This window comes from Streptomyces sp. NPDC086554 (assembly GCF_040686095.1).
Lineage (GTDB): Bacteria > Actinomycetota > Actinomycetes > Streptomycetales > Streptomycetaceae > Streptomyces.
The window spans coordinates 56,534-111,377 of the sequence record NZ_JBFBJK010000019.1 but is presented as its reverse complement, the minus strand read 5'-3'; the positions used below and the strand labels follow the sequence as shown (position 1 = coordinate 111,377).

Annotated in this window: 53 protein-coding genes and 4 pseudogenes (2 of these 57 cut by a window edge); 29 read left to right on the top strand and 28 right to left on the bottom strand. The window is 70.5% G+C overall.

Going from position 1 to position 54,844, the window contains the following annotated elements:
- The 6 genes from AB0O76_RS28970 to AB0O76_RS28945 all read left to right on the top strand — a co-directional run.
- Nucleotides 1-186 carry the end of a haloacid dehalogenase type II gene (locus AB0O76_RS28970; RefSeq protein WP_365496926.1) on the top strand. The gene continues 483 nt to the left of window position 1, outside the view, so the window shows 186 of its 669 coding nt (coding positions 484-669); its start codon lies off the left edge, out of view; it ends in the stop codon at nt 184-186.
- A gap of 41 nt (nt 187-227) precedes the next feature.
- Nucleotides 228-776: a YciI family protein gene (locus tag AB0O76_RS28965; RefSeq protein WP_365496924.1), complete on the top strand. Its 549-nt coding sequence runs from the start codon at nt 228-230 to the stop codon at nt 774-776.
- A gap of 86 nt (nt 777-862) precedes the next feature.
- Nucleotides 863-1,519: a maleylpyruvate isomerase N-terminal domain-containing protein gene (locus AB0O76_RS28960; RefSeq protein ID WP_365496922.1), complete on the top strand. Its 657-nt coding sequence runs from the start codon at nt 863-865 to the stop codon at nt 1,517-1,519.
- A 33-nt stretch (nt 1,520-1,552) separates the two neighbouring features.
- Nucleotides 1,553-1,900 carry a VOC family protein gene (locus AB0O76_RS28955; protein WP_365496920.1) on the top strand — a complete coding sequence of 116 codons (348 nt, stop codon included), beginning with the start codon at nt 1,553-1,555 and terminating at the stop codon, nt 1,898-1,900.
- A 99-nt stretch (nt 1,901-1,999) separates the two neighbouring features.
- The gene (locus AB0O76_RS28950) at nt 2,000-2,617 is read left to right on the top strand and encodes a TOPRIM nucleotidyl transferase/hydrolase domain-containing protein (protein WP_365496918.1); all 618 of its coding nucleotides are present in this window, start codon (nt 2,000-2,002) and stop codon (nt 2,615-2,617) included.
- A 124-nt stretch (nt 2,618-2,741) separates the two neighbouring features.
- Complete coding sequence (locus AB0O76_RS28945; protein ID WP_365496916.1) at nt 2,742-2,867, top strand: hypothetical protein; 126 nt, start codon at nt 2,742-2,744, stop codon at nt 2,865-2,867.
- A 59-nt stretch (nt 2,868-2,926) separates the two neighbouring features.
- Here AB0O76_RS28945 and AB0O76_RS28940 read toward each other — a convergent pair whose 3' ends face one another.
- Complete coding sequence (locus AB0O76_RS28940) at nt 2,927-3,265, bottom strand: hypothetical protein (protein WP_365497116.1); 339 nt, start codon at nt 3,263-3,265, stop codon at nt 2,927-2,929.
- A gap of 331 nt (nt 3,266-3,596) precedes the next feature.
- Here AB0O76_RS28940 and AB0O76_RS28935 point away from each other — a divergent pair, with 331 nt between their 5' ends.
- The 4 genes from AB0O76_RS28935 to AB0O76_RS28920 all read left to right on the top strand — a co-directional run bounded on the left by AB0O76_RS28935 (nt 3,597) and on the right by AB0O76_RS28920 (nt 5,828).
- On the top strand, nt 3,597-4,214 hold the full coding sequence (locus tag AB0O76_RS28935; protein WP_365496914.1) for an RNA polymerase sigma factor: 618 nt from the start codon (nt 3,597-3,599) through the stop codon (nt 4,212-4,214).
- Entirely contained in the window at nt 4,211-4,876 is a 666-nt protein-coding gene (locus tag AB0O76_RS28930) for a hypothetical protein (RefSeq protein ID WP_365496912.1), read from the top strand. Before AB0O76_RS28935 ends, AB0O76_RS28930 begins: the two co-directional genes overlap by 4 nt.
- Before the next feature lie 95 nt (nt 4,877-4,971).
- Nucleotides 4,972-5,373 carry a hypothetical protein gene (locus AB0O76_RS28925; protein ID WP_365496910.1) on the top strand — a complete coding sequence of 134 codons (402 nt, stop codon included), beginning with the start codon at nt 4,972-4,974 and terminating at the stop codon, nt 5,371-5,373.
- Nucleotides 5,374-5,414: 41 nt separating this feature from the next.
- A complete protein-coding gene (locus AB0O76_RS28920) occupies nt 5,415-5,828 on the top strand; it encodes a hypothetical protein (RefSeq protein WP_365496908.1) in 414 nt (137 codons plus the stop codon).
- 59 nt (nt 5,829-5,887) lie between these two features.
- On the opposite strand, the gene AB0O76_RS28915 is transcribed toward AB0O76_RS28920, so the two are convergent.
- Nucleotides 5,888-6,169: a hypothetical protein gene (locus tag AB0O76_RS28915; RefSeq protein WP_365496906.1), complete on the bottom strand. Its 282-nt coding sequence runs from the start codon at nt 6,167-6,169 to the stop codon at nt 5,888-5,890.
- A gap of 281 nt (nt 6,170-6,450) precedes the next feature.
- Here AB0O76_RS28915 and AB0O76_RS28910 point away from each other — a divergent pair, with 281 nt between their 5' ends.
- Nucleotides 6,451-7,959, top strand: a complete 1,509-nt coding sequence (locus AB0O76_RS28910) for a carotenoid oxygenase family protein (protein WP_365496904.1) — start codon at nt 6,451-6,453, stop codon at nt 7,957-7,959.
- Nucleotides 7,960-7,975: 16 nt separating this feature from the next.
- Here the strand turns inward: AB0O76_RS28910 and AB0O76_RS28905 are convergent, their stop codons facing one another.
- The gene (locus tag AB0O76_RS28905; RefSeq protein ID WP_365496902.1) at nt 7,976-8,632 is read right to left on the bottom strand and encodes a hypothetical protein; all 657 of its coding nucleotides are present in this window, start codon (nt 8,630-8,632) and stop codon (nt 7,976-7,978) included.
- Between the two features lie 253 nt (nt 8,633-8,885).
- On the opposite strand from AB0O76_RS28905, the gene AB0O76_RS28900 reads away from it, so the two are divergent.
- Complete coding sequence (locus AB0O76_RS28900) at nt 8,886-9,347, top strand: GNAT family N-acetyltransferase (RefSeq protein WP_365497114.1); 462 nt, start codon at nt 8,886-8,888, stop codon at nt 9,345-9,347.
- Between the two features lie 57 nt (nt 9,348-9,404).
- Here the strand turns inward: AB0O76_RS28900 and AB0O76_RS28895 are convergent, their stop codons facing one another.
- The gene (locus AB0O76_RS28895) at nt 9,405-10,028 is read right to left on the bottom strand and encodes a GNAT family N-acetyltransferase (RefSeq protein ID WP_365496900.1); all 624 of its coding nucleotides are present in this window, start codon (nt 10,026-10,028) and stop codon (nt 9,405-9,407) included.
- 98 nt (nt 10,029-10,126) lie between these two features.
- Nucleotides 10,127-11,590: a tetratricopeptide repeat protein gene (locus AB0O76_RS28890; RefSeq protein ID WP_365496898.1), complete on the bottom strand. Its 1,464-nt coding sequence runs from the start codon at nt 11,588-11,590 to the stop codon at nt 10,127-10,129.
- Between the two features lie 247 nt (nt 11,591-11,837).
- Between AB0O76_RS28890 and AB0O76_RS28885 the strand changes: the two genes are divergently transcribed.
- Complete coding sequence (locus AB0O76_RS28885) at nt 11,838-13,178, top strand: M64 family metallopeptidase (protein ID WP_365496896.1); 1,341 nt, start codon at nt 11,838-11,840, stop codon at nt 13,176-13,178.
- Between the two features lie 40 nt (nt 13,179-13,218).
- Here AB0O76_RS28885 and AB0O76_RS28880 read toward each other — a convergent pair whose 3' ends face one another.
- A complete protein-coding gene (locus tag AB0O76_RS28880) occupies nt 13,219-14,637 on the bottom strand; it encodes a short-chain fatty acyl-CoA regulator family protein (RefSeq protein ID WP_365496894.1) in 1,419 nt (472 codons plus the stop codon).
- Between the two features lie 304 nt (nt 14,638-14,941).
- Between AB0O76_RS28880 and aceA the strand changes: the two genes are divergently transcribed.
- Genes aceA through AB0O76_RS28865 form a run of 3 tightly spaced genes read left to right on the top strand, consistent with a single transcriptional unit; the run spans nt 14,942 to nt 18,747 of the window.
- On the top strand, nt 14,942-16,228 hold the full coding sequence (gene aceA / locus AB0O76_RS28875) for an isocitrate lyase (RefSeq protein WP_365496892.1): 1,287 nt from the start codon (nt 14,942-14,944) through the stop codon (nt 16,226-16,228).
- A gap of 60 nt (nt 16,229-16,288) precedes the next feature.
- Nucleotides 16,289-17,881 (top strand): malate synthase A, encoded by a 1,593-nt coding sequence (gene aceB, locus AB0O76_RS28870; protein WP_365496890.1) that lies wholly within the window; start codon nt 16,289-16,291, stop codon nt 17,879-17,881.
- Nucleotides 17,878-18,747 (top strand): 3-hydroxybutyryl-CoA dehydrogenase, encoded by an 870-nt coding sequence (locus tag AB0O76_RS28865; protein ID WP_365496888.1) that lies wholly within the window; start codon nt 17,878-17,880, stop codon nt 18,745-18,747. Before aceB ends, AB0O76_RS28865 begins: the two co-directional genes overlap by 4 nt.
- 99 nt (nt 18,748-18,846) lie before the next feature.
- Here AB0O76_RS28865 and AB0O76_RS28860 read toward each other — a convergent pair whose 3' ends face one another.
- Nucleotides 18,847-19,143: a hypothetical protein gene (locus AB0O76_RS28860; RefSeq protein WP_365496886.1), complete on the bottom strand. Its 297-nt coding sequence runs from the start codon at nt 19,141-19,143 to the stop codon at nt 18,847-18,849.
- A gap of 204 nt (nt 19,144-19,347) precedes the next feature.
- Here AB0O76_RS28860 and AB0O76_RS28855 point away from each other — a divergent pair, with 204 nt between their 5' ends.
- A complete protein-coding gene (locus AB0O76_RS28855; protein ID WP_365496884.1) occupies nt 19,348-20,124 on the top strand; it encodes an SDR family oxidoreductase in 777 nt (258 codons plus the stop codon).
- Between the two features lie 5 nt (nt 20,125-20,129).
- On the opposite strand, the gene AB0O76_RS28850 is transcribed toward AB0O76_RS28855, so the two are convergent.
- The 3 genes and pseudogenes from AB0O76_RS28850 to AB0O76_RS28840 all read right to left on the bottom strand — a co-directional run.
- Nucleotides 20,130-21,026, bottom strand: coding sequence for a LysR family transcriptional regulator (locus AB0O76_RS28850; protein ID WP_365496882.1), 897 nt, complete (start codon nt 21,024-21,026; stop codon nt 20,130-20,132).
- Nucleotides 21,027-21,158: 132 nt separating this feature from the next.
- Nucleotides 21,159-21,518 carry a hypothetical protein gene (locus tag AB0O76_RS28845; RefSeq protein WP_365496880.1) on the bottom strand — a complete coding sequence of 120 codons (360 nt, stop codon included), beginning with the start codon at nt 21,516-21,518 and terminating at the stop codon, nt 21,159-21,161.
- Between the two features lie 83 nt (nt 21,519-21,601).
- Nucleotides 21,602-23,551, bottom strand: a pseudogene (locus tag AB0O76_RS28840) (collagenase); the annotation flags it as partial.
- Between the two features lie 155 nt (nt 23,552-23,706).
- On the opposite strand from AB0O76_RS28840, the gene AB0O76_RS28835 reads away from it, so the two are divergent.
- Nucleotides 23,707-24,000 (top strand): hypothetical protein, encoded by a 294-nt coding sequence (locus tag AB0O76_RS28835; protein WP_365496878.1) that lies wholly within the window; start codon nt 23,707-23,709, stop codon nt 23,998-24,000.
- Between the two features lie 33 nt (nt 24,001-24,033).
- Here AB0O76_RS28835 and AB0O76_RS28830 read toward each other — a convergent pair whose 3' ends face one another.
- Both AB0O76_RS28830 and AB0O76_RS28825 read right to left on the bottom strand, forming a co-directional pair.
- Nucleotides 24,034-25,458, bottom strand: a complete 1,425-nt coding sequence (locus AB0O76_RS28830; RefSeq protein WP_365496876.1) for an NAD(P)/FAD-dependent oxidoreductase — start codon at nt 25,456-25,458, stop codon at nt 24,034-24,036.
- Nucleotides 25,455-27,218 carry a DUF3556 domain-containing protein gene (locus AB0O76_RS28825; protein WP_365496874.1) on the bottom strand — a complete coding sequence of 588 codons (1,764 nt, stop codon included), beginning with the start codon at nt 27,216-27,218 and terminating at the stop codon, nt 25,455-25,457. The genes AB0O76_RS28830 and AB0O76_RS28825 overlap by 4 nt, the downstream gene beginning before the upstream one ends.
- A gap of 221 nt (nt 27,219-27,439) precedes the next feature.
- Between AB0O76_RS28825 and AB0O76_RS28820 the strand changes: the two genes are divergently transcribed.
- Nucleotides 27,440-28,729 (top strand): DUF3533 domain-containing protein, encoded by a 1,290-nt coding sequence (locus tag AB0O76_RS28820; protein ID WP_365496872.1) that lies wholly within the window; start codon nt 27,440-27,442, stop codon nt 28,727-28,729.
- A gap of 142 nt (nt 28,730-28,871) precedes the next feature.
- Here the strand turns inward: AB0O76_RS28820 and AB0O76_RS28815 are convergent.
- From AB0O76_RS28815 to AB0O76_RS28805, 3 genes and pseudogenes are all read right to left on the bottom strand, one after another.
- A pseudogene (locus tag AB0O76_RS28815) lies at nt 28,872-29,225 on the bottom strand (DUF1345 domain-containing protein); the annotation flags it as partial.
- 169 nt (nt 29,226-29,394) lie between these two features.
- Nucleotides 29,395-29,868, bottom strand: coding sequence for a carboxymuconolactone decarboxylase family protein (locus tag AB0O76_RS28810; protein ID WP_365496870.1), 474 nt, complete (start codon nt 29,866-29,868; stop codon nt 29,395-29,397).
- Between the two features lie 77 nt (nt 29,869-29,945).
- Nucleotides 29,946-30,683: an NIPSNAP family protein gene (locus tag AB0O76_RS28805; RefSeq protein ID WP_365496868.1), complete on the bottom strand. Its 738-nt coding sequence runs from the start codon at nt 30,681-30,683 to the stop codon at nt 29,946-29,948.
- Nucleotides 30,684-30,791: 108 nt separating this feature from the next.
- Here AB0O76_RS28805 and AB0O76_RS28800 point away from each other — a divergent pair, with 108 nt between their 5' ends.
- A complete protein-coding gene (locus AB0O76_RS28800) occupies nt 30,792-31,769 on the top strand; it encodes a WYL domain-containing protein (protein WP_365496866.1) in 978 nt (325 codons plus the stop codon).
- 19 nt (nt 31,770-31,788) lie between these two features.
- Here the strand turns inward: AB0O76_RS28800 and AB0O76_RS28795 are convergent.
- From AB0O76_RS28795 to AB0O76_RS28765, 7 genes and pseudogenes are all read right to left on the bottom strand, one after another.
- Nucleotides 31,789-32,577 (bottom strand): annotated as a pseudogene (locus tag AB0O76_RS28795) (hypothetical protein); the annotation flags it as partial.
- Nucleotides 32,578-32,581: 4 nt separating this feature from the next.
- Nucleotides 32,582-32,671: pseudogene (locus tag AB0O76_RS28790) on the bottom strand (AAA family ATPase); the annotation flags it as partial.
- A gap of 105 nt (nt 32,672-32,776) precedes the next feature.
- The gene (locus AB0O76_RS28785) at nt 32,777-33,997 is read right to left on the bottom strand and encodes a serine hydrolase domain-containing protein (RefSeq protein ID WP_365496864.1); all 1,221 of its coding nucleotides are present in this window, start codon (nt 33,995-33,997) and stop codon (nt 32,777-32,779) included.
- The gene (locus tag AB0O76_RS28780; protein WP_365496862.1) at nt 33,994-35,523 is read right to left on the bottom strand and encodes an alpha/beta hydrolase; all 1,530 of its coding nucleotides are present in this window, start codon (nt 35,521-35,523) and stop codon (nt 33,994-33,996) included. Before AB0O76_RS28780 ends, AB0O76_RS28785 begins: the two co-directional genes overlap by 4 nt.
- A 168-nt stretch (nt 35,524-35,691) precedes the next feature.
- A complete protein-coding gene (locus tag AB0O76_RS28775) occupies nt 35,692-36,858 on the bottom strand; it encodes an alanine--tRNA ligase-related protein (protein ID WP_365496860.1) in 1,167 nt (388 codons plus the stop codon).
- Between the two features lie 263 nt (nt 36,859-37,121).
- Nucleotides 37,122-37,607, bottom strand: coding sequence for a pyridoxamine 5'-phosphate oxidase family protein (locus AB0O76_RS28770; RefSeq protein ID WP_365496858.1), 486 nt, complete (start codon nt 37,605-37,607; stop codon nt 37,122-37,124).
- Between the two features lie 116 nt (nt 37,608-37,723).
- Complete coding sequence (locus AB0O76_RS28765; RefSeq protein ID WP_365496856.1) at nt 37,724-38,563, bottom strand: helix-turn-helix domain-containing protein; 840 nt, start codon at nt 38,561-38,563, stop codon at nt 37,724-37,726.
- Nucleotides 38,564-38,619: 56 nt separating this feature from the next.
- Between AB0O76_RS28765 and AB0O76_RS28760 the strand changes: the two genes are divergently transcribed.
- Nucleotides 38,620-39,432 (top strand): phytanoyl-CoA dioxygenase family protein, encoded by an 813-nt coding sequence (locus tag AB0O76_RS28760; RefSeq protein WP_365496854.1) that lies wholly within the window; start codon nt 38,620-38,622, stop codon nt 39,430-39,432.
- A gap of 146 nt (nt 39,433-39,578) precedes the next feature.
- Entirely contained in the window at nt 39,579-40,256 is a 678-nt protein-coding gene (locus tag AB0O76_RS28755; protein ID WP_365496852.1) for a hypothetical protein, read from the top strand.
- A gap of 32 nt (nt 40,257-40,288) precedes the next feature.
- On the opposite strand, the gene AB0O76_RS28750 is transcribed toward AB0O76_RS28755, so the two are convergent.
- Nucleotides 40,289-42,709, bottom strand: coding sequence for a SpoIIE family protein phosphatase (locus AB0O76_RS28750; protein ID WP_365496851.1), 2,421 nt, complete (start codon nt 42,707-42,709; stop codon nt 40,289-40,291).
- A 312-nt stretch (nt 42,710-43,021) separates the two neighbouring features.
- Between AB0O76_RS28750 and AB0O76_RS28745 the strand changes: the two genes are divergently transcribed.
- The 4 genes from AB0O76_RS28745 to AB0O76_RS28730 all read left to right on the top strand — a co-directional run bounded on the left by AB0O76_RS28745 (nt 43,022) and on the right by AB0O76_RS28730 (nt 48,126).
- The gene (locus tag AB0O76_RS28745) at nt 43,022-44,089 is read left to right on the top strand and encodes a serine hydrolase domain-containing protein (RefSeq protein WP_365497112.1); all 1,068 of its coding nucleotides are present in this window, start codon (nt 43,022-43,024) and stop codon (nt 44,087-44,089) included.
- 107 nt (nt 44,090-44,196) lie between these two features.
- Nucleotides 44,197-45,069 (top strand): ABC transporter ATP-binding protein, encoded by an 873-nt coding sequence (locus AB0O76_RS28740; protein WP_365496849.1) that lies wholly within the window; start codon nt 44,197-44,199, stop codon nt 45,067-45,069.
- Complete coding sequence (locus AB0O76_RS28735; RefSeq protein ID WP_365496847.1) at nt 45,066-46,058, top strand: iron-siderophore ABC transporter substrate-binding protein; 993 nt, start codon at nt 45,066-45,068, stop codon at nt 46,056-46,058. Before AB0O76_RS28740 ends, AB0O76_RS28735 begins: the two co-directional genes overlap by 4 nt.
- 4 nt (nt 46,059-46,062) lie before the next feature.
- Entirely contained in the window at nt 46,063-48,126 is a 2,064-nt protein-coding gene (locus tag AB0O76_RS28730; RefSeq protein WP_365496845.1) for an iron ABC transporter permease, read from the top strand.
- On the opposite strand, the gene AB0O76_RS28725 is transcribed toward AB0O76_RS28730, so the two are convergent.
- The 3 genes from AB0O76_RS28725 to AB0O76_RS28715 are packed head-to-tail and all read right to left on the bottom strand — an operon-like array spanning nt 48,095 to nt 50,728.
- Nucleotides 48,095-49,144, bottom strand: coding sequence for an endonuclease/exonuclease/phosphatase family protein (locus tag AB0O76_RS28725; RefSeq protein WP_365496843.1), 1,050 nt, complete (start codon nt 49,142-49,144; stop codon nt 48,095-48,097). The genes AB0O76_RS28730 and AB0O76_RS28725 overlap by 32 nt on opposite strands.
- Before the next feature lie 26 nt (nt 49,145-49,170).
- Complete coding sequence (locus AB0O76_RS28720; RefSeq protein WP_365496841.1) at nt 49,171-49,581, bottom strand: ACT domain-containing protein; 411 nt, start codon at nt 49,579-49,581, stop codon at nt 49,171-49,173.
- A 31-nt stretch (nt 49,582-49,612) separates the two neighbouring features.
- Nucleotides 49,613-50,728 (bottom strand): M20 family metallopeptidase, encoded by a 1,116-nt coding sequence (locus AB0O76_RS28715; RefSeq protein ID WP_365497110.1) that lies wholly within the window; start codon nt 50,726-50,728, stop codon nt 49,613-49,615.
- Between the two features lie 184 nt (nt 50,729-50,912).
- On the opposite strand from AB0O76_RS28715, the gene AB0O76_RS28710 reads away from it, so the two are divergent.
- Nucleotides 50,913-52,154: a glycosyltransferase gene (locus tag AB0O76_RS28710; RefSeq protein WP_365496839.1), complete on the top strand. Its 1,242-nt coding sequence runs from the start codon at nt 50,913-50,915 to the stop codon at nt 52,152-52,154.
- Nucleotides 52,155-52,337: 183 nt separating this feature from the next.
- Nucleotides 52,338-52,745 carry a hypothetical protein gene (locus AB0O76_RS28705; protein WP_365496837.1) on the top strand — a complete coding sequence of 136 codons (408 nt, stop codon included), beginning with the start codon at nt 52,338-52,340 and terminating at the stop codon, nt 52,743-52,745.
- A gap of 117 nt (nt 52,746-52,862) precedes the next feature.
- On the opposite strand, the gene AB0O76_RS28700 is transcribed toward AB0O76_RS28705, so the two are convergent.
- Together AB0O76_RS28700 and AB0O76_RS28695 are read right to left on the bottom strand one after the other, a co-directional pair.
- On the bottom strand, nt 52,863-53,903 hold the full coding sequence (locus AB0O76_RS28700) for a DUF6745 domain-containing protein (RefSeq protein ID WP_365496835.1): 1,041 nt from the start codon (nt 53,901-53,903) through the stop codon (nt 52,863-52,865).
- Nucleotides 53,904-53,970: 67 nt separating this feature from the next.
- Entirely contained in the window at nt 53,971-54,297 is a 327-nt protein-coding gene (locus AB0O76_RS28695) for a hypothetical protein (protein WP_365496833.1), read from the bottom strand.
- Between the two features lie 231 nt (nt 54,298-54,528).
- On the opposite strand from AB0O76_RS28695, the gene AB0O76_RS28690 reads away from it, so the two are divergent.
- A protein-coding gene (locus tag AB0O76_RS28690; protein ID WP_365496831.1) for an STM4015 family protein crosses the window boundary here: on the top strand, nt 54,529-54,844 show its 5' end (the start). The gene runs 647 nt beyond the window's last position; the window shows 316 of its 963 coding nt (coding positions 1-316); the start codon lies at nt 54,529-54,531; its stop codon lies beyond the right edge, outside the window.

Here is a 54,844-nt window from a genome sequence, read left to right as displayed (position 1 = left end):
TTGGGCTGTCGGCCGGAGGAGACGATGCATGTGTCGTCCAGCCCGCGTTACGACCTGCAGTCGGCGACAGACCTTGGCGTGAAGAACACGGTGTATCTCAACAGAGGGAGCGAGCCGTCAGCGCCCTTCTACCACGCATACGAAGTCACATCCCTCGCCGGGGTCGTAGATCTACTGGGCATCTGAATTCCCCCGCGCCGCCCCTGTCGTGGGGAGAGACTGTGGGGATGGAGTTCTTCTGTTACCACCGTGATCGGCCCGGCTCCGGGGAGTTGCGCACGAAGTTGTCGGAAGACCACTGGACCTATATGGACTCGTACGAGAAGCAACTGATCGCTCGCGGCCCGACGTTCGCCGACGACGGGGCCACCCCCACCGGCAGCGTGCACATCGTCGACCTGCCGGATCCCGCTGCCGCCCGCGCGTTCGCCTTCGACGAGCCCAACTACCAGGCCGGCGCGTACCGGGACGTGCTGCTGCGCCGGTGGCGCAATCTGCTGGGGCGCACCATGTGGGACTTCCCCGGTGGCCGGACCGGCGGCAACCGGTACCTGGTGCTCGGCCTCGGCGCGGGGGCGGGCGCCGACGTCGCCGTGCCGCCCGACCGGGACGAGTTGATCGCGTACGGGCCGCTGCTGTCCGACGACGCCGCCACATGGGTGGGGACGGCGGCGCTGGTCCGCGCCCCGGACCCGGACACGGCACGCGCCGTCCTGAGCCAGGACCGCTACGCCGCCGTCGAGGTCCACGCCTGGGAGTTCGGCGGGCGGCGCTGACGAAGGGGAGCGGGTCCGCCGCCACGGGACCCGCCGCACGGCGAATCCGCTTGTCCGCTCTCGCGGCACCGCACTACCGTGCCGATGTGGATCTCTTCTCAAGCTCGTGGACGGCTCTGCGGACGGCTGTCGCCGACCTCTCGGACACGGACTTCGCCCGGCCGTCCGGCTGTTCGGGCTGGCTCGTGCGGGACCTGGTGTGCCATCTGGTCATCGACGCCCAGGACGTACTGATCACCCTGGTGACCCCCGCCGAAGGTGAACCGACCCGTGACGCGGTGACCTACTGGGAGGTCGCCGACACGCCGCCGACCGGCGACGACCCGCTCGACGCGCTGATCGTCCGTCTTGCCGCCGCGTACGGGGAGCCGTGGCTGCTCAAGTTCCACCTCGACGACGTCGGCTCCGCCGCCGGCCGCGCCGCCGAACTCGCCGACCCGGCCTTGCGGGTCGCCACCCAGGACGTGGTCCTGACCGCGGGCGACTACTTGGCCGCGTACGTCCTGGAGTGGACGCTGCACCACCTCGACCTGGTCGCGCACCTCCCGGACGTGGCGGGGCCGCCCGCGGAGGGGCTCGCCCGGTGCCGCGAGATGATCGAGCAGATCGCCGGTGCCGCGTTCCCCGCGTCGTTCTCCGACCAGGACACACTCCTTGTCGGCACCGGACGGCGGGCCCCGAGCGCAGCGGAGAAGGCCGAACTGGGCGCGCTGGCCGCGAAACTCCCGCTCGTCCTCGGGTGATCGCCCCTCATCGTCACGTGACAGGAGACGCAGATGTCCATCCGCCGGGTCATGCCCGACATCCGATCAGAGGCCCTGAAGGAGAGCAGGGACTTCTACGGCCTCCTGGGGTTCGAGGAGGTCATGAACCTGGGCTGGGTCATGACGCTCGCATCCCCTGACAACCCAACGGCGCAGGTCACCTTCATGGCGCGCGACAGGACCGCGCCGGTCGTGCCCGACATGAGCGTCGAGGTGGACGACGTGGACGCGGCCTACGCTGCGATGCGTGCGAGCGGCGCTGAGATCGTGCACCCGTTGCAGGACGAGGAGTGGGGCGTGCGGCGCTTCTTCGTCCGCGACCCCAATGGCCGGGTGGTCAATGTGCTGGGCCACCGCTGACCAGCCTCTGCCGGGACAGGCAGTCCACTGCTCGCCGCTGATCGACTCGTCGGCGGAAATTCCCTACCGTGCCGGCCGGAAAGGACGGAGACTCCTCTCATGGCTGACATGGGGTTGTTCCAGGAGGCGGTCGCCGCGTGGGCGGCCGGTGGCCCCGGCGACCCCGCACGTGAGGTGGCCGAGCGGCTGTCCGTCCGGGCCGTCGTCCTGCTCGAAGGACCCAGCGATGCCGCGGCGGTCAGCGCGCTGGCCGCGCGCCGCGACCGCGACCTGGCCGCCGAAGGGGTCTGCGTCCTGTCGATGGGCGGCGCGATGAGCATCGCGCGCTTCGCCCACGTCCTTGGGCCGCCCGGCCTGGGTCTGCGCCTCACGGGCCTGTGCGACGAGGCGGAGCGTGGCTACTACACCCGCGGCCTTGAGCGGGCCCGTGCGGCACAGGACGAGTTCTTCGTCTGCTCGGCGGATCTGGAGGACGAACTCATCCGCGCCCTCGGCGTGACACGGGTGAAGGAACTCGTCCGGGCGGAGGGCGACTTGCGCGCCCTGGAGACCTTCCTGCGCCAGCCCGCCCAGCAGGGCCGCACCGCGGAGAAGCAATTGCGGCGCTTCCTCGGCACCAAGAAGGGGCGCAAGATCCACTACGGCCGCGTACTCGTCGAGGCCCTCGACCCCGACCGCGTACCCGCACCGCTGGACGACCTGCTCACCGCCCTCTGACGACTTCGCTTCGCCTCCCGGGCGCGACCCGGCAACCGCCCTCCTTCGCCGTCTATCCGCCCCCGGCCGACCCTTCAGGCAGGGCGGGGCGCGCGGCCGGGCCGGGGACCGGTGGAATCCCGCCGTGGCCGTTGACTGCTTGCGCCGCCTGGTGCAGGGTCTGTGCGGCTACCACGCGGGATTCCGCCAGGACGTCACCGAGTTCCCGTACGAGGTTCTCGTAGACCGGCAAATGATCGGTTCCTGCTGAGGTGGGTGTCACAGGGCTGCCTCTTCTCGATTTCTGTCGTACTTGAGATCTGAATGCCGTCACGCCCGGCTGAGGCGCACAGCGATCCCATGACCCACCAGGAGATAAATGACGGCCGGCAGGCCGTAATTGAGGAGAACCCGAAGCCCCTCTGTGTCCATGGTGAAAACATCCTGCGACCACCAGGCCAGCAAGTCAGCCGTTCCGTGCACGAATTCGACGAAGACGTTGGCCTCGTTGGCTCCGAGCAGGTGGAGCAGGACCCACAGGCCGAGGAGAACGGCGGCGATGTCGGCGATGGTGTGGACGGCGAGGGCCGTCCGCCGAGCCGCGCTCGGGTTCCGCTCCAGGCGCTGTGGAGGCTGCGGAGGTTGGCCGTAACCATGGGGGCCTGGCATCGGGTCGAAGTTGCTCACGGGTGTCCAATCTGACGCGTCACTTTGCGGGACACGCACCGGCATCGCGCGGGCCCTTGTACATCTGCGCCGCAAGGCCGCCGTCGCGTTACACAGGCAGCGGAATATCCCAAATATGGCCAGGTATTCCGCAACTTGCCCAAATGAAGGAGCGTGGGAATTCCCTTGCCGGCAGATGGCCGACCCTGGTGTGCATATTGTGTGTGGCAATAGTGGCCCATCAAGTCGACGCACTTCACGCCCAGTTCACCTTCCGGGTGAACTGACGACCCACCAGATTGAGCGGCACGAAGCGGGGTAGCCTCCCGCGGCTATGCGCAAAGACCAGACCGATGGCGCGAAGTCCGACAGGGCAACGTTCGATGACGTCTTCTGCGGCCTGCTGCCCAGGCTCTATCGCAGAGCCGTGATGTTCTCCGGATCCCGGCAACTCGCCGAGGACGCCGTGCACGAGGCGTATCTCAAGCTCGCCACCCGCCCCGAACGGCTGCTCGCCCACCCCGAGCCCTACGCCTACGCGTTCTCGGCGCTGATGAGCGCCGTGCGGGACGCGTACCGCCGAGAAAAGCGGCAGGTGCTCATCGAGGACGTCGAGACGCACACCGGGGTGCGGACGCTCGAGAGCGGCGGCGCACACGGGGGCGCCTTCGTCGATGCAGCCTGGGACGGCGGTCTTGAGCGGCGGCAGGGCGAGTGGGAGGCGATGCGGCTGCTGAGCAGGCTCTCGCCGCGACAGGCCGGCGTCGTCATCCTCGTCGACCTCGACGGCTACACCATCGACCAGGCCGCGAAGATCATGAAGGTGCACCGGGGTACGGCGGCCCGACACCGCGCCCGTGCACTCGACAGCCTGCGCGGCATGCTGGTCGAAGCGCACGATCCGCAGACATCGCAGCCCGGGCGGCGACCCGAGGACGGGAGGGCGTCATGAACTCAACTCCGGGCCCCCCGGGGCAGCTTCCTCCGGACGGCACCGAGGGCACCGGCTCCGCCGATGACGCCGCGGTCGCCGTGCTGCGCGAGCGGTTGCGCGCGGCCGACGAGGCGATCGAGGTACCCCACGGGCTGTGGGACCGCATCCAGGCCGACTCCCCCACCGGGCGCCACCGGCACCGTCCGTACCGCATCGCCGTACTCGGCAAGCCGGGTGGGCACCGTCCGCGCCTGACCTTCGTCGTCGCGGCGGCGCTGGTCGGCGCGATCGCCCTGGGGACGTGGTGGCTGGTGCGCCCCGGCGGGCAGGACAGGCCGACACCGCCCTCAGGAACGCGGGGCGTGACGATAACGGTGCACAACGCGGAGTCGGCCTGCCGTGAACTGCGCACTCTGGAGTGCGCGTTGCGGGTCGCGAAGGATCCGTACGAGCGGTACGCCGCGCCCGGCAACCGCGCGGCCCGCGTCTGGCACGGGGACCGCCTGGAAGCAAGGTGCGTCGTCACCGACGGCACGCTCGTCCAGGACGAGAAAGGCATCACGTCCACCCGGTGGTACCTGGTGCGCACCGCGCTCGGCGCGGAGGGCTGGCTCCCCGGTGTGCGGACACGCAACAGCGTGGAGGTGCCGGACTGCGCGCGAGGCAGCGACAGCCACTGACTCCATGTGACACAGGTCACAGCACCGGCTGTCATACGGGAAGCGGTCGCGCTCCGTGTAGCGCATGAGAGAACGCACTACACGGGGAGAACGACATGAGCGTACGTACCTTTCTGACCAGGTCCGCGGCGGCCGTTGCGCTGACCGCGGGCAGCCTGGCCGTGACGGCGGGTACGGCATCCGCCGCCGAGGCGGCGCCGAAGGCCGATGCGGCTGCTGCCTTCACCGTCTGGGCGACCGACGTGAACGTCCGCGACAACCCGCAGTCGCCCGCGACCTGCGACGGCTTCCCCTCGCCGGGGAACTGCCCTGTCGTGTCCGGCAAGTTGCAGCCTGGGCAGCAGTTCGAGGCCAAGTGCCAGCGCAAGGGCGAGACGGTGAGCGGCAACGACTGGTGGGTCTTCATCGAGCGGGGCGACTCGCGTGGCTGGATCGCCAGCTACTTCGTCGACACGCCCTCCGACCAGCTGCCCGGCGTGCCGGTCTGCGGCGCCTGACAGCGACAGAACCGAACCGACCAACCAACGGGGAGACAGACATGAGGATTCTGAGGAGCACGGGTCGGACCGTGGCACTGGCGGCGGCCGTCGGCGCGCTGGCGCTGGCCGCACCGGTGACGGCGTCGGCGTCGGCGTCGGCACAGAGCGCACCGGCCGCCGCCGTGGAGCCCGCGGCGGAGCAGCAGGCCCAGGCGGGCAAGGAGGTCCAGGTGTGGGCCAGCAATGTGCGCCTGCACGTCGAACCGCTCGTCAACTCGCCCTCGCCGACGACCTTCGGCCCCGGCAAGCTGATCGACTTCTGCCAGCGGCAGGGTGACTTCGTCTCCGAGCCGGGCCAGGGTTCGAGCACCTGGTGGTCGTACGTGGAGCTGCCCGGCGGCAGCGACGGCCTGTGGATCAGCAATGTCTACCTGGTCGGCGGGGAGAAGATCGAAGGCGTGCCCGACTGCTGACCGCCTTCCCCGCCACGTGGCCTCCCGCTGCCGCCCAGGGCAGCGGGAGGCCACGCCGTTCAGCGGGTCACGGCGAACAGGAGCAGGACGATGAGCAGCGCCAGGGCTCCGAGGGTGGCACCGATGAGCGAAGGGCCGAAGTTCGTCGCGAGACCCCGCTCGTTCTTCCACACCCCCAACGCGCCCAGGACCAGGGCCAGGAGCCCGAGGGGCGCGGCGACGAAGTCACCGAGTACGGGGATGAAGGAGCCCACGAGGGCGACGATGCCCAAGGGGAGGGCAATGTCGCCCAGGCGGTTGCCGGGTGCGCCCCCGCGGGGTTCGTCGTCCTTGTGCGACATGCGTCCTCTCACGCTGGAATCCGGTACCGAAAACCGCAGGACCATCAGACGTCCTGCGCGGCCCCGTGTCCAGCACGCTGTTCACACGCGTGGTGAGTTCGCCCCGCCAGGCCCCTCATGCGTGGCGCCGCGATGCGGATCGGGGTGGCATCAGCACCACCCCCGCCTCGGGTCCCAGACCTCCTGTCTCGAAATCCCCATCGGCGCAGGCTTGTTCCCGTATCCAGCGGACGGTCCGGAGCGGCTCCACCGGACCCCGACTCGACGAACGGGGAGAGACGATGACCAGTCATACGCGGCGGAGGATTCTCCAAGGTGCGGCGCTCGCGGCGGCGGGCAGTGTGGTCGGCGGGTACGGGCTCGGCCACGGCGCCGCGGCGGCGCAGGCTGCCACGCCCGGCGCTGCGGGCGGCGGCAAGAAGTCGCTGCCCTTCCTGGAGGGCGCGTTCGCCCCGGTCACCGAGGAGTTGACCGCCTTCGACCTGCCGGTGACCGGCCGTGCGCCGCGCGACCTGGACGGCCGCTTCCTGCGCACGGGCCCGAACGCGCTGGGCCTGGAGGACCCGCGGGCGCACCACTGGATGCTGGGCGACGGCATGGTGCACGGGGTACGGCTGCGCGGCGGACGCGCCGAGTGGTATCGCAACCGGTGGGTGCGCTCCTCGCAGGTGGCGAAGAAGCTGGGCGAGGCGTACCCCGGCCAGGTGCCGCCGGACGACTTCGCGTGCAACACGCATGTGATCCCGTACAAGGGGCGGATCCTGGCGCTCCAGGAGGGCGGGCCGCTGCCGTACGAGCTGGACGGCGACCTTGGCACCGTGCGCCCGTACGACTTCCGCTCCACGCTGCGGGGCGCGTTCACCGCGCACACCAAGTACGACGCGGCGGCGGACGAACTGCACGCGGTGGCGTACTACCCGACCTGGGACCACGTACGGCACATCATGATCGACCGGACCGGGCGGGTGGCGCGGACCACCAAGATCCCGGTGGCGGACGCGCCGATGATGCACGACTTCGCCCTCACCGAGAAATACGTGGTGATCGTGGACGTCCCGATCACATTCGACGCGGCGGCCGCCGAGGCGGGGGCCACGGTGCCCTACATCTGGAACGAGCGACACCCCATGCGCGTGGGGATCCTGCCGCGGGCCGGAGGCACCACCCGCTGGTTCGAGGTCGACCCGGTCTACTTCTCGCACACGCTCAACGCCTACGACGAGGGCGACAAGGTGGTGATCGAGTACACCTCCATGCCCGCCCCGTTCTACGCGGCGGGACGGGGCAGCGGCGGCCCCTCCGCGACCGGCGCGCCCGCGCTCGACCGCTGGACGGTCGACCTGCGCGCCGGCCGGGTCCGCGGCACCCGTATCGACGATCTGCCGCAGGAGTTCCCGCGCGTCAACGAATCCCTGGTCTCCCGCCGGCACCGCTTCGGGTACGCGGCGAGCGCGGCCGAGATGTGGCGCGCGTACGAGACGGTCGACGGGGTGCCGCCGGACGACAAGTTCACCAACTGCCTGGTGAAGCATGACATGTTGCGCGACAGCAGGCAGGTGCACCGCTTCCCGCGGGGCGCGGCGGCGAGCGAGCCGGTGTTCGTGCCGCGCCGGGGCGCGCGGGACGAGGACGACGGCTACATCCTCGCCTACGTGAACGACCCCGACCGCGGCGCGACCGACCTGGTGATCCTCTCGGCCCAGGACTTCACCGGCCACCCGCTGGCCCGCATCCACCTGCCCGGCCGGGTGCCGCTCGGCTTCCACGGCAGCTGGGTGGCGGATCTGTAGTTACGGGAATCTGTAGTTACGGGAAGAGGGATCCGCCCGGCGCACCCGCGCGCGCCATGCCGCCGCCGGTGAACACCGCTGCCGCCACCGTGGCGGCAGCGGTCAGCGCGCCGACCAGCCAGGCACCGCCGACCGGGGCGTTCGTCTGCGGCGGGGCGAATTCTCCGGGCACGGCGTACACCATGAGCCGCTCCCCTGCCTTGGCATCGGCGGGGCACGCCTCCCCCAGCGTGGCGAAGTCCGACTCCCTGAGGGGCCGTTGGAGTTCCGTCCCGTCGGGCCGCTCCAGCGAGCATTCCCACCAGAATCCGGTGACGTTGCCCGTCGGCGCGTTCCGCTCGTGCCTGACGGTCTCCGTGACGACGGTTTCCACCTGCTCGCCCCAGACATCGAGCAAGGCCTGGTCGAGGAACGTCAGCAATCCCACGGCCAGCAGGCACTCCGCAATGGCCGCCGCCCCGAAGTGCCAAGGCCCGAGACGGACGAAGCACACGCTGATCAGCGCGAACCCCACGGCGATGAACAACAGCCCCGCGACGGCGGTCACCGCCGCCGGGTGGGGCCACCACCAGGGAACGAGCACCACCGCGAGCACGGCAAGACCGCACATCAGCACCGAAGCGGCGACCCCCATCAGCGCACCGGCCGCCCAAAGCCGCACTCTCCCGCTCACCGACACCTCCCCGATGTCCCGTGCGTCTTCCCTTGATAGATTCGGTCGACGCGCGAACGACGCGACTGCCCCTGCGACAAGGGAGGTTGATGAATATGGCCCGCCAGACGCTTCATCAGCATGCCCTTGTCCGGGTCGCGCAAGAGTAGTCGGCGACCCGGTCGTCTGAACCGACCAGGAGTATCGCGTGTCTTCTTCTTTCTCATCTCCCTTCTCGTCGATCGGTACGGATCTGACCACTGACCGCCTCGTGATGCGGCCCTGGTCCACCGACGAAGTCACCGCCGTCCTCGACGACAGCCGCATGGCGCACTGGGCCGAGGACTTCCCCGCCGACGAAGGTCGTGTCATCGCCGGTTTCATCGTGGACCGGCCTGACGCGCTGGGCCCGTACGGGCAACGGCAGATCATCGAGCGGGCGAGCGGCCTGGTGATCGGCGCGATCGGGCTGTTCTGGCCGCCGAGTGACGGCGCTCTGGAGATCGGATACGGCATCGTCGTCTCACGGCGCGGCCGAGGCTACGCTCCCGAGGCCACCCGGGCCCTCATCGCGTACGCCCTGAACTTGCCGGACGTCCACACGGTGTACGCCGATGTGGAACTGTCCAACCCGGCCTCGGTGCGCGTGCTCGAGAAGTCCGGGCTGCGGCGCTGGAGCGAGGACGCGACCACGGCCCGCTTCCGTACGACGGCATCGGAGCCGTCCCAGCGGTAATCCCACGGGGATCGGCAGTGGAGTGTTCGCCGCTGCCGATCCCCAGGCCGGCCACCGTCAGGGCCGGTAGACGCACTCCGCCAGCGTCGCGTGCTTCTTCCAGCCCAGCGTCTCGTACAGCGCACGCCCGGCGTCGGTCGCGCCGAGAATGCCGAGGTGTGCGCCCTCGTCAAGGGCGCGGTCGGCGAGCGCCCGCATCACGAAGTGCCCGAGGCCGCGCCGCCGATGGGCCTCCTCGGTCACCACCCGGTCGGCGACCGCGGCCTCTCCCAGGACCGCCATCTGCCCCGTGGCCGCCTGCTCGCCCGCCTCGTCCAGCACGCGTACGCGGAGGACGGCGCCGCTGGTCTCCACGGTCGCCGTGTATCCCTCGGGCGCTGTCGGGGCCGTGGCCATCAGGTCCACGGCCATCAGATGTCCGGTCTCCTCCCAGGCGACCAGCCAGCCCTGGGGCAGCCAGGCCTCGATCTCCTTCGGCCGTGCGGGCATCTTCATCCAGGTCCGCGGCACGGTCACCGAGGCAGCGGCGCTGCGGACCAGCGACTCGTCGGCCTCGGGCAGGACATGGCGGCCCACTTCGTCGGGGTTGTCGGCGACCTCGATGTGCAGCCCCCAGGGCCGCTCGGTCGGCGGGGGTGTCCGCCGTGACACGGCCCAGCCCTCCGCCCAGGTCCTGACCATGTCCGCAACCATCGCAAGCCCTCCCGAATCCGCGGCCGCCTCAACAACGACTTCAACAGCCAAGTAATAGCTGCCTAATGGGAGTGCATATTACGCCCTCACATCAGCGGCGGTGCGGGCGCGGGCCCCAGCGTCGTCGTGCCCGGGGTGGCCCGGTGGGCGAGGCCGGTGCGGTAGGCGTCCAGGGCGGCCTCCGTCCGTCCTGTCCGGCGGAGCAGATCGCCGAGGAGGCAGCACAGCCCGGCCAAGTCCCCTGCCACACCTGCCCGTTCGAGCAGGGGCAGCGCGGCGCGGTAGTGCTCCTCGGCCGCCTCCGTGTCTCCGCACTCCTCCGCGATGAGGCCGAGCAGCCGGTGCGCGGCGCCCACGTGCACCACGCCGCGCCCTGCTCTCAGGGCCCGCGCCTCCGGGATCTCCTTGGTCGCCTTGGTCGCCGTGTTCGCAGCGTTCCCCGTGTTCCCTGCGTTCTCCGCGGCTTCCGCAAGCTCCGTGCCGACGGCCAGCAGTGGCCTCAGCAGCGCCTCGGCCTCCCGGACCTTGCCGCGCCGACGCAGCACGTCGGCGAGTTCCACCTCGACCTGTTCGGCGAAGAGCGCGGCCCGCTTGGCGGTGAGCATGTCGTAAGCGGTGCGCAGTTCGTTCTCGGCGCGCTCCAGGTCGCCGTCCTGGGCGTGCACATAGCCGCGCATCCAGTGGCAGTGGGCGAGTTCGGTGCGGATGTGCAGCTGCCGGTAGAGATCCTGGGCCTTGGCCAGCGATGCGTCGGCCTCGGCGATACGGCCCTGGGCGATGAGCGTACGGGCCACACCGCGGTGCATCCCGGCAAGCAGGGCGGGATCGTCGACGCGCGACGCGAGCGCGATCGCCAGCTCGGCGGCGTGCGCGGCGCGCTCGTGTGCGCCCATGTCCATGTACGGGGCGATGGACGCCGTGTAGAGGAGCAGCAACGCATCCGGGTCCTGCAGCCCGGAGGCGTTGAGTTGATCGAGCGCGGTCTCCAACAGGTAGCAGGCGTAACGGAGTTCACCGGTCAGGCGGTGGGCGTTGGCGCGGCCGCGGATGGCGGGGACGCGGCGGGGCAGCGGCTCGTCGGCGAGCAGCCGCTCCACCGAGGCGAAGCACTCGTGTGCGTCGTCGAGTTCGCCGGACTCCAGGAGGCAGTCGCCGAGGCCGAGGAGCGCGGTGGCCTGCTCCCCCGGGAGCTCGTGTTCCACGGCTTCGGCGCACAGGGCCCGGAAGAGGGGGGCGGCGTCCTCGGGGGCTCCGGTGGCCAGCGCGCGCCGCGCGTCGGTCAGGCGCAGCCGCAGCTCGGCGGCGAGGCGGGCGGGGCGCCCCGTAACGAGCTCCTCGGGCGTGACGCCGAGCCGCTCGGCCAAGTGCCGCAGCGCCGCCTCGGAGGGCCTCACCTTGCCCGACTCCAGCGTGGAGACGTAGGCGGGCGTGTACGCGGGTTCGGCCAACTGCCGCTGGGTGAGCCCGAGTTCTGTACGAAGCCGCAGGACGCGACGCCCGATCACCGCGGGCTCGTCGAGCCGAACGCCCCCGGATCCGCTGTCCGACATCTCTCCGCCTCCAGGTCCGAGCCAAGTCCATGCGGGCCTGGAGCGAAAGAACTTGGGAGTACGTGGCGCGAACTCACCACCCCTACGTGGCGTGAACTATCCACTCCCACAGTCACCTTGTGCCCCAGGCATTGCCTTGCTTCCCCACGACCCCTACATTGAACCGCGCCTTAAGCTCCCTTAACCCCCCACTTATATCGCGGACTTGCCGACCCCGACGTCCGCGCGAACTCTCGGGAGATCTTCCATGCGCAGACACGCATCCCGCATATCCCGCAAGCGTCTCACCGTGGCCACCGGTGTGGCCCTGGCGGCGGCGCTGGCCGTCACCGCGCCGGTCGCGGCGGATCAGGGCGGGGACGACACCGCCCCCGCCGCCCGCTCCGGCGAGGCCCGCTCCGCCGGCGACGTCGAGGTCGAGTACTTCACCGGCCCCGGCGGTCACCCCCGCCACACGGACGTCGCCGCCTCCGCCCCGCTCACCAGGAAGGAGCAGGCCACGATCAAGGACGACGGCGACGTCGTGCCGATCGTGGAGGCCGGACCGAGCGACGCCAAGGTCGATGTCGTCTTCATCGGCGACGGCTACACCGCCGCCCAGCAGGAGGACTTCCACACCGACGTGCGCACGAAGTGGAAGGAGATGGCCGCCGTCGAGCCGTACGCCGAGTACCAGGACCTGTTCAACGTCTGGGCCGTCGACGCCCATTCGCAGGATTCCGGCGTCTCGGGCGACCCGACGAGCGACGTCCGCAAGAACACCGCCCTGAGCTCCGCGTTCTTCTGCGACGGCATCGAGCGGCTGCTGTGCGTCGACACCAACAAGGTCGAGGCGTACGCGAGCAAGGCCGCCGACCCGGACCTCGTGATCGTGCTCGGCAACTCCACCAAGTACGGCGGCGCCGGCTACAACGACATCACATCGCCGTCCGGCTACGACGGCATCGGCACCGCCTCCTCCGACCACCCCGACTCCGACCAGGTCGCCGTCCACGAGACCGGCCACTCCTTCGGCAAGCTCGCCGACGAGTACTGGTACGACGACAGCACCTACACCGGCCCCGAGCCTGGCGAGTCCAACCTCACCAAGCTCAGCGCCGACGAGATGGCCGCGCAGAAGGCGAAGTGGCATCAGTGGCTCGGCCAGGAGTCACCTGACGGCGGCACCGTCGGCGCGTACGAGGGCGGCGGCTACCACGGCCACGGCCTCAACCGCCCCACCGAGGACTCGATCATGCGCACCCTGGGCCGCGAGTTCAATCTGCCCGGACGCGAGGCGATGATCGCGGGATTCCATCAGCACGCCCCGGTCCTCACCGCCGTCACACCCACCGACCGAAAGGTGCGCGGCAGGGAGCGTCTGCGCGTCGAGGCGTCATCCCACGCACAGTTGCGCTGGTACGTCGACGGCCGCGAGGCACGGCAGGCCCGGGACGCGAGCAGTGTGACCCCCAGCCGCCTCGGGGTCCCCGCCGACGGCCGCCCGCACACCGTTACGGCACGCGCCACGGACCCGACGGACGCCGTCCGCGACCCGAAGCTCCGCAAGTCCCTTACGGGCTCGCTCAGTTGGCAGGTCACACGCTGACACCAAGTCGGCCACCGGGCACTCAACGGCCGCGACCGCGTCAGTCGTCGCCCGTCCCCTTCCCCGACACGGGGTAGGGGACGAACGTGCTGCTGTTCTCGTCGATCGCCAGGCGGCGGTCCAGGGGTGGTACGGCCCGTTGGGGGCAGTCGGTGCGTTCGCAGAGGCGGCAGCCCATGCCGATGGGGACGGCGGAGGAGGCGTTGTCCAGGTCGAGGCCGTCGGAGTAGACGAGCCGTGCGGCATGGCGGATCTCGCAGCCCAGGCCGATCGCGAAGGTCTTGCCCGGCTCGCCCCAGCCGCCGCGGTGCCGGGTGACCGCGCGGGCTGTCCACAGGTAGCGCTGCCCGTCCGGCATGGAGGCGACCTGGACATGGATGCGGCCGGGCGCGGCGAACGCCTCGTACACGTTCCACAGCGGGCAGGTGCCGCCCGCGCGCGAGAAGTGGAACGCGGTGGCGGACTGACGCTTCGACATGTTGCCCGCGCGGTCGACCCGGACGAAGGAGAAGGGCACGCCGCGAAGCCGGGGCCGCTGCAGGGTGCTCAGGCGGTGGCAGATCGTTTCATAGCCGAGCCCGAAGTGGTCGGTCAGCCGCTCGATGTCGTAGCGGAACTCCTCCGCGGCCGCGTGGAAGCGGCGGTAGGGCAGGATCAGCGCGGCGGCAAGGTAGTTGGCGATGCCGATGCGGGCCAACGGCCAGGCGGCGGTCTCCGGGCCGAAGTCTTCCGAGGCCAGGGCGGACACCTCGTCCGCGTACTCGAGCAGCGCGAGCTGGGTGGCCATCCGGAACGCCTGCTGGCCGGGACGCAGTCGGCTGGAGAGGTGGAGGACCCGGGTCTTCGGGTCGTAGTGGTGCAGGAGTTGGCCGGAGTCCGCGGCCAGGCGCACCCCGTGGCGCTCCGCCAGGCGCGCGGACAGTACGCTCACGACCTCGCCGGGGCGTACACCGATCTCGGCGGCGAACTGCTCGGCGGCGAGGTCGATGTCGTTCAGGTAGTTCTGGCGCCGGTAGAAGAACTCGCGGATCTCCTCGTGCGCTGAGCGAGGCTGTGCCGCTGTTCCGGGACCCCGGCCCTCCGCGGCTTCGGAGAGCTGCTCGGTGAGGTGCTGATTCCGCCGGCCGAGGTCCACAAGGAGCGTGGCCACGGCGGGCAGCCGCGATGCCAGGTCCGAGAGGTCCGAGGCGGAAACGCGGCCTGCCGAGACCTCGCCGGTGAGGGCGTCCCGCAGATCGGCCACAAGACGGCTGGTGTCACGTTCGGAGAAGAATCCCGGGTCGACGCCGAACGCCTCCGTGAGGCGCAGCAGCACCGGCACGGTCAACGGCCGTGAGTCGTGCTCCATCTGGTTCAGATAGCTCGGCGAGATGGCCAGGGACCGGGCGAGGTCGGCCTGGCTCATGCGCCGCTCCTCGCGCAGCCGTCGCAGCCGCGCCCCCGCGTACGTCTTGCTCACCCCTGTGCTCCTGTTCCGGTCACGTGTACTCCTGATCCGTTCGCGATCGTCGGCACTGCTCGCGATGGTAGCCACGAGAACGGGCCCAGTGGCATTAACAGAGTTGGCAAAAGCGCGGGGAAAGATGCGCAGAAGTTGGCAGCCGTCCACGCTTGTTGGCACTGAGTGCCGCTGCCAGAGTCGTACTGCGGCCCGCCGACGTTGCTCCGATTACTCACCCACGGATTCCACGGGCCGCACCCCATATTTGCAAGGCACTTCGTGCCAGGCATTGGCATGGTTCACGATTATCCGGGAGACGGTCATGGCACAGGCAGGGACGACGACGGCGACGGCCGAGGAGCTGGCGCAGCGGTGGGCGACCGAGGCCCGCTGGAAGGGGATCGAGCGCACCTATACCGCCGAGGACGTGGTCAAGCTTTCCGGCAGCGTCCGTGAGGAGCACACCCTGGCCCGGCGCGGGGCCGAGCGGCTGTGGCGCCAGCTGCACGACCGGGACTACGTGCACGCGCTGGGCGCGCTGACCGGCGGGCAGGCGGTGCAGCAGGTGAAGGCCGGGCTGCAGGCCGTCTACCTGTCGGGCTGGCAGGTGGCGGCCGATGCCAACCAGGCCGGGCACACCTACCCCGACCAGTCGCTCTACCCGGCCAACTCCGTTCCCCAGGTGGTCCGTCGGATCAACAACGCGCTGCTGCGCGCCGACCAGATCGCCACCTCCGAGGGCGACTCCTCGGTGGACTGGCTGGCCCCGATCGTGGCCGACGCGGAGGCCGGCTTCGGCGGCCCGCTGAACGCCTTCGAGCTGACCAAGGCGATGATCGAGGCAGGCGCGGCAGGTATCCACTACGAGGACCAGCTGGCCTCGGAGAAGAAGTGCGGCCACCTGGGCGGCAAGGTCCTGGTGCCGACCGCCCAGCACGTGCGCACCCTCAACGCGGCCCGCCTGGCCGCGGACATCGCCGACGTCCCCACACTGATCGTGGCCCGCACGGACGCGCTCGCCGCGAACCTGCTGACCAGCGATGTCGACGAGCGCGACGCCCGGTTCGTGACCGGCGAACGCACCGCCGAGGGCTTCTACCGCGTACAGAACGGCATGGGATCAGCGATCGCCCGCGGCCTGGCCTACGCCCCCTACGCCGACCTGCTGTGGATGGAGACCGGCACCCCCGACCTGGGCCAGGCACGGGAGTTCGCCGAGGCGATCCACGCCCAGTACCCCGACCAGATGCTGGCCTACAACTGCTCGCCGTCCTTCAACTGGAAGGCGGCCCTGGACGACGACCAGATCGCCAAGTTCCAGCGGGAGCTGGGCGCGATGGGCTACCGCTTCCAGTTCATCACGCTGGCCGGTTTCCACTCCCTCAACCACGGCATGTTCGACCTGGCCCGCGGCTACGCCGAGTCGGGCATGACCGCCTATGTCGACCTCCAGGAGCGGGAGTTCGCCTCCCAGGAGCACGGGTTCACGGCGGTCAAGCACCAACGCGAAGTCGGCACCGGCTACTTCGACCTGGTCTCCACCGCCGTCAACCCCGCCTCATCGACGACCGCCCTCGCCGGCTCCACCGAAGAAGAGCAGTTCCACTAGGCCACCGTCGGGCCCCGGCAGCGGGGCCCTATTCGACCATCGCTCCCTGAGGAGACCCGCATGTCCATCGCCGCTCCGACCAGCCGTGCTGAGGTCCTCCCGGTACCGGGACACCGGCACGACGAGATCCTCACTCCCGAGGCCCTGGATTTCGTGGGCCGTCTCGTCGACGCCTTCGCGGACCGCCGCCTCGACCTCCTCAAGGAGCGGACGCGGGTGGCGGCCAGGCTCGCCTCCGGCTCCCCGCTCGACTTCTCCATCGCCACGGCCCGCGTACGCGCGGACGACTCCTGGCAGGTGGCACCGCCGGCTCCCGGCCTGACCGACCGCCGGGTGGAGATCACCGGGCCGCCGGAGCGCAGGATCGCGGTCAACGCCCTCAACTCCGGTGCGCAGGTGTGGATGGCGGACTTCGAGGACGCCACCGCGCCCACCTGGGACAACATCATCGGCGGTCAGCTGAACCTGCTGGACGCCATCGAGCGCAGGATCGACTTCAGGACGCCGGAGGGCAAGGAGTACCGGCTCGGCGAGCAGGTCGCGACCATCGTCGTACGCCCTCGGGGCTGGCATCTGACGGAGGAGCACCTGGAGTTCGGCGGCCGCCCGACGCCCGCTTCCCTCGTCGACTTCGGCCTCTACTTCTTCCACTGTGCCCAGCGGCAGATCGACGCCGGACACGGTCCTTACTTCTATCTGCCGAAGCTGGAGAGCCGGGACGAGGCACGGCTGTGGAACGACGTGTTCATCCTCGCCCAGGACCTCCTCGGCATTCCCCGCGGCACGATCCGGGCCACCGTCCTGATCGAGACCATCACGGCGGCCGTCCAGATGGAGGAGATTCTCTACGAGCTCCGCGAGCACAGCTCCGGCCTCAACGCGGGCCGCTGGGACTATCTCTTCAGCCTCATCAAGACCTTCGGGCACCGCACCGACTTCCTCCTGCCCGACCGGGCGAAGGTCACCATGACCGCCCCCTTCATGCGCGCCTACACCGAACTCCTGGTGCGCACCTGCCACAAGCGGGGCGCGCACGCCATCGGCGGCATGTCCGCCCACGTACCCGGCAAGGACCCGGATGCCCGCCGGGCGACCCTGGCCACGGTGCGGCTCGACAAGGAACGTGAGGCCGAGGACGGCTTCGACGGCTCCTGGGTCGCCCACCCCGCGCTCGTGCCCGTCTGCCGCGAGGTGTTCGACGGGGTGCTCGGCACCCGCCCGCATCAGATCGACCGCACCCGCAACGATGTCGAGGTGACGGCGGCACAGTTGCTGTCCGTGCGCCGCGTCAGTGGGCCACCCACACCGGAAGGCGTACGCCTCAACATCGCGGTCGCCCTGCGCTACTTCGCGGCATGGCTGAACGGACGGGGGGCGGTCGCCCTGGACGGGCTGATGGAGGACGCCGCCACGGCCGAGATCGCCCGGGTGCAGATCTGGCAGTGGCTGCGCCACCGGGTCGTCGACCGCGCGACGGTCGTGGAGCTGCTGGAGGCCGAACTCGCCGCACTGGGCGCGGAGTACCCGTGGGCCCCTGTCGGAGCAGTCCGTGGCATCTTCGAACGGACCGCTCTGGCAAGGGAGTTGCCCGCCTTCTTCACCGTTGACGCCTACACCCGCCACCTCACTCACCGCCCGGAGGGACAGTCATGAGCACAGCCATCCGACGGGTCGGGGTCGTGGGCGCGGGCCAGATGGGCGCCGGGATCGCCGAGGTGTGCGCCCGCGCCGGCCTGGACACCGTGGTCTGCGAGGCCGACGCGGTGGCGGCCCGCGCCGCGCGCGAGCGAGTGGCCGTCTCACTCGAACGCGCCGTCCAACGTGGCAAGTTGGACCGCTTGAGCGCCGAGGACGCCCTGGCCCGGATGGTCTTCTCCGGCAGCCTCGATGATCTGGCGGACCGTCAGCTCGTCATCGAGGCCGTCGTCGAGGACGCCTCGGCGAAGACGGAGATCTTCGCCGCCCTGGACAAGGTCGTCGAGGCCCCGGAGGCGATCCTCGCCACCAACACCTCCTCCATCCCGGTCATGCGCCTGGGCATGGCCACCGGGCGCGCCGACCGTGTCGTCGGGCTGCACTTCTTCAACCCGGTCCCCGTTCTGCCCCTGGTCGAGGTGGTCTCCTCACTGCACACATCAGCTCAAACAGTGGCGGCGGTACGGGACTTCGCCACGCACACCCTGGGCAAGACGGTCGTCCGATCCCAGGACAGAGCGGGCTTCGTCGTCAACGCGCTCCTCGTCCCCTACCTCCTCTCTGCGATCCGGATGACGGAGTCCGGCTTCGCGACGGCCGCCGACGTGGACGCGGGCATGGAGCTGGGCTGCGCGCACCCGATGGGCCCGCTGAAACTGGCGGACCTGATCGGCCTGGACACGCTTGCCGCCATCGCGGCGTCTCTGTACGAAGAGTTCAAGGAACCCCTGTACGCACCGCCGCCGCTGCTCCAGCGGATGGTGGAGGCGGGGCTGCTCGGCCGCAAGAGCGGCCGCGGGTTCCACACCTACGACCGGGGCTGAGGGGCCCGGGTCTCCGCCGCCGGGCCGAGGGGCCTGCGGCTGCGGTGAGCGGGGCGCGGAACGGAGTGGTGATCCGTTCCGCGCCTTCCGCGTCCATGGCTACCACTGCCAGGGCGTGCCAATTTGGATGTCAGCCCTCGGGATTTCGGCGGTGGTAAAGCCGTCGTCAGCGATCGAGACTTTGACAGTTTGGGAGCTGTCGCTGCAAACCTGGCCGAGGAGACCTCCGAGGAGACCTCCGAGGAGGTCACAGAGGATGTTGTTGGTGGGGGTGGCGGCAGGAGCGACGGTGGTGGTGATTTTCGGGGGTCCTTCGGCATGGGCCGCACCTGCCGCGCCGAGAGAGGTGATGGCCAGGACGCCGGAGATGAAAGCGGCTTTGAGTGGGATGTTCATGGCATCCAGCCTCTGCCCGCCCCTATCCCTGCGACAGTGGGATGCCGCCAGTGGAGTGAAGATCCGTTCCGCGTGCCATAGGTATTCCCTATGGCGCCTGCTGAGATTTCGTCTTTGCCTCTCATTCTTTCCCGTACGTACCGTGATTCAGCTCGATCCTTCTTCTGTCGAGCGGGCAATTACGCAATCGAGAGGACCGGTGGCATGACCACGATCGAGAACGGATCGGGAACGCGAGAACTCGCGGGAAAGCGCGCCCTGGTCACGGGTGGTTCTCGCGGAATCGGCGCGGCCGTCGTGCGCCAACTCCTGGACGCGGGCGCCGAGGTGCTCACGACCGCCAGGTCGGCGACGAGCACGGTGCCGGAGGGAGCCACCTTCATGGAGGCCGACGCACGGACACGGGCCGGCTCGGAGGCGCTCGCCACGGCGGCGCAGGAGAGGCTCGGCGGGGTGGACATCGTGGTCCACAACGCGGGCGGGGCTCGACCGTACACGGGTGCTTCGGCCATTCCCGACGAGGAGTGGCAGGAGGCGCTGGACCTGAACTACCTGGCGTCGGTACGGCTTGACTCGCTGCTGGTACCGGGGATGCGGGAACGGCGTTCGGGGATGATCGTGCACGTCTCATCGGCCGCGGTCCTCACCCCCGTAGGGCCGTTCCTGCACTACACGGCGGCGAAGGCGGCGCTGGAGAACTACAGCCGGGGGCTGGCCTCGGAGTTGGCTCCGTTCGGAATCCGGGTCAACACCGTGTCTCCCGGGCGAACCGCCACCCCTGGTGGCGAAGAGACACGGGAACAGTGGGCGCACCTGAACGCGACCCCGGGCCAGGTCAACGCCAACGACACCACGCCGCTGGGGCGCGACGGCCGGCCCGACGACATCGCCCACGCGGTGCTGTTCCTGGTCTCCGACCGGACGAGCTGGCTGACCGGGAGCAATCTCATCGTGGACGGCGGCGAATTCCCCAGGGGCTGACGCCGTCAGGAAACCTGCGAGAGGAAAGCGGACTCGGACCATGTCTCCTTACGGAGGAATTCGAGCAGGGCGCTCTCCGCCGGGCCCGCCCCGGGCCGGAGCACGGCGATGACGGGCTGGGAAACGACCGGGAACACCGGGCGAACGAGGTGCTCGTGACCGTGGGGCACCGCGGAGGCCGGGACGAGTGTGACCCCAAGGCCGTGGGCGGCCCAGCGCGCGGCCGTCGCCGTCTGGGAGACGCGGGCGGCCGTGGTCGGGGTCAGATCGTTGTCCCGCAGCACGCTCAGCAGTACGCCGTCGAGCGCGCTGTCGCGGTCGAACCTCACCCACGGCTCGCCCTCCAGTTCGCGCATCTCGACCCGGTCCGCGGCGAGCTGCCGGTGCCCGGCGCCCAACACCACGACGAACTCCTCGTCGCCGAGGTGGTGGGCGTCGGCGGGGGTCCGCTCGCACGCCGCCATCAGGGCGAGGTTCAGCACGCCCCGGCGGCACAGCCGCTCCAGCTCGGCGGAGCTCGGCTCCTCGAAGACGGTGACCTCAAGGCGTGGGAAGCGGCGGCGCAGCGCGGCGAGGGCGCCCGGCAACTGCCGCGTGCCGAAGCCCATCTGCACCGCGACCACCAGCTCGCCCACCAGCTCGTCGGCACCGGCCCGCGCAGTCGCCCTCGCCCGCCGCGACGCGCTCACCGCGACCTCCGCCTCGCGCAGGAACGCGCGGCCGACCACGGTGGGCACGAGGCCGGTCGGCGTACGGGCGAACAGTTCCACGCCGAGTTCCCGCTCCAGGGCGCGGATCTGCTGGGACAGCGACGGCTGAGCGACGTGCAGCAGCTCCGCCGCCGCCGTCACCGAGCCCTCCTCGGCAACGGCAAGGGCGTACTCGTACTGACGAAGGCTCATCGGTTCCTGTCCCCTCCCTGTGGTGGACGCGGTCCATCCCGTTGAAGTCGTTGCAAAAGTCAGCAACTCACGTCGGCCGACGGAGATTCCCGTGGAAGGGGGAACAGAGCGCGGGCAGGGCACACGAGCCGGTCAGCCGGTGCCGTCGCGCGGGGTGATGCGACGGTAGGCGGCGCGGGCGTGCAGGACGCGGCCCGTCGCGGCGCCGAGGAGCGTCGCGGCCAGCAGGCAGGCCATCCATTCGGGGTCGCGGTGCCCGGCCCAGGAGATCTCTCCAGCGGGGGCGGCCGCGAAGATGTTCAGGAGGGCCCAGCACAGCAGAGCCGTTCCGGGCGCCGCGGCGAGACGGCTCCGCACCCCGAGCACGGCGGCGAGCAGCGACAGGGCAGCGAGCGCGAACCCCGTGCGATCGAGCACGCCGAGCAGGTCGAACAGGCTCACCAGGCCAAACGCGCCCGCATACGCCCCAGCCCAGATGAGGGGCGTCGGCACCGCGCACGATTGTTCCCCATGCGCCGGCGGCCGGACACATGTGTGCCCGGCCGCCGCCCCCGTGGGCAGGGATCAGCCGATCAGCAGGAGCCGCCCGCGCAGGCGTCGAGCCAGGTGTACCAGTCCTGGTCGTAGCGCGAGCCGATGTTCTGCTTCAGGTGCGTGCGGGCACTGGCCCAGTCGCCGGTGCGGTAGGAGCCGAGGACGGTGGCCACGTCGTCCGGATGCTTCTCCAGCATGTAGCGGGCGGCCAGGTAGCCCCAGCGGTAGGTGCGGGTGGTGTCGGTGTTCTCGTAGGTGGTGTCGAAGAGTTGGCTGAGGGGGTACGTCTTCTTCCCCGCCTCCTTGATCGCCTCGTCGTACCGCAGCTCGCGGTACGAGTAGGAGACGTACTCGGCGAAGCCCTCGATCCACCAGACCGTCGGGGTCGAGACCCCGGCCTCGAAGTCGCCGTACATGTTGAAGCGACCGTCGAGGTAGTGGGTGTACTCGTGGTTCAGGTTCCAGATCTGGAAGTCGGGCCGCAGCCAGTCCGCTTCGTAGGCGATGAAGCGGGGCAGGTTGCCGTCCGCCGACGGGTCGCCCTCCAGGTACATGCCGCCGTTGTTGGTGTCGATGCCGTAGATCACGCCGGCATAGGTCTGGTACTCGGCGCGGGAGTCGAAGACCACGACCTCGATCCTGGTGTTCTTGTCGTCCTTCACCGGGCCGCTGTCCTTGGCCACTTGGTGGAAGTACGCGTCCTGGCCGTTGAGGCTCTTGCAGGTGTACGAGAAGTTGCTCGCGTCCATGTCCTGGGCGGCGATGCCGATGCTGTCGCTGCACGTGTTCTTGTCCTGGAGGACTGCTGCCTTCAGGCGCTCCTGGAGGTCGCAGACGCCGTAGTACGCGCAGTTGTCCTTGTCGTATCCGTCGGCCATCTCCGCCACGCCGACCCAGAGTCGGGCCGTCCTGCCGGTCATCTCGCTGACGCCGAGCAGGTCCTTCATCAGCGGGCGTGTCTTGTCCCGCAGCCCGGCGTGCTGGACGAACCGGCCCATCTCGCGGCCCGCGTTGGCGGTGAGATAGGACTGTTCACCGCCGAGCAGGTCGAGATGGTCCTTGGCGAAGCGGTGCAGGGTGTCGATGACGCCCGGGTCGTTCTGGACGGCCTGGACGAACTCCGGCACCTGATGTCCGCGCCACAGCACCGTGTACACGTTGTTGACGGCGTTGAGCATCCACCACTTGTCGTTGTACGAGCTGTCGTAGCCCTGCAGCATCCGCTGGACGACATTCAGGTAGCGGGCGTTCTCCCCCGCGCTGTCGATGAGGGTGATCGCCTCCGCGAGGGTCTCGCCGTTGGCGTCCGTCACGTCGTCGGAGTGTTCGGAGGCGAAGAACGCGTCGAGGCCGCCCTGGATCGCGGACTTCAGCTCGGGCCCGTACTCGCCCACATCCGGCTCGTGGTACCAGTGCACGAAGTAGCCGGCCCGCAGGAACAGCACGATCTGCGGCATGCCGGTGGTGCCGTCGCCGGGGTATGCGGCGGAGCCGTTGCGCAGCGCGTTGGCGACGGTGACCATCTGCGCCTCGCGGAACGCGCCGCCCGCGTCCGCGCCGGTGAGGCTGAACAGGGTGTTGATGCAGTCGGTCGTGGACGACGTGATCTGCCGGACCAGCGCGTCCCCGGTCTGGGCGAAGTCGCCCGGCGAACACGCCGGCTTGGCCTTCCCCTTCTTCTTGGCCGCCAGCATCGAGGGCCGCTTGTGCGAGGGGTCTTTCGCCGGGGTGTCGTAGTCCTGCCGCAGCGCGTCCTGGGAGGCGGACAGCGGTGCACGGTCGTCGACCGCGAGCCGCCCGTCCCGCACATGCTCGGCCTCCGCCGCCGCGACGGCAGGCTGCGGTCCGGTTCCCTTGCCGGCCGGCTCCGCATGGGCCGTCCCGCCGCCGAGGGGGCCGGCGCCGATGCCAAGCGCGAGGGCCAGGGCTCCGGCTCCGGCCGCTCGGACGACGCGTGCACGTAACGAGCTTCTTCGATCGTTCCGGCTCATTGCGGTTCTCCTGTGGGGGTTTCGTTGCCTGTCGCGGGCACATTTGTCGTGAGCACGCCCGCGCGGTAGGCAGTACCATTTCACACATCACATGACGCCGGAAGCCTCGCGGAGCGGACGATTTCCAGCGGTGGCGCGTCGGCGAACTGGCCGAGGTGCGCGGACTATTGGGGCAGACCCGGCTGCCGACTCAGGCCGGCAAGTCGCGGATCGCCGAGCTCGTCGAGTACGTGGCCGATCGCCAGCTGCTGATCACCCTGGACACCTGCGAACACCTCGTCGACGCCTGCGCGTTGCTACTGGCGGACCGGCCGCCGGGCTGTCGAGCTGCACGATGTGCGCAAGGCCGCCGCCACCGGGCGGCCCTGATCTCCGGTGGCGTGGACGCGCCGTTCGACCTGCTCGACCAGCAGCGCGCGCTGGGCAATCCGCTGGTCGGGCCCCAGTGAACGCCCGCCGCCCGCACGGTCAGTGACAGTGCGTCAGGCAGAACGGACGCCGAGATGGCGCAGGGCCGATGCCACCGCCCCGGCGCCGCACATGCCGTGCGCTCCGGGGCCGGGTGGGGTGGCCGCCGAGCACAGGAACACCCCGGGCAGGCCGGTGGCGTACGGGTCGAGTGCGGGGCGCGGGCCGAGGAGGAGCTGCGGGACGGTCCTGGCCCCGGTGATGACGTCGCCGCCGCGGAAGTTGGGGTTGGCGGCGGCGAAATCGGCGGGCCGGGTGACCTGGCGGCCCACGATGCGTTCGCGTACCCCGGGGGCGAAGCGCTCCAGCTGATGGAGGATCGCCTCGGTGGCGTCTCCGTCGTAGCCGTACGGGACATGGGCGTACGTCCACACGGGGTGGACGTCACCGGCCGATCTCGACGGGTCGGCCAGGTACTGCTGGCCGACCAGGACGAAAGGGCGCCCGGGCATCCGGCCACGGGTCACTTCCCGCTCCGTGTGCGCCACTTCGGCGAGCGGGCCGCCGAGGTGCACGGTGACGGCGCGGCGTGCGTGCTCGTTCGTCCACGGCACGCCGCCCTCGACGGCCAGATCGAGCTTGAAGGCGCCGGGTCCGCGGCGGAAGCGCTCGTAGGCCGTCCGCACGCGGGTCGGCAGCAACTCGCCGTAGAGGGCGGCGACTTGGGCCGGGTCGAGGTCGAGGAGGGTCACGTCGGCGGGCGGGATCTGTGCGCGGTCCGTGACCCGCACGCCGGTCTCGATCGTGCCGCCGTGCGCCCGCAGCACACGCTCCATGCTGCGGGCGATGGACTGCGAACCGCCTTCGGCGACGACCCATCCGGCCGCGTGGCCGGCGGCGAGGATGCCGAGCGGGATCGCGGAGGTGAAGGGACGGGACAGCGGGCGGAAGTTGTGGGCCGCGACACCGGCCCACAGGGCCTGCGCCTGAGGGGTTCTGAAGAGGCGTGCGAGGGCGGTCACGGGCAGGGCGGTCGGCAGGCCGAAGCGCGCGAGCAGCAGCGGATGCGTCGGGACGCGCAGCAGGGGGCCCAACACGTCCGGGGCGAGCGCGTCCCAGTCGCGCACCGAAGGCGCGAGAAGCGCCCGGTAGCGGTCGCCGTCCGCGCCGAGCATGCGGCTGGTCTCCTCCAGGGAGCGCAGCAGCACGCCGGCCGTGTCGTCGTCCAGCGGGTGGACGCAGTCGATGTCGGCCGAGCGCCAGCGCAGCCCGTGCTGTTCGAGGCCCAGCGCGCGCAGCGCCGGTGAGGCGACGGCCGTGGGGTGGATGGCCGAGCAGTGGTCGTGCAGCAGTCCGGGCACGATGGCCTCGTGGCTGCGGGTGCCGCCGCCGACCTCGTGGGCGGCTTCGAGGAGTGTGACGTCAAGCCCTGCCTTGGCGAGGAGCGCCGCGGCGGCGAGCCCGTTCGGCCCGCCGCCGATCACGACGGCGGAGGTCATGACCCGGTGTCCGGCACGGGCCGCAACGGATGCAGCGACTCCACGTCGTGGACGGGGTAGTCAGGACCGTCGGTCGGCCAGGGCTGGCGGGTCAGCATGTCCCGCACCTTGACGTGGCCCCGCTCGAGGAGGCCAAGGGCTGCGTCGTGGATCTCATAGTCCTGAGTCTGCCGGTGAATGGGCTGGCCTTCCAGGCAGATCACCCGGACCTCGCCGGGTGCGAAGCCACAGCGGGCCTGGACGGCACGCAGCAGTTGGTCGTCGTGGAGGTGGCCCTCGCCGAAGTTCCAGCCGATCGCGAAGCCTGCGACGATCTCTCCGTCGATCACCACGGCGTCGTCCTGGCCGTCGGTGAGGCGGGCGATGAGTCCGTTGTGGGCGCGCCCGTGGGAGTGCATGGCCCTCCAGCCCTCCACCTTGGCGGCCATGAGCAGGGCGGTGTCGGCGTCGTAGAGATCCGCCAGCTGGTTGGACGCGAGCCGGGTCGCGGTGGTCAGGCCCGCCTCCAGGCGCTGCGCGGCGTCACCCGTGAACACCCAGACGCTGGTGGCCCAGTTGCCCGCGTAGTAGCGCATCGCGGGCAGGAAGGAGACGAGGTCGGGCCGTACGTTGCCGAGGGCGGGCAGCAGCACCAGGCTCGGCAGGAGCACGGCGAGCAGCCAGGGCGAGTCCAGGTCCCGGACGGTGAGGTCGCCGTGGGCGCCGAACAGGTAGAACAGCGAGAAGATGAAGAAGATGTTCCACTCCAGCGGCACACCCATCGGGATGGTCGAGAGGATGTGGAGGTGGAAGACGGCCATGTAGAGCAGGGCCGCCCAGGTCCACCAGCCGCCGTCGCCGAAGAAGACCAGGTAGAGCGGGACGGCGTACTCGGTGACCGTGCCGACATGGGCGAGCAGGAACGACAGGCGTGAGGGGCGCAGGTCGTCCGGGTGGTCGCGGTAGAAGATCCGCTTGAGCCGGCCCGAGGGGATCAGGGGCGCGTTGCTCATCATCGTCGCCACCACGAACGGGAAGTGGTGGTTGAGCTTGGAGGTCGCGGCGCCCCACCAGAGCGCCAGCATGACGAGCTCGAAGCCGATGAACTGGTCGTTGTACGGGAAGAAGAAGAGCAGCAGTGAGAGACCGTACTGTTCCGCGCGCGCCGCGAGGAAGACGGTCTTGTCGCGCAGGCCGAGCACCGCCAGGCTCGCTATGAGCGGTACGGCGGCAAGGGGGCCGATGAGGCCGACGTGGCCGAAGTCCGCGATGCCGGTGCCGTCGCCGGGGCGGCTCAACAGCCAGCCACCCGAGGCGAGTACGGCGGCGTACAGCAGGACGTCGACGACCGTACGCCGGTCGCCGCGGGTCAGGGGCACCTTGTCCGGCCACGGGGGCAGCCGGATGGTGCCGGGCCGCAGCCAGTAGAGGATGGAGCCGATCGGCGGGTTGAAGCGGGAGGAGAGCGGGCCGGATCCGCAGCCAAGGCCGACGATCTCCCACAGGATGGTGAAGACGATCAGCTTCTGGTAGACGATCGGCTCGGACCACCAGGAGGCGACGTCACGGACGGTTCCCAGGCCGGGCGTCAGCGAGATCACGAGGGCCGCTCCGCCGACGTAGAGCACGCACTTGACCAGGTAAAACAGGAACACACCGTAGGGGCTGCCGAAGCCGTGCTCGACCCAGTGCCGGGTGAGGATCTCCAGGCGCTCACGGCGCGGCAGGGAGCGGAAGGCGCCGGCGTCGACGGGCACCAGCCGGGGTTTCAGTAAGCCCATGGGATCAGCCTCTGTGTCTCGTAGTTGCGCGGCATCGGCCTGTCGATATTGCCCACGGAGTTCTTCGGTATGTCGGGCGCCTATGGAAGAAGCAAGTGTCGTGGCGCCCCCTTTCTCCCTCTTCGCCCTATGGTCGTCGGGCAGTCAAAAGGGGGCGGTCAGTACATTCCGCTGCCATAGCCCACGCACGGCTGAAGCCGTCGAATAGCTCATGGAGTTGTATGGCCACCGGGATTCCGCCGCGTGACACTTCCGTACAGGATGTGAAAGCGGGGCGGCTGCTGCGTCGTTGGAAGTTGTGGATTGTCCCGAGTGTGCTCAGCGGCCTGGTCGCGCTGGCCCTTTCCCTCCTCTATATGGGCGGCATCCTCACGCCTGCCGACCATCTGGACCGGCTGCCCATCGCCCTGGTGAATTCGGATACGGACAATCCGCTGCCGGGTCAGCAGGAGAACCTCGGCTCCCAGGTGAGTGACGGCATCGTCTCCTCCACTCCGCGCGGCGAAGTCGACTGGCGGAGGATCAGCCGCGCACAGGCCCAGGACGAGCTGGCCTCCGGCAAGGTCTACGGGGCCCTGGAAATCCCCTCCGGCTTCACGTCCGCCGTGGGATCGCTGGCCTCCGGGAAAGCCACCGCCCGGCCGACCCTGACGACGCTGACCAATCCCGGAATGGGCAGCCTCGGCTCGTCCTTGGCCGGCCAGATCACCCAACGGGCGGCGCACCAGGCTTCCGTGGGCATCGGCAAGGAGCTGGTGTCGTCACCGGAAGTGGCCAAGGCGAGTTCCACCACGCGTGTGCTGCTCGCCGACCCGGTCGCGGTGAGCACCAAGGTCGGCCACCCGATCGGTACGCACACCGGTCTGGGCCTGAGCGCCTTCTACTACACGCTGCTGCTGGTCCTTACCGGGTTCCTCGCCGCCAACCTCATCCACAACACCGTGGACAGCTCGCTCGGTTACGCGGACAGTGAGATCGGCCCCTGGCACTCCCGGCAGCCCACCGTTCCCATCAACCGTACCCAGACGCTGCTCCTGAAGATGGTCATGACCGCGGGGCTTTCGCTCCTGACAACCATGCTTCTCATGGTCGCCACGGTCTCGATCCTGGGCATGGACGCGCCGCACCCGGCGCTGCTGTGGCTGTTCTCCTGCTGCGCAAGTCTCTCCGTCGGCCTCGGGGTTCAGGCGATCAACGCCGCTTTCGGCAGCATCGGCCAGCTCGTGGCCATGTTCGTCTTCATCGCGCTGGCTCTCCCGTCCTCCGGCGCCACCGTCCCGCTGGAAGCCACCCCGGGCTTCTATCGCTTCCTCGGCACGTTCGAGCCCATGCGCCAACTTGTCTCGGGCGTCCGGGCGATCGTCTACTTCGACGCCCGCGCGGACGCCGGCCTCACCCGGGGCTGGATCATGATCGCGGTCGGCTTCGTCGCCGCACTCGCGTTCGGCTTCGCCATGACCCGCTATTACGACCGTAAGGGCCTGCATCGGATGGTGCCGCAGCCTGGGTGACCCTCTCGCGCGGAGGGGCGGCTCTCAGCGATCGGCGTCGGGCGTCGACGCGTCCGCGGGAGCGGGCGGGCGCCGGCACCCGGTGCTTGCTCTGGATCTGCGGCAGGTGTTCCTCGGCGAGGCTGTGAAAGAGGAGTCGATCCCCGCCCGAGGTGGTGTAGTACATGTACGCGTAACGGGCGGCGTACATCAGATGGAGCGCCGCCCAGGACATGAACACGCCACCGAGCGCCACAGCGGCCCCGGCATGGCCGCGAGTTCCTCGATGACGGGCCGAAAGTCTTCGCGGCGGGCATTGTCGCGTGTGGTCTTGGCGTCCTTCGGCCACAGCACCATCCAGCCCGCCACGACGAAGGCCAGTTCCGACACGGCGATACCGGCGAGCACGCCCAGGGGGAAGGTCGCTCACCAACGCCACGACCACGCCGGCGACCGCCCCGACGACCACCGCGCTACTCAGCCGCGGCACCGCCGAACCGGGCAAGAAGGAACTCATGCCCGCGTTCCTTTTCGTCACCGGGGATGGCGGGGCACGGCTGGCCGCGGATGTCGGCGCCTACATGCAGACGCTGCTCCTGGCGTGAACCGGGTCGCCACCGAGCGGGCCGCGCTCGAGTCAACCACTGCCTTTCATGGCTAGGGGCCGCCGTTTGACCACGGCCTGGCTATGCGAACTGGCCGGGCTGGTAGTCGCCTGCGGGCTGCTGGACGATCACATTTCCTCGGTTGAAGGCGTTGATCAGCGCGATGGTCGACACCAGGGCGGCCAACTGCTCCTCGTCGTAGTGCTTGGCGGCGTTCGCCCACGCCTCATCGGTGACCCCGCCTGCCGCGTCCGCGATGCGGGTGCCCTGCTCCGCCAGCTCCAGGGCGGCACGTTCGGCGTCGGTGAAGACCTTCGCCTCGCGCCAGGCCGCGACCATGTTGAGGCGCAGCGATGTCTCACCGGCGGCGGCAGCGTCCTTGCTGTGCATGTCGGTGCAGAAACCGCAGCCGTTGATCTGGCTGGCGCGGAGCTTCACCAGCTCCTGCGTCGCGGCCGGCAGCGTGGACTCCGCGAGCACCTTGCCGGCGGCGACCAGGTGCTTCCCGAACTTGGCTGCGATCGGGCTGGTGAAGAAGTTCAGGCGGGCTTCCATGATGCGCTCCAGTGTCGTTGCGGGTGCTTACACCCTTCCGACGGAACGGCTCCGCGGAATGTGACATGGCCGCCCGATCAGCTGCCCGATCGGCCCGTCGGCGCCAGCCGCAGGGTCCTGGCCGCTGTCGTCTGTTCCCGCTCGATGCTCGGCAAGATCTCGTCCCGTGCGAGGGGGTCGGCCCGGACAGCGGCCAGGTGCGCTCGGTACGTGCTCTCGTCGGGGTGGGCCGTGACGACCACGGCGACGTTCTCCCCGGTGCGGACGGGCAGTCGGGGGAACGTGTTGGGCGCCGCCTCGGTGGTGAGGGCGGCCAGTGGCGCGGTCCCCGTCCTGTGCAGCACGGGGAGGAGTTCGTCCCGGATCAGCGCGATGCCGTCCTGGTGGCCGGGAGGGAAGGACCACACCGTGGCGGCCACGAAGCGATCCGGTGCCGGAGCACCGACCTGGGGCCGCCGGGATGGGGAGACGGCGAAGCCGCTCTCTTCCGACAGGGGACGCAGGAGGAGTACGTCGTCGGAGTCGAGCATGGTGGCGTTGGCCTGGGGGCCGTGTTTGGCCCAGACGGGGCCGTCGTAGAAGGCCGTCAGCGCGTGCTCTCGTGTCGTCATGTCCCGGAATCCGCGCAGCCAGACGAAGCGGTCCGGGTCGTCGAGGTCGCGGAACTGGCCGAGCACCCGCATCCCTGCCTCTTCCTGGGTTTCGATGAACTCCCGGTCGAACAGCTCGATGAGTTCGTCGCGCCGGCCGGGGCGCAGCGTGTACTGGCGAAGCTCGATCACGGCGGGAAGGCCGGAAGTCTCAGTGCTGGCCACGCGGCAGGCTCCTGTTCAGTTCTCTTGTACGGGGCTTCGGTGCTCCGCGGCTGACGCTACGGCGGCCGTGTGTCAGGGGCTGTCAGGGTTTCCGGGGAGAATGCGCCCATGTCTGCTGGTCGATTGCTGTCGGTGCTGCTGTTGCTGCAATCCCGCGGCCGCGTGTCCGCGCGAGGCATCGCGGACGAGCTGGGCGTGTCCGTGCGCACCGCCTACCGTGACGTGGTGCGGCTGCAGGCCGCCGGAGTCCCGGTGTACGCGGAGCCGGGCCGCGGGGGCGGCTACCAGCTGCTCGACGGCTATCGCACCCGGCTGACCGGGATGAGCCAGGGCGAGGCGCGGGCGCTGTTGTTCGCCGGACTGCCGGGCCCCGCAGCCGACTTGGGGCTGGCGGCCGAGGTGACCGCGGCGCGCCTGAAGCTGCTTGCCGCGTTGCCGGCGGGGCTGCGCGAGGAGGCGGCGCGGACCGCGGCGGTGTTCCATCTGGACGCTCCGGCCTGGTATCGGGACCCCGAACAGACGCCGCATCTCAGCGTGTTCGTCGACGCGGTGCTCACCCGGCGTGTGGTGGACGTGCGTTACCGCCGATGGCGCGCACCGCAGGAGGTGCAGCGTCGCCTGCGCCCCTACGGTCTGGTCCTCAAGTCCGGTGTCTGGTACCTCGTGGCCGCCACGGAGAGCCGGGTCGCGACCTACCGGGTCACCCAGGTCCTGGACGCGGTGCCGAGCGACGAACGGTTCGACCGGCCACCGGACTTCGACCTGGGTGCGTACTGGACCTCGTACCTGGACGACTTCCAGCAGCGCCGCTTCACCGGCACGGCCACCATTCGTCTCTCCGCGCGGGGACGCCGACATCTGCCGGACAACCTTCCCCCGGAGGTGGTCCGGGCGGTCGAATCCACCGCGACCGCCGTCGGCGACGACGGGTGGGTCGAGGCTGTCATCCCGATCGAGAGCACCGAGCACGCGTGCGGTGAGCTGCTGCGGCTCGGTGTCGACGTCGAGGTCGTCGCGCCCGCGGAACTGCGCCAGGCCATGGCTGACACGGTCGCCGTACTCGCCAGGGCGTACGGGGTCGGCTGACCCGACGGCGTCGCACAGGTCAGATCACGCGGAAGAGGCCGGCGGCGGCGTGGACGTCGGTGAGGTCCTCGATGGAGCGGAGATTGTCGCACGGCGCGTCAAGGACCGAGCCCGCTTCGGCGGCGGGCGGGGCGCCGATGGCCACGCCGAACACTCGGAAGCCCAGGAGGTGTTTGGCTTCGTTCCAGCCGCGCATCCACTCCTCGGTGACGCCGCATTCGTCGTCGGTGAGCAGCACGATGTCGCCGCGTGTGCGGGCGGCGTCGTTGAACTCCTCCCCCAGCAGCTCGGCGGCCGCCGTCAGGGGCGTCTGGTAGCTGGTGCCGCCGCCGAGGAACGCCTCCGCGAAGTCGAGGATCCGGTCGATGCCTGCGGCCCGGTCGGCCGGGAAGCGGAAGAGGGCCAGGGCGCACGCCTTGGCCCACGCCTCCCGGGTGACTCCGCCCGGCCCCTCCACGTACATGGAGTGCGAGATGTCCACGCAGGCGATGACGGCGCCCTTGCCGGTGCTCTGCTCTCCCTGGCTGTCGTAGAGCATCAGCTCCCCGGCGGCGTAACGCGCGGCGAACACAGCACGCAGCTCGGGCAGGCCGAGGTTGGCCAGTTCGGAGGGGATGACGCGGGAGAGGTCGTCGCCGAGCGTGACGCCGATCAGCTCCCCCGCCGCGTTCTCCACCTTGCGGGCGCGCTCACCGCCTGCCATCTGCCGGAAGCGGCCGATCAGTTCGGCCCACTGTGCGAGGCGGCCGGTGCGCAGCCGCTCGGCGAGCCGGGCGCGCTGGTCGAACGCGAGCCGCTCCAGCTCGCCGGGACATCTCCCAGCAGGACGCGCCGTCGAACCGGCCCGTGAGCTCCCGGGCCAGCTCGGACTTCGCCGTCCCGGGAGGGCCGAGCACCAACGAGTCGCTTCTTGGCCGTGTCCTGCGCGTCCGGTGCGTCCACGTTTCAACTCCTTGCGACGCTGCCCTGTCGGGCTCGGTCCTTGCCCGAGCAAGATAACTGCCGCTTCAGCCTCCCCCTGGGGCGGCCCGCAGCGCCGCATCGACCATGCGGAGGGTCCGCGCGGCCTGTTCCTCCGCCTGCCGCCCGCCGAGCCTGAGGGTGAAGGCCGCGCTGGTCACGGCGGTGGAGCCGTCCGGGGTCACACCGCACTCGGAGACACAGCCGAGGCTGGTTCCGCCGTGGAACCAGATGCCGTCGTCACGCCCGGCCACCGGCCGCCAGGCGATGCCCAGGCCGTAGCGGACGCCGGGCACGGGGATCAGATCGGCGGGCACGGTCTGTTTCATCGCCGCCAGCTGGGCGGGCCGCAGCAGTCGGCCGCTCATCAGGGAACGTAGGAAGACACCGTGATCGCGTGCCGTCGTGATGATGCCGCCGTCCGCTCCCCCTCCGGAGTTGAGGGTCGTGTCGGTCGGCCGCGGGTCGCCTGGGAAGTGCGTGTACGCGGTGGCCGTCGGCCCCGGCACATAGGAGGAGGTGCCCGGGGTGAGCGTGTGGCGCAGGCCGAGGGGTTCGATGATCCGCTCGTGGATCTCTTGCGCCCAGGGGTGTCCGGTGACCTGCTCGATGAGCATCCCGGCAACGGTGTAGTTGGTGTTGGAGTAACCCCAACGCCGTTCCTGCGCAGGATCGTTCGCGTCGGGCAGCCACTGCGGCGGCTTGCTCAGCGCCGCCGTCAGCTGTTCGGCGGGCGTCTGCGAGCGGAAGCGGTGGCGGTGGTAGCTCTCCGGGGTGAGGTCGCCGGCGCCCGCGGCGAAGTAGTCGTTCAGGCCGCTGGTCTGCCGCAGCAGGTTGGTGACGGTGATGCGGCGGCCGTCGTTGCCGTGGCCACGGACCGCTCCGGGCAGCCATCGGTCGACCGTGTCGGTGAGCTTCAGCCGTCCCTCGCCGATGAGTTGGAGTACGACGGTGGCGGTGAAGGTCTTGGTGTCGCTGCCGATGCGGTAGTACGCGTCCCAGGGCACGGGCCCCTTCTCCGCGAGATCCGCGACGCCCGCACGTGCGCTCGTACGGCCGTGCGAGCCCTGCACCTCGGCGAGGATGCCGGACACTCCGGTGGCCAGGATCGCGTCGACGTCCTTCTGGAGCGAAGAGGCGTCCCGGGCCGCGTGGGGCGTGCGCTGCGACGCCGTGGCGGCGGGGGCGCCCGCCACGCCCGTGAGCAGGGCGGCCGCGGCGGCCGTCAGACCGGTACGCCTGCTGACGATCGGGGTGTTCGCGCTCACCGCTCCCCCTCGTTCTTATCTGCCTTTCCAGCCTTGTCCTCCGCCTTGCCCGTCGGGCGGGGGCAGGTGAAGTCGGCGGCGGGGAGCTTCCCGTCGCGCAGATAGTCGTTGACGGTCCGGTCGGCGCACGCGACGGGCGTGAGGCCGTCGTTGCCGCGTCCGTAGACGCCGTGCGAACGGATGTCGGCCGTCAGCAGACGCGAGCCGGTGAGCTTGCGGTGCAGGGCGACGGCGCCGTCGTAGGGAACGTTGTTGTCGTATCGGGCCTGGAGCATCAGGACGGGCACGGCATTGTCGATCTTCGTGCCGGGTTCGCGCGGCTCAGCTCCCCAGAACGCGCACGGGGCGATCATTCCGTTGACGTACGGACCGAAGACCGGCTGTGTGGCGCGGCTGCGCTGCATGTTCTTCCAGTACGTCTCCGGGTTCTTCGGCCAGCCGCCCGCGGGCCAGCCCCCGTCGCCGCACATGAAGATCGCGCCGCCGACCATGCTGCTCTCCAGCTCGGGCGAGGCGAGCAGTTCCAGGAGCGAGGCGAGCGCGGGCCCCGGCTTGTCGAGCTCGCCCGCGGCGGCCTTCTTCAAGTCACCGACGACACTGGCCAGTTGGGGGTCGTTCTCCTCGTGCTGGACGAGCTGCTTGAACACGATGCGCAGCAACGGAGCGTTGAGCCGTTGGCCGTCGACCGCGATGGGGTGCCGCTCGGCCCGCTCGATCAACTTCCCTGCATCCGACCGCACCTGACCGTCCAGAGCTGCCTCCGCGGGCGCGCCCGACCGCTGGAACAACTCGTACTGCGTGGCCGCCGGATCGGTCGAGGAGTCCAGGACGAACCGGTCGGCCCGGCGCGGGAAGAGCTGCGTGTAGACGGCGCCCAGGTCGGCGCCGTACGAGATGCCGTAGTACGAGAGCGTGCGCTCGCCGAGTGCCGCGCGGATGGCGTCCATGTCGCGGGCGACGTTGCGGGTCGAGGCATGCGGCAGCAACTGGGCGTTGTCGCCGTGCTCCTGGCAGCGGCGTGCGGTGTCGCGCGCGGAGCGCACCGCTGCCTCGAAATCCTTGCGCGGGGTGGTGGTCTCCGGGGGCGGCGTCGGGCGCGGGGTCCTGCCGCAGGTGACGGGGGTGCTCTCGCCGAGGAAGCGCGGGTCGAAGCCGATCAGGTCGTATCGGTCCGCCACGTCCTTCAGCGCGGGGCGCAGGGCGAGGGTGTTCGCCAGGCCCGTCCCGCCGGGGCCGCCGGGGTTCGAGAGCAGGATGCCGCGCCGCTCGCCCGGCGACTTCGCCTTGATGCGGGAGATCGCGATCTGGATCGTACGACCGCCGGGGTCGGCGTAGTCGAGCGGGACAGTCACCTTCGCACACTGCGCGCCCGCCTCGTTCAAGGCCTTCTGGTCGGCGGAGCAGCGGCCCCAACTGAGCTTCTGGCGGGGCTGTTCGGAGGAACCGGGGAGGGTGGCGGCGGCAACTCCGCCGACGAGTAGTCCGGCCAGGGCCAGGCCTGCGGTGACTGCTGGGGCGACGCGCATCGTGCTCCTTGGATCGACTGGATCGACTGAATCGGCTGAATCGGCTGAATCGGCTGAAGAAATCGATCACCACGCTAGGAATGCGCGCCGCCTCGGACCATCGGGCTACCGGGCCGAACTCCCTTGGGGACAGCCCCAGTACGCACGCTCCGGATCCCCCCCCCCGGATCACTCCGGGCGCAGGCTCAGGACGAGGTCGCGCGGCAGGCCATGGGTGTCGTGAAGGTAGTGGAGGTCCTCCTCGCCCAGCGGGCCGCGGAACCGGGGCCGGGACAGCACCTGCCGGCCACGCTCCAGGAGCCGGCGGAAGCGGCGCTCCTCCTCGAGCAGCACCCGGCGCACGTCGTCGGCGTCCACGTCCTGACGGAAGTGGTCAAGGGTGTGCAGGACGAGTTCGTCCGGCAGGTCTCCGAGGCCACGCGAGGGGTCGTCCCGCCACAGCACGGTGAGTACTCGGCGTACCAGTCGGCGCAGCACATAGCCGCGGCCGGTGTTGGCCGGGCACACCCCGTCGCCGATCACCACCATGGCCGAGCGCAGGTGGTCGCAGACCAGCCGCAGCGACGGTTCGTCCAGCCGCCACAGGGTCGGCACGAGACGCCGCCAGGGGTCGAACAGGTCGCACTCGAACACCGACATCCGCCCCTGCAGCACAGTGGCCAGCCGTTCCAGGCCGAGCCCGGTGTCGATGTTGCGCTGCGGGAGGGGGACGAGCGAACCGTCGATGAGCCGGCGATGACGCATCATCACGTGGTTCCAGAGTTCCACCCAGCGGTCGTCGCCCGTCGGCGTCGACTCGGGCGGGGTGGTGCCGGTCCAGATGAAGATCTCCGAGTCGGGGCCGCACGGGCCGGTCGGTCCGTTGGACCACCAGTTGTCCTCGACGGTGAGCTCCACCGGCACCCCGCGCTCCTGCCACAGCTCCAAGGAGGCGGTGTCCAAGCCAACTTGGCCGTCGCCGCGGAAGACGGTGACGTGCAGCAGACCGGGATCGATGCCGAATCCCTCGGTGAGCAGCCCGTAGCCCCAGTCGAGGCTCATGGGACCCTCGTAGTCGCCCAGGGACCAGGTGCCGAGCATCTCGAAGACCGTCAGATGGGTGGAGTCGCCGACCTCGTCCAGGTCCGTGGTGCGCAGACAGCGCTGCACATTGACCAGCCGCCTGCCCAGCGGATGCGGGCGCCCCTCCAGGTACGGGGTGAGGGGATGCATGCCCGAGGTGGTGAACAGGACCGGGTCGCCGGTCGGTGGCAGCAGTGTCGAGCCGGTGATCCGGCGGTGACCGCGGTCCTCGAAGTACTCGACGAACGTACGGACGACGTGTTCGGTGTTCATGGGGTGGCTCCTTCGCGTGCACAGCGGGGAGGCACCGGAGGACGGTCCGCGGAGCGGCACGGGGCGGGAACGCCACGGAACCACCGGCAGACCGTTTCCGGTCGCCGGTGGAGAGGGGGAAATACGTCAGGCGGCGGCAACCGGCGAGCTGGTCGCTCGCGCGGTCGCGGTGGTGCTTGGGCCGGTGACGTTCATACGGCCGACGGTAACGCGCCCGGATCCCGGGGTCACCCGAATTTCCGACCTGAGGACGGACGACGCGGTCAGCTCGACTTCGCGGCGAGTTCGGCGAGGAACTGCGGCATTCGGCCGGCACCGAAGTCGTAGAACCGTGCCCACCGCGGCTCGACCGCGATACGCGCCATCTGGTCGTACATAGCCCGGCAGTTCCGCTCGAACTCGGCCGCGTACTCGGCGTCGAAGTTCTTCCGCGCGGCCGCGAGGTACTCCGGAACCACCCCGTCGACGACGGTGAGGTGCACGACGCCGCGCACCGACAGTGTCCTGGCCGAGCCAGGGGTGTCGCCGGCGTCGATGGTCAGGGCGACCTCGGGGCGGGCGGACAGCGCTCTTACCTTGGGCGCCGTGGCCGCGGTGGACATGACGATCTCGTCGCCGGTCCAGAAGATCCCGATCGGGATGACGCGTGGCAGCCCGTCGAGTCCGTTGTATGCCAGCCGCGCCATTGACGCCTGGCTCAACAACTCGTGGGCGTCGGCCAGCTCCTGTGCGATCTGCTCGGGGTCCATGACTCGCCGTCCTCCACTGTCGCGCGGCCGCGCGTGGCCGCTGTGTCCCTGGGACGGAGACGCCGCTTCGTTCTCGACATCCGCGGCCGAATCGCCGTCTACTTTGCGCCAAGGCCTCAGACCGCATCGCGGTACGCCGATGGCGAGCAGCCCAGGGCGCGGCGGAAGCGCGTGGAGAAGTAGAGGGGGTCGTTGTAGCCGACCTGCCGGGCTACGTCGCGCACCGGCAGGGACGAAAGGCGCAGCAGTCGGCACGCCACGTCCATGCGGCGCTCTTCGACGTGCGCCATGACGCTCGTACCGAACTGGGCGGTGAACAGGCGGGAGAGGCGGGACTCCGAGAGGCCGGCGACGCGCGCGAGGGAACGGACGGTGTGCGGGGCGGCCAGGCAGGTGCTCAGGTGCTCAAGGACGGCCAGCAGGCGTGGGTCCATCCGCTCACCGCGGGGATTCTGCGTGTCGCACCACAGCAACGCCTCCTCCACCGCGTTGACGCCGAAGAGCGCGGCGTTCGCCAGCGCGCTGTTGCTCAGGGACACGGCTCGGGTCAGCGCGGCCGCGACGCGGTCGGCGAGCGGGTCGGGCAGCAGCACACGTCCCACGCCGGGCGCCACCTGCGGCCAGTCGAGCAGGGCGAGCCACTCGGGCTGCGGTTGGACATGGGCCCAGAGCAGGAGCCAGTCCCCGGCCGCGGCATCGGTGCCGTAGTCGTGGGGGGTGCCGGGCGCGATCGCGACGAAGGATCTGCCGTCGGCGTGTACGTCGGCCGCTCCCGCGTTCCTGATCCTGCCCCGCCCCCGGCAGGTGAAGAGGAGCAGCCAGTCGTCCGTGCCGGCGTGCCGCACGGTCCGGTAGTCGCGGCCGGCCGCGAGTCGGCGCGCGACGACCCGGTTCTCGGACGTGGCGACGACCTGCGGACGCGTCCGCGCGCCACGCCCCGCGGCAGCATCTTCCATGTGAAGTCCTCGAAGTCCGATTCCCGGCCACGGGGCCGGTGAACACGATGGAGAACATGACACTCGATACAGCACCGGCGTCGCAACGGGCCGAGCGCTACGCCGCCGACGGCATGGTCCAGGTCGACGGCCTCCTCGACTCCAGCGAGGTCGAGACGATCCGCGCGGCGTTCATGGATCAGGTCGTACGGGACCGGCGCCGCCTGGGCGCGCGGGACGGCCTCGCCGATGACGACATCCTGGCCCGCTTCCCCCGCTTCATGCAGCCGCACCGGCACCCGGACCTGGAGGTCGGGTCGATCGCCCGCCGGCTGATGACCGACCCCCGCGTCCTGGACATCGTCACCGAACTCATCGGCCCGGCCTTCGGCGCGCAGTCGATGTTCTACTTCAAGCCGCCCTCCGCACGCGGCCAGGCGCTGCACCAGGACAACTACTTCCTCCGGGCCCACCCGGAGACATGCATCGCCGCCTGGATCGCGATCGACGACTGCGACGCGGCGAACGGTGCGCTGTCCGTGGTCCCCGGCTCGCACACCATGGACGTGGTGTGCCCCGAGACGGCCGACGACCAGGAGTCGTTCACCACCGGTCTGGTGCGTCCTCCGGCAGGCATGCCGGCCGTGCAGACGGTGATGGGCGCGGGCGATGTCCTGTTCTTCCACGGCAGCTTGGTGCACGGCTCGCTGCCCAACACGACGGAGGACCGCTTCCGCATGTCGCTGATCTTCCACTACGTACCGCAGACCTCGGTGGAGATCGCCCAGTGGTACCTGCCGTTGGTCGCGCCGGACGGGTCCGACGTCACCGTGCCCGCGGCGGCGGGCGGCGGCCCGTGCGGCGACGGCTGGTCGGGGGCGGCGCACTGAGCTGCTGCCACGCCCTTGTCGGGCCGCTCGGACCCGCCGGTGGGCCGAGCGGCATCGGTCGCCCGAGGTGCGCTGTTTGCGCCCTCGTTCTTTACTGAGCCCCATCTGTTGCCAACCGCCGTACGGCGAAGTCCAGGGGGCCATGCATGGGTGATGTGAGCACCCCCGAGGCCGCCGAGCCCACTCGCCCGCCGACACCTTGCGCACCACGCTGCTCAGCCGCGGCTATCTGCGCCTGCTGCTGCTCTGTGTGGTGGTGGCCGCTGCCCGCGCTGCTCCTCGCCGGGCTGATCCTCGCGCCCATCGTGCTCGCCACCACCGGATCCACCGCGGCGATCTCCACGATCCTCGGCGGCCCGGTCGTGGCCTCAGTGATGGTCGTCGAGGCCGCCGGGCTCGGCAGCACCCAGCTGGTCATCCTGTTGCTGCCCTGCCTGCTCGCCAGCGCGACGGGCGCACTCGTCTTCACCGGCTTCGGCAAATGGACCGGCCTCTCGGTCGGCGGCCTGCAGCTCCCCCAACTGCCGCCCGACGTCAACCCGGACGCGGGCGACTTCCTGTGGGGCGTCCCCGCCGCAGTCCTGATCGCCGCGATCGGCATCGCCTGCTCCGGACTCCCCGGACTCGGTACGACACCGGGCCTGGCCCTCGGTCTCGCGGCCGCCGCCGGCATCACCGGACTGCCGCTCACCAGCGCCATCCTCGCGGTCCTGCTGCTCGGCGACGACGCGTACAACCAGATGCCGCTGATCGTGACCGCCTCGGTCGCCGCCTTCATCACCGCTCAGCTGCTGCGGCGCCGTGACTCCGCGGAACCTGACTGACCTCAGGGCGTGCGCGAGGTGTTCAGCTCGGCCTACGACGTCCGCGCGCTGCTCGACGGGGGGCAGCGGGGTTGGCGGCCGCCCGCCCCCTCGGGGATCTCCTGCTCGGCCCAGATCGTCTTGCCCTGCCGGGTGTAGCGGCAGCCCCACCGCGTGGTGAGCTGGGCGACCAGGTACAGGCCACGGCCGCCCTCGTCGGTGAGCAGGGCGCGGCGCATGCGCGGCTGGGTGGCGCTCGGGTCGGAGACCTCGCAGATCAGGCTGCCCGCGCGGATCAGGCGTACCTCGACCGGGCCACCGGCGTAAGTGATGGCGTTGGTGACCAGTTCGCTCAGCACGAGTTCGGTGGTGAAGGCAAGGTCCGTGAGGCCCCAGACCTCCAGTTGCCGGGCTGTGGCCCCGCGTACGTCGGCGACGGCGGCCGGGTCGGCGGCCACCGGCCAGACCACCTGGTCCTCGGGCGGCAGCGCATGGGTGCGGGCGAGCAGCAGGGTGATGTCGTCGGTCAGGTGGTGGGAGGGGCGTGCGGAGACGATGTCCAGGCCGAGTTCCCGCAGCGGGGTGTCGAAGACGCCCGGCCCCGACAGACGGCGGGTCAGCTCGGCCATGCCTTCGTCGAGATCGCGCTCGCGGCTCTCGATCAGACCGTCGGTGTAGAGGGCGATGATGCTCTCCGGCTCCACATCGACCTCGGCCACTTCGAAGGGCAGGCCACCCACGCCCAAGGGCGGACCGGGATTCACGGGCACGAAGGTGACGGTCCCGTCCTGCGCCGCCACGGCGGGCGGAGGGTGCCCGGCGGAGGCCACACTGCACCGCCGGGACACCGGGTCGTAGACGGCGTACAGGCAGGTGGCGCCGATCGGGTCGGGCCGCGGGCGGGTGCGTTCCGCCGCGTCATCGGACTGCTCGGGTTCGTCGGTCTCCACGCGGAGTTGGGAGACCAGATCGTCGAGGTGCTCAAGGAGCTCGTCCGGTTCGAGATCGAGGTCGGCGAGGGTGCGGACCGCGGTGTGCAGACGCCCCATCGTGGCCGTGGCCCCGAGGCCGTGGCCGACGACGTCGCCCGCGACCAGGGCGACACGGGCGGACGACAGCGGGATCACGTCGAACCAGTCGCCGCCGACACCGGTGCCCGTGTCCGCCGGCAGATACGCACCCGCGGTGGTCACGGCGACGGTCTCGGCCTGCGACGGCGGCAGCAGGCTGCGTTGCAGGCCCACGGACGCGCGGTGTTCGCGGGTGTAGCGGCGGGCGTTGTCCAGGGCCAGGGCGGCATGTCCGGCGATCTCCCGCAGCAGCTCCAAGTCGGCTGCCTCGTACGACGGTTCGCCTGCCTCGCGGTGGACGGCCACGCGTCCGAGCACGCTGCCCCGCGCGCTCAGCGGGACGGTCATCGAGGTGAGCAGATCGTCGGGGTTCGCCGGATCGTCGGGACTGGCCTGGACGACACTGTCGCGGGGCGCCTCGGCCGATGTCCGCCCGGCCACGGCGGTCCGCCGCAGCGGCATGCTGCCGTCCGGGGCGGGGGCCGGCTCCTCACCGGTGAACACGGCCTCCGCGATCTCCACCACGGCGAGGTCGGCCAAGGCGGGCACCAGTGCAGCGGCCAGGTCCTCGGCCGTACCGGCCACCGACAGCGAGGCACCGACGGCCGCGGTCGCGCGGTGCAGTACGGCCAGGCGCTCGCCTGCGCGGCGCAGCTCGGTGACATCCGTGAACAGCGCGGTCACGCCGAACACCTGCCCGTCGGCATCCTGCAGCCGGAACGCCGAGATGGCCATCACCGCGCCGCCCCCGGGGTCCTCGCTGGTCCGGACCGTCTCCTCCACCCGGACGAGCGGAAGCCCCGTCCGCAGCACCTCCCGCAACCGCTGTTCAACGGCCGCGGCATCCTTGGCCTGCAGGAAGTCCCCAAGGCGACGGCCGCGCAGTTCCGTCGGGAGACCCGTGTACGGGAGCAGATGGGTGTTCGTCCTGACCAGCCGCAGCTCCTCGTCGAAGACGGCGAGGCCAAGACGGTCCTGCAGGAACAGCTCCCTGGTGAACGCCTGGTCCTGCCGCCACCGGTCCGCGGTCCTCGCGGGGGCGGCGAGCACGAAGTACCGGGCGGGATCCGCAGGAGCCCCGTCGCTCACGGAGGCGTCCATGAGCGGCAGGACCTGGAACTCGACCTTCAGCTCCCCGCCTTCGCCGGTACGCACCACGGCCTCGCCGGACCAGGCTCCTGACCGCAGCTCAGCCGGTGGTGGTCCCGGCCCGGCGCCGGGGTCCTTGAGCAGCTCACGGAGGCGGCGCCCGCAGACCTTGTCGGCGGGCAGGGAGAACAGTTCCTCCGCCGCCGGCGTCCACCCGATGATCTGGCCCTTCGCGTCGAGCAGCGCCCCGGCGGCCCCATCGGCGAACGGCAGCCCGGGGTGCACCGGAGCGAAGGGCAGGATCTCTTCGTCCACCTCGTGCTCTGCCTCCCTCAGGGGCCGGGTTCCACTCCATCATCCCTCCGCTGGCCGCGCCCGCCAGTCCTCACCGTCTTCGCAGGTCGGCAATGGGGGGGTTACCCCTACCCCGAGCGGGCTGCCAGCAGGATCGTCCCGGGCGGCCGCCGCCGGAAATGCTGGGTCCGGCATATGCCGGAAGTTTTCCGACGATTCCGTGGGAGTTGGCCCGTGCGTGAGCAGACATGGCAGAGGTTTGGTCCTTCCGAGCGGCAGCGGGGTGGCCGGCGCAGAGCCGCGCGGGCCGCGGCCGCGGTGGCCGTCGGCGCCATGACGGTGGGTGTCCTCGCGTCTCCGGCGGCGTCCGCCGCCGCCAGGCAGGACGAGGTGCAGCAGGGTCTGAACGCGCTGGTCCGCTCCGACGGCGTACCGGCCGCCCTGGCGAGCGTCAAGGACGACCGCGAGGGCCACAGCCGTACGTACACCGCGGGGGTCGGCGACCTGGCCACGGGCTCGAAGGTGCCCAGGGACGGTCAGGTGCGGATCGGCAGCAACACCAAGACGTTCACCGCGGTGGTCGTGCTGCAACTGGTCGGCGAAGGGAGGATCGGCCTCGACGCCCCGGTCGACACCTATCTGCCGGGCCTCGTCCGCGGGGAGGGCATCGACGGACGCCACATCACCGTCCGTCAGCTCCTGCAGCACACCAGCGGACTGCCCAACTACGTCAAGTACCTCGCCGGCGAACCCCGGTACTACGCGCCCCACGAGCTCCTCGACCTCGCCCTCCAGCACAAGGCGGACTTCGCTCCCGGGGCGAAATGGAAGTACAGCAACACGAATTACGTGCTGGCCGGCCTGATCGTCGAAAAGGTCACCGGCCACTCCGTCGCCGAAGAGATCGACCGGCGCGTCATCGAACGCATCGGGCTGCGCCACACCTACTTCCCCGCCCCCGGCGACGCGACCATCCGCGAACCCCACCCCAAGGGCTACGACCGGGATTCCGCAGGCGCCCCGCTGGACGTCACGGAATTCGACCCGTCCTGGGGCTGGGCGGCAGGCCAGATGATCTCCACCAACTCCGACCTCAACCGCTTCTTCACCGCGCTCCTGGCCGGCCGCCTCCTCCCGGCGGCCCAGCTCGCCGAGATGCGCACCACCGTCCCCGCCGAATACTTCGGCCCGGGAGCCCGCTACGGACTCGGCCTCGTGAGCCGGCCCTTGTCGTGTGGCGGCGTCTATTGGGGCCACGGCGGCAGCACCACGGGCTACGAGACCCGGGGCGGCGCCACGGGCGACGGCCGCGCCGCCAACGTCGCGGTGACCGTCCAGCCGCCCGACAAGGCAGTCATGAAGCATGTCGATGGCGTCGTGGACACGGCCCTCTGCCGCTGATTCCCCACCGCCTGGGGACCGGCCGATGTGCCGAACCAGTTGCTCGGGAACCCCTGGGTTCGGAACCACTGCATTCAAGCCACTTAGGTTAGGCTAACCTTCATCGCGTGAAAGCTGGTGAGCAAAAAGTCGGTTCCGCACGTTCGCGTGGGCGTGAACGTGGGCATGAGCTGGCCGCCGAAGATGTGACCGTGGCGTACGACGGTGTTGACGTCGTGCACGATGCCGCCGTCTCCCTCAGGCCCGGTGAAGTGACCGCGCTCGCGGGGCCCAACGGCAGCGGCAAGTCGACGCTGCTGCGTGCGTTGGCGCGGCTGCAGAGTGCCCGGACGGGAACACTGACGTTCGACGGTGGCACCGACGGGCTCGCCCTCACCTCCCGGCAGTTCGCGCGGCACGTCGCTCTGCTGACCCAGGCGCGGCCCACACCCAGCGGGCTGACCGTGCGGGACGTCGTCGAGTTCGGGCGGTATCCCTACCGGGGCCGGTGGGGCCGGGCCGATCCCGAAGGGCCCGACGCGGTGGACCGGGCGCTGCGCATGACGGGCGTCGAGGACCTCGCCGGGCGCGGTGCCGACCAGCTCTCCGGAGGGCAGCTCCAGCGCGTCTGGCTCGCGAGCTGTCTCGCCCAGGAGACCGGCGTGCTGCTTCTGGACGAGCCCACGACGTATCTCGATCTGCGCTATCAGGTCGAACTCCTCGATCTCATACGCGACTTGGCGGACGACCACGCGATCGCCGTCGGTGTCGTCCTGCACGACCTCGACCAGGCGGCGGCCGTCGCCGACCGGATCGCCCTGCTCCACGCGGGGCGGATCATCGCCGACGGCGCCCCCGAGGACGTACTGACGCCGGAACGCCTCACCGACACGTACGGCATCCGCATCGATGTCGACACCGACCCGCTGACCGGTCGCCTGCGCACCCGCGCCATCGGCCGCCACCACACTCGCACCGAAAGGCTCCGCACCACCTCATGAGACGACTCATCAGAACCGCGGCCGTCGTCACCGCCGCCGCCCTCTCCCTGGCCGCCTGCGGAACGACCGAGCCCGCGTCCGACGGCGCGGACAAGGCCACCGACCAGATCAAACTCACCGACGCGACCGGCGCGAAGGTGACGCTCGACGGCCCCGCGAAGAAGGTCGTGGGCACCGAGTGGAACGTCGTCGAGAGCCTCGTCTCCCTCGGCGTCGACCCCGTCGGCGTCTCCGACGTCAAGGGCTACAAGACGTGGGACTCCGTCGTCCCCCTCAAGAACACCCCCAAGAACACCCCCAAGGACATCGGCACCCGCGGCGAGCCGAGCATGGAGACGATCGCCTCGCTCAAGCCGGACCTCATCCTCGCCACGACCGACCTGCCTGCCTCCGCGGTGAAGCAGCTGAAGAAGGTCGGCCCCGTCCTCACGGTGCGCCCCGCCGACGCGTCCGACCCGATCGGGCAGATGACGGAGAACCTCGACCTCATCGCCAAGGCAACGGGCAAGGAGAAGCAGGCGGCCGCTCTCAACAAGCAGTTCGAGGCCAAGATCGCCGCCGGCAAGAAGAAGCTCGACAAGGCCGGTCTCGCCGGGACGAAGATCGCCTTCGCCGACGGCTACGTCGCCTCCAACCAGGTCTCGATCCGCCCCTACACCGACGGCTCCCTCATCGGTGACGTCAACAAGCGGCTCGGCCTGAAGAACGCCTGGAAGATGAAGGGCGACAAGGACTACGGGCTCGCCACCACCGACGTCGAAGGCCTCACCGGCCTCGGCGACGACGTCCAGTTCGCCTACATCGGGGGCGAGAGCAGCGGCGACCGTGACCCGTTCGCCAAGGACCTCGCCAAGAACGCCGTCTGGAAGTCGCTGCCGTTCGTGAAGGCCGGTGACGTCCACCAACTGCCCGACGGCATCTGGATGTTCGGCGGACCCGAGTCGATGGGCGCGTACATCGACGCCCTCACCGACGCCCTGACGAAGTAGCGCCATGGCCGTCACCGCACCGACCACCGCGACCCGCACGTCGGCGGCGTCCAGGACGGGCGCGGCCGCGGTGACGGCCGGACTGCTGCTCCTGGTCGCCGTCCTCGCCGTCGTCGACATCACGCAGGGCACGGCCGACGTCGCCGCGCAGGAGATAGTCAAGGCGCTCACCGGCCGCGCCGACGCGGGCGACTCCTCCGTCGTCATCGCCTCGCGCCTGCCCCGGATGGCCGCCGGTCTCCTCGTCGGCGTCTGCCTGGGCATGGCGGGCGCCGCACTGCAGGCCGTGAGCCGCAACGTGCTCGCCGCACCGGACACCCTCGCGGTGAACGCCGGTTCCTACCTGGGGCTCGGCCTGCTCGCCGTCACCGGTACGTCGCTGCCGCTGCTCGCCTCCTCCGGGGTCGCGTTCGTCGGCGGGCTCGCGGCCGCGGCGGTCGTGCTCAGCCTTTCCGGGCTCGGCACCGGCACGGTGCGCCTCGTCCTCGCCGGAAGCGCCCTCGCCCTCGGCCTCGGCTCCATCACCGAAGGGCTGCTCCTGCTGTTCCCCGAGGAGACCGACGGCCTCTACCAGTGGAACCAGGGCAGCATCGGGCAGAACGGCTTCAGCGGCGTACTGCAGATGGCGCCCATCGCCGTAGTGAGCCTCGTCGGTCTTCTGCTGCTCGCCCGCCGCGTCGACGCTCTCGCTCTGGGGGACGACGCCGCCCGCGGGCTCGGCGTACCCGTCCGCTCCACCCGCGTCACGGTGGTGGTGCTCGCGGCGCTGCTCTCCGCCGCGTCGGTGACGCTCGCCGGGCCGATCGGGTTCGTGGGGCTCTGCGCACCGGCGCTGGTGCGGCCGCTCGGCCGCAGGTTCAAGGGCTTTGTGCGGGCGCGCGGGACCATACCGGTCGCCGGTCTGGTCGGCGCAGGCCTCGTCCTCGGTTCGGACGTGCTCCTGCGGTCCCTCATCACCGCCGAGACCGCGGTCGCGGTGCCCACGGGAGTCGTCACCAGCCTGGTGGGAGCCGTGTTCCTCATGGTGATGGCCGTGCGGGTGCGGGACACCGGAGCCGCCGGCGCGATGGACCGGCTGCGCATCCCGAGCCGGACCGCCTTTCTCATCACCCTGGTGGTGCTTGTCGCCGTACTCGTCGGCCTGACCATCGCCTCCGTGCTCCTCGGCGACGCGAAGCTGCTCCTTGGGGACGTGGTCAACTGGGCCCGGGGCCGGGCGGGTCAGACCGTCACCTTCGTGCTCGACACAAGGGTTCCGCGGGTGCTCGCCGCGCTCTCCGCGGGCGCGGCGCTCGCCCTGTCGGGGACGCTCGTGCAGGCGGTGACGCGTAATCCGCTGGCCGAGCCCGGCATTCTCGGTGTGTCGGGCGGGGCCGCACTCGGCGCCGTACTGCTCGTCACCACCGTGCCGCTCGCCGGGTCGTGGGGCATCGCGGGAGCGGCGTTCACCGGCGCCCTGCTCGCCTCCGCCGTCGTCTTCGGCCTGGCCGCCCGGGGCGGATTCCAGCAGAACCGTCTCGTCCTCGTCGGCGTGGCCGTGTCCACCGGGACGACGGCGCTCATCAGCCTGCTCATCGTCCTCACCGACCCGTTCAACGCGACCAAGGCGCTCACCTGGCTTTCGGGTTCGACCTACGGGCGGAGCCTGACCGACATTGCGCCGCTCGCCGTCGTGCTCGCCGTCGGTGTGGCCGTGGCGTTCGCGCGGCGTACGGAACTCGACCTCGTCTCCCTCGACGACGACACCCCGCGGCTCCTCGGGCTGCAACTGGCCGGCGGACGCTTCGGGTTCCTCCTGCTGAGCGTGCTCCTGAGCGCGACCGCCGTCGCCGCCGCGGGCACCATCGGCTTCGTCGGGCTCGTGGCACCGCATGCGGCACGCGCGCTCGTGGGACGCCGGCATGTGCGGGTGCTTCCGGTGGCCATGATCCTCGGGGCGGCTCTCGTCGGCGTCGCGGATCTGTTGGGGCGCACACTGATCGCGCCCGCTCAGCTGGGCGCGGGACTCATGACGGCGGTGGTCGGGACGCCGTACTTCATGCATCTGCTCTTCCGCAGCAGAGCCTGATGTCGGCGGCGATCGGCAGGTGGTCGCTGCCGGTGGCGGGCAGCGTCCTCACGTGGGTGACGGTCGCCGCCCGGGTCAGGACGTGGTCGATCCGGGACACGGGGAAGGCCGTGGGCCAGCTGAAGGCGAAGTCCCGCCCCACCGGGTCCATCCGCGAGGTGACCGGGCCCAACCCCCGGTCGTCCACCGTGCTGTTGAGGTCACCCAGCAGGATCACCCGGTCGAGGCGCTCGGCCGCCAGGGCCGCGGCAAGGAGCCCGGCGCTCTCGTCCCGCCGCCCGGAACCGAAGCCGCTCCAGCCGACCCGGACCGAGGGCAAGTGGGCGACGTACACCGCGACATCACCCTGTGGCACCCGCATCCTCGCCCGCACCGCGCGTTGCCAGCCATCGCCGATCCCCTTCGGCTTGATGTCGAGCGGCCGGACGTCCGACAGCGGGTACTTCGACCACAGGCCGACCGTGCCTTCGACCGCACGGTAGGGGTACGTCGGTGCCAGCGCCCTCTCGTAGACCGGCAGGGCGGACGGTGTCAGCTCCTCCAGGGCGACGAGTTCCGGTTCTGCCTCGATCAGGGCACGTGCGGTGCCCGCCGGGTCGGCATTCACGTCGCTGACGTTGTGCTGGACCGCCGTGATGTCGTGGGCGCCGCGGTCCTCCGGCAGCAGCGGCCCGCCGAACAGGCTCCCCCAGACGGTGACGGGAAGCAGCAGCGCGACCAGCGCGGTGGCCGAGCGGCGCAGCAGCGCAAGCACGAACAGCAGCGGAACGGCGAGGCCGAGCCAGGGAAGAAACGTCTCCAGCAGGCTGCCGACGCGGCCGACGGAGTTGGGCACGGCGGAAGGGAACGCCAGCAGCCCGGCGGTGAGCACGGCCAGGCCAGCGAGCACCCGGCCACGCTTCCAGGGCGACCGGCCTGCCGCGTCCGTGCCCCAACGCGGCCACTCGATGCGCCGCAGCCACTTCGGACCATCTTTGCGCCCTGCCCGCGACGCCGCATCGCTCTCCACCCGCTGCATGCCTGCAACGACGCACCACCCTGTGATCAGGTTCCGGACCGGCCGCGCAGGGCCGTGGCCTGGAGCAGACGCACGGCTTCCTCCGCCCGCTCGTGGGGCACGAAGAGGTGATCGTGGTGGAAACCGGCTACGACATTGCAGCTCAGGTCGGCCCGGGCGAGTTCGCCGGCGATGGCGGCGGTGAGGCCGACGGCCTCCAGGGCGGAGTGGATGCGCAGGGTGATCCAGCCCGCGACATAGTCGTACGGGAGCCCGGCCCTGTCCGCGTCCTCCTGCCGCAGCACGAGCGTCAGCCCCTCCTCTTCCAGGACCGTGACCACCGGGTCGACGCCCGCGGGAACCGTGCGGCCCGGGCCGACGGTGAAGACGTAGCGTCCCGGGTTGAGTTGGGGCCGCATGCCGCTCAGCAGCTTCGCGAGGTCGGTTTCTCCAGACATGTCGGCATGTTAGCGGGAGCGCACTGAACCGCTAGGCGGTGCTCGCCGAGCCCGAACCCCCGCGCAGTGCCTTCACCAGGCCGGTGACAAGGTTCGCCCGCTCGGCCATGGCGTCGATCACCAGGTACTCGTGGTCGGCGTGCGCACCGCCCCCGACCGCGCCGAGGCCGTCGAGTGTCGGCACGCCCAGCGCGGCGGTGAAGTTGCCGTCGCTGCCGCCACCGACCGCCACGCCCTCGATACCGGGAAGCAACTGCCGTGCCAGGGCGATGAGTTCGGTCGACGCCGACTCGGGCATCGGGGGCCGGCCGACGGCTCCCTGAACCGCGATCTCCGCCTCGTCGAGATGCGGGACCAGCGACGCGAAGGCGGACTCGATCCGTTCCTTCTCCTCGTCCGACTCGACACGGACGTCGACGACGACGGTCGCCTCCGCGGGCACGACGTTGTCCAGCGTTCCCGCCGCCGCGACGGTCGGGGTGACGGTCGTGCCGATCTCGGGGCGGCCAAGCGCCGCGATGTGCAGCACCTGATGCGCCGCTTCGACTAGGGCGTTGACCCCGGCCGCCGGCTCGAGGCCGGCGTGCGACGCGCGGCCCGTGACGGAGACCTGGAAGGTGCCGCAGCCCTTGCGACCGGTCTTCAGGGCCCCGCCGTCAGCGGCGCCCTCGAAGACGAGGACCGCGCCGCAGGCAAGGGCTCGCTCCTCGATGAGGGCGCGGGAGGAACGGGAGCCGACCTCTTCGTCGGCGGTCACCAGAATCTCGACGCCCGACCGGTCATCGAGCGCCGCCAGACCATGAATGGCCTGCACGAGACCGCCGAGCATGTCAAAGACCCCGGGGCCGGTCGCCTTGCCGTCCTCGACCTTGAACGGACGGCGTGCGAGGGTGCCGAGCGGAAACACCGTGTCGTGGTGACCGAGGATCAGCACGCGCGGATCGCCACCACCCGACCAGTGAACATGCGGCCCGGCTTCGCTCTCGACGAGGACGGCCTGCCCGCCGATGCGGTTCTCGATGACGGCGGCGACGGCTTTGGCCGATGCCGTCAAGGCGTCCCGATCGCGCGACGGAGACTCGATTTCGACGAGTGTCCTGAGGTCATCGATCATCGCGTCGGCATTCACATCGGCGCTCTTGTACATCGTCACGTCACAAGGGTACGCGGCACGGTGAGAACCCCTGCGAACCAAAAAAGGGCAAGGAGAGCACTCGCTCCTTGCCACTCTCAACTTATAGCGCCCCATGGGGCTTGCGGCAAGGCCCCGGTCGTGCCGCAGAATCTCCGGCCTGAGCAGGATTCTGCGGGAATGGGAAATGGGAGTACGAATGCGCGTGTTGTTGGCGGCCTATGATTCGCGCGGAGGCGTCGAACCGCTGGTGGGGCTCGCGGTGCGGTTGCGGGAACTCGGCGCGGAAGTGCGGGTGTGCGCGCCGCCGGACGAGGAGTTCACGCAGCGCCTCGCCGGGGTCGGCGTGGAGGTGGTGCCTACCGGCAAGTCGGTGCGCGCATTGGCCACCGGCAAGACGCGGCCGACGGCGGCAGGCGTTCCCCGGCGCGCGGCCGAGCTGGTCGTCGCGTTCCATGACAACGTCACCGCCGCGGCCGAGGGGTGCGATGTGCTGGTGGCCACCGGCATCGTGCCTGCCGTGGCCGGTGTGAAGTCGGCCGCCGAGAAACTGGGCATCCCTTACGTGTACGCCAGCCACCAGCCCGTCACCCTGCCGTCGCCGCACCACCCGCCGCTCGCGCGGCCGGGCCATCCGCTCCCAGCGGATGTGACCGACAACCAGGCGCTGTGGGACCAGGAAGCCCTGGACGCTCAGGCGGTGTTCGGCGAAGCGGTCAACACGCACCGGGCGTCGGTCGGCCTGCCGCTGGTGGACAACGTCCGCGACCATGTCTTCACCGACCGCCCGTGGCTTGCCACGGACCCGGTCCTGGCGCCGTGGCCGCAGCCGGCGGACCTCGAAGTCGTACAGACCGGCGCCTGGGTCCTGCCGGACGAACGGCCGCTGCCCGCCGACCTGGTGGCGTTCCTGGACGCCGGTGCACCGCCGGTGTACGTCGGCTTCGGCAGCATTCCCATGCGCGATCCGGAGGACGTCGCCCGGGCGGCCGTCGAGGCGATCCGTGCGCAGGGCCGCCGCGCGGTCGTCGGGAGCGGCTGGGCCGGTCTCTCCCTGATCGACGACGCCGACGACTGCTTCGTCGTCGGTGAGGTCAACCATCAAGCGCTGTTCCGCCGGGTGGCGGCCGTCGTCCACCACGGCGGCGCGGGCACCACGACGACGGCCACCTGGGCCGGTACGCCTCAGGTCGTGGTGCCCCAGTTCGGGGATCAGCCGTACTTCGCGGGCCGGGTGGCCGAGTTGGGCATCGGTGCGGCGCACGACGGTCCGACGCCGACCTTCGAGTCCCTGTCCACCGCGCTCAAGACGGCCCTGACTCCCGAGACCGGCGCACGGGCGACTGCCGTGGCCGGCATGTTCCGCACCGACGGGGCGACGGTCGCCGCGAAACTCCTGATCGGCATCATCAGCCAGGAGAGGCGGCCGGATTCCGTGTGATGATGCGTGGCGCTGCTCCGGATGTTCTACAGCGGTAGTTGACGCATACCGCCAGAGTTCACGCACATCTTCCGCCGTGGGTTGACGTGCGGTCCGGCCCGCTTCCCTACCTTCTTGTCTGCGGCCGACGCGCCGCCGCCCACGGTTGACCGCCGTGGGCGACCTCAGACAGGGGGAACCAGAGTGCGTACACGTACACGCATCGTTCCGTTCGTTTTCGCCGCCGTCATGTTGGGTGGCGGGACGGCTGCCGCGGCGACCGCTTCGGGGGGCGGCGTCGCCCCGCAGGACGTGCAGGCCCAGTCCTGCTACGGCAGTGCGAAGGGCTACACGGCCGTCGGCAACGGCGTCGACCGGGCGTACTGGCCCGACTCCGGGTGGAAGTACACCACCAGCAACTGCGCGGACATCAACGTCAAGACCAACTACACCCGCACGGTCCGCGCCTGCTGGAAGGACATTCCCTGCAGCGGCTGGGTGACCGCGCCCAAGGGCCAGTGGACCGTGGTCAAGAACAACGTCCCGAACGGGTGGGGCTTCTACCTGGAGTTCAAGGGCGGCAACAACTCGACGGGGAAGGCCGCCTTCTGAGATTCTCCGAGGTCTTCTGAGGTCTTGTGAGACCTACGGCGGTCCGGGGCCCGGTCGAGTCGGGTCGGGTCCCGTTCCGCCGTTCCGCCGTGTCGGCATGTCGCCCAGGCCTTCCGGTCAGGTCTGCCGGACCGGGTCGTACACATCCGCGTGCAGACCGAACGTCCAGGCCACGCCCTCCTTCGCCGTACGCGTCGTGGGTGGGACGCGCAGCCAGTAGGTGCGGCTCGTGCCGTCCGGTTCCGGCGTGGAGTTGATCACCTCGACCATCACGACGTCCTCGTCGCCGACCAGTTGGATGCGCCACAGCACGCCCGTCTCGTCGCGGTGCACGGGCTCCGCGCCCGACTCGGTCAGGTACCGGTCGTAGCCGTAGTGCTCCAGCATCACGCGGCGCAGTTCCGCGTTCTCCTCGGCGCGGATGCGCGCGGGGGTCAGCGCGGAGAGTTCGTCCAGGAACTCGCCCGGCACCGGCATGCCGCGCCAGGCGTGCAGGGCGAAGCCGTCAGGGAAGGCGAGCGCGGGGCCGTCGGCGCGGTCCAGGCTGCCTGCCTCGTCGCGGTGCAGTTCCGTGGGGCGCTCGCAGAGGATCGCCTCGCGCTCGAAGGGCCACCACCAGCCCGCGGAGCGGGCCACCGCAGCGAGTCCGTCCAGGGGGCTGCCCTCGGAGGTGTCGAAGGCGCACAGCCACGCCGCCTCGTGCTGGCCGAGCACCGCGTCAAGCAGGACGAGGCGGATGGACACCTCGTCGTTGCCGCTGCCGTCCGCCAGTTCGTCCACCACGCCGGTGCGGATCCGGGAGGTGAGCGCCTGGGTGGTGTCCCAGAGGCGGGCGCCGGTCGCGTTCCAGCGTTCGCCCCAGCCGGACGGGCCCAACTGACCGTGCAGACGGTCGCGTTCGGCCGCCCATGGGTTGCTGCGGATCGTGTCGCGCACGCTGCGGCCCAGGGTGTCCCGCTCCGCCGTGACGAGCCGCACGGCCTCGCGGGGTGAAGCGGCCCACCGGATGCGCTCGGGTTCGGGGAGCCCGGCCCTGCGGTAGGCCAGGCGCACCCCGGCCTCGGCCGCCGGGCGGTCCGCGGGACCGGTGGCCGCCGTCACCTGCCGCCAGTGCCCGACATCCGGCTGCTGCAGGGGTGTCCGCTCAGCGGTCGTCATGTCGTCCGTCTCCTTCATGTCGTGCCTGCCCGTCCCGGTTCCTGGTCGCGTTCCGTCGGCGCGGGGTTCAGTCGGCCACCAGGCGTACGGAACCGGGTACGTACTCGCGCTGGCGGACCACTCGGTACCAGCCCTTCGGCAGCGGGATCGCCGCATGCTCCTCGTGGACCACGCGCCCTCCGTCGGGCAGATGGAGCAGCATCGGGCCGAACGGGCCCGATGCGCGGAGGAGTTGTCCCGGTCCCACCACGGCGTGCGCGTGTCCCGTCACCTCGCCGAGGGCAAGCACGAGCCGGCCGCGCGCGTCCCTCGGCTCCTGCGGCACGTCCGCGATGTGCGGCGGCAGCGCCGACTCCGCGACGGGCACGATCAGCACGTCTCCCTGCCGGTACATGGGTCTTCCCCTCCCCGCGGCGCACGGTGCACCGCCCATGACATCCGACCGTACGGCGAGGGTCTGACAACGGCCGTCGAGCGGCGGCCTGGCAGCGCCGTCGCGGGCCCTGCGGCGTGCGTTGTCAGTGGGGCTTGGTAGAAATTCAGCACATCGGCCGATCGGTGCGAGCGCACGATCGCCACAGTTGAGCGCCGGCATCGGCGCGTCAGGACTCGGGAGCGGGCGGACATGACCATCGGTAACCATCTGGCGGAGCTGCACGGTCTGCCCGCGCATGACTTCCCGCAGGCCGACGAGAGGTCCACGGACGGTCTTCCGGCGGCCGATTCAGTGGCCTGGCGGATCTCCGTCGACTCGTACGAGAGCGAGGAGGAGTGGGACGACGCCTTCGCCCGGTTCGCCGGGACCATCGACCTCTCGCAGGTGCGGGCGATCATCGTGGGCGCGTGGAGCGACGCGTACGACAGCGGGCCCGAGCCGGTGCTCGAAGCCCTGATCGGTGCGCGCGAGAAGCTGACCGCCCTGCGGGCCGTGTTCCTGGGCG

What these genes read in the sequence shown, in the direction of transcription:
- AB0O76_RS28715 (WP_365497110.1), bottom strand. Translation starts at nt 50,728, where the DNA reads ATGTACAAGAGCGCCGATGTGAATGCCGACGCGATGATCGATGACCTC.
- AB0O76_RS28725 (WP_365496843.1), bottom strand. Translation starts at nt 49,144, where the DNA reads ATGCAGCGGGTGGAGAGCGATGCGGCGTCGCGGGCAGGGCGCAAAGAT.
- AB0O76_RS28800 (WP_365496866.1), top strand. Translation starts at nt 30,792, where the DNA reads ATGTCTGCTGGTCGATTGCTGTCGGTGCTGCTGTTGCTGCAATCCCGC.
- AB0O76_RS28910 (WP_365496904.1), top strand. Translation starts at nt 6,451, where the DNA reads ATGACCAGTCATACGCGGCGGAGGATTCTCCAAGGTGCGGCGCTCGCG.
- AB0O76_RS28925 (WP_365496910.1), top strand. Translation starts at nt 4,972, where the DNA reads ATGAGCGTACGTACCTTTCTGACCAGGTCCGCGGCGGCCGTTGCGCTG.
- AB0O76_RS28920 (WP_365496908.1), top strand. Translation starts at nt 5,415, where the DNA reads ATGAGGATTCTGAGGAGCACGGGTCGGACCGTGGCACTGGCGGCGGCC.
- AB0O76_RS28735 (WP_365496847.1), top strand. Translation starts at nt 45,066, where the DNA reads ATGAGACGACTCATCAGAACCGCGGCCGTCGTCACCGCCGCCGCCCTC.
- AB0O76_RS28965 (WP_365496924.1), top strand. Translation starts at nt 228, where the DNA reads ATGGAGTTCTTCTGTTACCACCGTGATCGGCCCGGCTCCGGGGAGTTG.
- AB0O76_RS28850 (WP_365496882.1), bottom strand. Translation starts at nt 21,026, where the DNA reads ATGAGCCTTCGTCAGTACGAGTACGCCCTTGCCGTTGCCGAGGAGGGC.
- AB0O76_RS28900 (WP_365497114.1), top strand. Translation starts at nt 8,886, where the DNA reads ATGCGGCCCTGGTCCACCGACGAAGTCACCGCCGTCCTCGACGACAGC.
- AB0O76_RS28820 (WP_365496872.1), top strand. Translation starts at nt 27,440, where the DNA reads ATGGCCACCGGGATTCCGCCGCGTGACACTTCCGTACAGGATGTGAAA.
- AB0O76_RS28770 (WP_365496858.1), bottom strand. Translation starts at nt 37,607, where the DNA reads ATGGACCCCGAGCAGATCGCACAGGAGCTGGCCGACGCCCACGAGTTG.
- AB0O76_RS28775 (WP_365496860.1), bottom strand. Translation starts at nt 36,858, where the DNA reads ATGAACACCGAACACGTCGTCCGTACGTTCGTCGAGTACTTCGAGGAC.
- AB0O76_RS28765 (WP_365496856.1), bottom strand. Translation starts at nt 38,563, where the DNA reads ATGGAAGATGCTGCCGCGGGGCGTGGCGCGCGGACGCGTCCGCAGGTC.
- AB0O76_RS28885 (WP_365496896.1), top strand. Translation starts at nt 11,838, where the DNA reads ATGCGCAGACACGCATCCCGCATATCCCGCAAGCGTCTCACCGTGGCC.
- AB0O76_RS28810 (WP_365496870.1), bottom strand. Translation starts at nt 29,868, where the DNA reads ATGGAAGCCCGCCTGAACTTCTTCACCAGCCCGATCGCAGCCAAGTTC.
- AB0O76_RS28700 (WP_365496835.1), bottom strand. Translation starts at nt 53,903, where the DNA reads ATGACGACCGCTGAGCGGACACCCCTGCAGCAGCCGGATGTCGGGCAC.
- AB0O76_RS28915 (WP_365496906.1), bottom strand. Translation starts at nt 6,169, where the DNA reads ATGTCGCACAAGGACGACGAACCCCGCGGGGGCGCACCCGGCAACCGC.
- AB0O76_RS28780 (WP_365496862.1), bottom strand. Translation starts at nt 35,523, where the DNA reads ATGCGCGTCGCCCCAGCAGTCACCGCAGGCCTGGCCCTGGCCGGACTA.
- AB0O76_RS28730 (WP_365496845.1), top strand. Translation starts at nt 46,063, where the DNA reads ATGGCCGTCACCGCACCGACCACCGCGACCCGCACGTCGGCGGCGTCC.
- AB0O76_RS28695 (WP_365496833.1), bottom strand. Translation starts at nt 54,297, where the DNA reads ATGTACCGGCAGGGAGACGTGCTGATCGTGCCCGTCGCGGAGTCGGCG.
- AB0O76_RS28930 (WP_365496912.1), top strand. Translation starts at nt 4,211, where the DNA reads ATGAACTCAACTCCGGGCCCCCCGGGGCAGCTTCCTCCGGACGGCACC.
- AB0O76_RS28745 (WP_365497112.1), top strand. Translation starts at nt 43,022, where the DNA reads ATGACGGTGGGTGTCCTCGCGTCTCCGGCGGCGTCCGCCGCCGCCAGG.
- AB0O76_RS28895 (WP_365496900.1), bottom strand. Translation starts at nt 10,028, where the DNA reads ATGGTCAGGACCTGGGCGGAGGGCTGGGCCGTGTCACGGCGGACACCC.
- aceA (WP_365496892.1), top strand. Translation starts at nt 14,942, where the DNA reads ATGGCACAGGCAGGGACGACGACGGCGACGGCCGAGGAGCTGGCGCAG.
- AB0O76_RS28860 (WP_365496886.1), bottom strand. Translation starts at nt 19,143, where the DNA reads ATGAACATCCCACTCAAAGCCGCTTTCATCTCCGGCGTCCTGGCCATC.
- AB0O76_RS28940 (WP_365497116.1), bottom strand. Translation starts at nt 3,265, where the DNA reads ATGCCAGGCCCCCATGGTTACGGCCAACCTCCGCAGCCTCCACAGCGC.
- AB0O76_RS28720 (WP_365496841.1), bottom strand. Translation starts at nt 49,581, where the DNA reads ATGTCTGGAGAAACCGACCTCGCGAAGCTGCTGAGCGGCATGCGGCCC.
- AB0O76_RS28710 (WP_365496839.1), top strand. Translation starts at nt 50,913, where the DNA reads ATGCGCGTGTTGTTGGCGGCCTATGATTCGCGCGGAGGCGTCGAACCG.
- AB0O76_RS28890 (WP_365496898.1), bottom strand. Translation starts at nt 11,590, where the DNA reads ATGTCGGACAGCGGATCCGGGGGCGTTCGGCTCGACGAGCCCGCGGTG.
- AB0O76_RS28830 (WP_365496876.1), bottom strand. Translation starts at nt 25,458, where the DNA reads ATGACCTCCGCCGTCGTGATCGGCGGCGGGCCGAACGGGCTCGCCGCC.
- AB0O76_RS28825 (WP_365496874.1), bottom strand. Translation starts at nt 27,218, where the DNA reads ATGGGCTTACTGAAACCCCGGCTGGTGCCCGTCGACGCCGGCGCCTTC.
- AB0O76_RS28855 (WP_365496884.1), top strand. Translation starts at nt 19,348, where the DNA reads ATGACCACGATCGAGAACGGATCGGGAACGCGAGAACTCGCGGGAAAG.
- AB0O76_RS28955 (WP_365496920.1), top strand. Translation starts at nt 1,553, where the DNA reads ATGTCCATCCGCCGGGTCATGCCCGACATCCGATCAGAGGCCCTGAAG.
- AB0O76_RS28935 (WP_365496914.1), top strand. Translation starts at nt 3,597, where the DNA reads ATGCGCAAAGACCAGACCGATGGCGCGAAGTCCGACAGGGCAACGTTC.
- AB0O76_RS28950 (WP_365496918.1), top strand. Translation starts at nt 2,000, where the DNA reads ATGGCTGACATGGGGTTGTTCCAGGAGGCGGTCGCCGCGTGGGCGGCC.
- aceB (WP_365496890.1), top strand. Translation starts at nt 16,289, where the DNA reads ATGTCCATCGCCGCTCCGACCAGCCGTGCTGAGGTCCTCCCGGTACCG.
- AB0O76_RS28760 (WP_365496854.1), top strand. Translation starts at nt 38,620, where the DNA reads ATGACACTCGATACAGCACCGGCGTCGCAACGGGCCGAGCGCTACGCC.
- AB0O76_RS28755 (WP_365496852.1), top strand. Translation starts at nt 39,579, where the DNA reads ATGGGTGATGTGAGCACCCCCGAGGCCGCCGAGCCCACTCGCCCGCCG.
- AB0O76_RS28865 (WP_365496888.1), top strand. Translation starts at nt 17,878, where the DNA reads ATGAGCACAGCCATCCGACGGGTCGGGGTCGTGGGCGCGGGCCAGATG.